Raw genomic sequence first — 57,671 nt, 5'->3', positions numbered from 1 at the left:
GGCCAGTACAAAAAATAAGGTTTAGGTATAAGTATTGTCACTCTGTGTCATCGGTCAACTAAACTTCTAGAAGTTATCGATGGTCCTTTTTGGTGTACCCAAGGGTGTACGCATACGTGTGCGATTGATTAAAAAGCAATAAATAACAATTAGTTATGTTGTGTATGTGCTTTCACATTAAGAAAAGCAAATAAACTTTGCCTGTCTCACGAAAACCCGCGCCTGTCGCGGGTTTTTTTTGCCCATACAAAACGCCTGCCTTCCCTGTGTGATGTCAATCACTATTCGCTTTTAACCATGTTTAAATCTAAGAAAGTAGACAATCGTCGAATTTTCATCTTAAAGTCCAGGGTCTGGTACTAGACAAAACTAGCGCCTGGTTATCAAATGGTTAACTCATTTTTCGCCGCATGTAAAAAATCGGTCAGATACGTAACTGGCCGGCGTACGCGCGGTGCTTTCAGCACAACGACATACCTTTTGGGAGAATTATGCAATCCTCTGTTAATCAAAAAGAAAGCCGAACGTTCTTCGGCCATCCTTATCCGCTCGGTTCGCTGTTCTTTACCGAGATGTGGGAGCGTTTCTCGTTTTACGGCATTCGTCCGTTACTGATCCTCTTTATGGCCGCCACCGTCTATGACGGCGGCATGGGGCTGGCGCGTGAAAACGCCTCGGCGATTGTCGGTATCTTCGCCGGTACCATGTACCTGGCCGCGCTGCCGGGTGGCTGGCTGGCCGATAACTGGCTCGGCCAGCAGCGAGCCGTCTGGTACGGTTCGATTCTGATTGCGCTCGGCCACCTGTCGATTGCGCTCTCGGCGGTGATGGGGAACAACCTGTTCTTTATCGGCCTGATGTTTATTGTGCTGGGATCGGGCCTGTTCAAGACCTGTATCTCCGTGATGGTCGGCACCCTGTATAAAAAAGGCGATGCGCGTCGTGACGGCGGATTCTCGCTGTTCTACATGGGCATCAACATGGGCTCGTTCATTGCGCCGCTGATTTCCGGCTGGTTGATTAAAACCCACGGCTGGCACTGGGGCTTTGGTATTGGCGGCATCGGGATGCTGGTGGCGCTGATTATCTTCCGCGTGTTTGCTGTCCCGTCCATGAAGCGCTACGACAGCGAAGTGGGCCTCGATTCCACCTGGAACAGCCCGGTGGTCAAACGCAACGGCGTGGGCGCGTGGCTGCTGGCGCTGGCGGTTGGGGTGGCGGTTCTCGTCACGCTGATCGCCCAGGGGGTCATTGTGATTAACCCGGTCGCGGTGGCCAGTATGCTGGTCTATGTGATTGCGGCATCCGTTGCGCTCTACTTTATTTATCTGTTCATCTTCGCCGGCCTGACCCGTAAAGAGCGCGCCAGACTGCTGGTCTGCTTTATCCTGCTGGTTTCCGCTGCGTTCTTCTGGTCCGCGTTTGAACAGAAACCGACTTCCTTTAACCTGTTTGCCAACGACTACACCAATCGCATGATCGGTGATTTCGAAATTCCGGCCGTATGGTTCCAGTCGATCAACGCCCTGTTCATCATTCTGCTAGCACCGGTATTCAGCTGGGCGTGGCCGAAGCTTGCCACCATGAACATTCGCCCGAGCAGTATCACCAAGTTTGTTATCGGTATTCTCTGTGCGGCGGCGGGCTTTGGCCTGATGATGCTGGCGGCGCAGAATGTGCTGAGCAACGGCGGGGCAGGCGTTTCGCCGTTCTGGCTGGTAGGCAGTATTTTGATGCTGACGCTGGGTGAACTGTGTCTGAGCCCGATTGGTCTGGCCACCATGACCCTGCTGGCACCAGAAAGAATGCGCGGTCAGATGATGGGGTTGTGGTTCTGCGCAAGTGCGTTGGGTAACCTGGCTGCCGGTCTGATTGGCGGCCACGTGAAGGCCGACCAGCTGGATATGCTGCCAGATCTCTTCGCGCGTTGCTCCATCGCGCTGCTGATATGTGCTGCGGTACTGATCGTTCTCATTGTGCCGGTTCGTCGCATGCTGGAAAATGCCCGGACGAAACCTGCCACTGAGGCGGTATAATCGATCCGCCGGGGCGACCGCTTCGCCCCGGCAACTTGCTTAAGGAGTTACTATGTCGATCGCCTGTCCGACCTGCCATACTGAGCTGGAGCCGCAAAACGGCGTGGCTTACTGCGAACACTGTCATAAAGATATTGCGCTCGAAGCCCGCTGTCCGGAGTGCCATCAGCCACTCCAGGTATTAAAGGCCTGCGGTGCGGTGGACTATTTCTGCCAGAACGGCCACGGCCTGATCTCTAAAAAACGCGTGGAGTTCGTCCCTGTCGGGGCTTAATCACACACGCAGCCTTCGCCTTTCTGCCAGAGTTCAACCAGCGATTCGGGCGCTTCCTGCTCCGGTACCAGCACAATAATATCGGTATACTGCGCTTCGTTGTGCCGGGTCCAGAAGATCTGGATACGAAAATAACGCTGGTCACCGCTGCCTGGTGACGAGGTCTGACCAGGCGGTTGCCCACGCGGAATGGCTTGCTCCAGAATACTCACCACGCGCTGACGCTGCGCCTCATTGAGAGATGAGAGCGTGATGGTGCGCTGGCCGCTCAGCCTGGGAATAAAAGCGACGCCGCCTTCCCGGGCCAGCTCAACCACGGCGTCATCCGTCAGTTCCGGAACCTGCATTTACAGCACTCCCACCTGTTCCCAGGCTTGTCTTATCGCCGCCCCAACGTCGCTGCCCGAGCGCTTTTCGCCGTGGGCTATCGTCAGTTTTGCGAAGGCATCAAAATCCGCATCTTGTGGCAGATTGCGATCGCAAACTGTGTCGTACCAGGCATAACCCGCTTTTTCCCAGGCATAGCCGCCGATTGCCGTTGCGGCCAGATAAAACGCCCGGTTGGGAATGCCGGAGTTCAGGTGGACGCCGCCGTTATCTTCACGCGTTTTGATGAAATCCTTCATGTGCGCCGGTTGCGGATCTTTACCGAGCAGAGGATCATCATAGGCGGTGCCCGGCTCCGACATGGAGCGCAGCCCTTTGCCGTTAATCCCTTTCGCCAGCAGACCTTCGCCAATCAGCCAGTCGGCCTGGTCGGCGGTTTGCTTCAGGTGATACTGTTTAACCAGCGAGCCAAACACGTCCGACAGGGACTCATTCAGCGCACCCGATTGTTCAAAATAGATCAGCCCGGCTTCGGTCTCGGTAACGCCATGGCTGAGTTCGTGCGCCACAACGTCGATGGCAATGGTAAAACGGTTAAATATTTCCCCGTCGCCATCGCCAAAGACCATCTGCTGACCGTTCCAGAAGGCGTTCTGGTATTCCCGGCCATAATGCACGGTGCCGGTGAGGATCAGCCCTTTATTATCGAGCGAGTCACGCTGGTATTCTTTCCAGAAGAAATCGTGGGTGATGCCTAAATAGTCATAGGCTTCATCGACGGCCACATCCCCATTGGACGGCTGGCCTTCATAGCGCACCTGCGTGCCTGGCAACTCCTGGGTCTGTTTCGCATCGTAGATATCACGCTCCAGCTGTCCGGCTTTGCTCACGTGCGGCGCGGCAGGTTTACCAGGCATGTGGGCCATCAGCGTCTGAACATGGGTTAAAGTCTGGCGGGCGCAGCGCTGCTGCGGCTCTGAACCGCTTTCGATAATACGACGAAGAATATAGGGGGGGATCACGCTGTGAATTCGGGTCATGCAACTCTCCTGTTTTCTGGCAATGCCGAAAAAAGAATCTTCTTAAGTGTAAAACATTAAACCGGTGCTGGTTGTAAGTCGGACAATTCGTCTCCTTAAAAACTGGCGCAACGCTTCACCACCGTTTAGGTTTTTTAAACGGCATTAAGTAAGAGGAGCGTAATGAACAGACAGACTTCGCTGAGCATAACCGGGTTTTCAATCATCGCGGTGACCTATGGTATGGCAAGGTTTTCGTGGGGCCTGATGCTGCCTGATATCCGCCAGGCTATCCCTTTCACCCCGCAGGTGGCGGGGTTTATAGCCTCCTGTAGTTATGCGGCGTATTGCATGTCGATATTTATGGCCTCATACCTTATTGCGCGCGTAGGGCCTCGTTTGCCCGCCTTGCTGGCGGCCATCGCCGCCGCCGCGGGGTTGTTCATTCTCGCGACTTCGGCACATTCAACGATGCTGGCGACAGGTTTATTTATTGCCGGGCTGAGCTCCGGCCTGGCCTCACCGGCCCTTGCCGGGGCGGTTAATGACAGGATCGCCTCCGACCGTCAGCTCCATGTGAATACCACCATCAATGCCGGAACGAGCGGTGGGATCATTCTCTCGGTGCCCGTTCTGTTTTTCATGCCCGGGGGCTGGCGGGCAGCCTGCGTTGTGTTCGCCATTATGGCGCTGCTGTGCCTGCCGGCTTTGTGGCGGTATCTGCCGTCATCTGCGGCGAAATCCCGTGAGTCAACGCCAAAGGTGCTATCTATCGTACGCAAACCCGGCATGTTTCGGCTGCTGGGGATTGCCTTTATCAGCGGTATGGCCAGCGCCGCATGGTGGAGCTTTGGCCCGGAAATACTTATGCGTCACACGGAGCTGGATAGCGCAGCGACCAATGTTCTCTGGCTGATAAGCGGCGGGGCGGGGATTGTTGCCATATTTACCGGAAGTATGGCAAGGCGTATCGGCATGCGGGGGGTCTATCGTTTATCCCAGATCTTCATGGCCATTTCTATGGCGGTTCTGACAGTAAGCCACGGTTTCTCCTGGTGGCTTATTCCGGCAGTGGCCATGAGCGGCGCGGGGTATGTGATTTTGTCCGGGGTATTGCTGGTGAAGGGGGCAGAGATCGCACATCCTTCACCTGCGGCTGGAGTCAGCCTGGCCTTTCTTATGCTGGCAGGTGGGCAGGTTGTGGGGGCTATCCTTTTTGGCCTGCTTCTGGGGTTAACGAGCGCAGTGGCTGCGCTGGCGATTTTTTCAGGCATGTCCTGGCTGATGCTAGCCGTCACGCCAGAGAGCCATCGCTGATTACGCCTTTTTACGGGCGCGAGGTTTTTTTACCGGCATCACGCCTTTCACTTCGCTTTCCACCCAGCCGTCCGACAGACGGGTGGTCAGCACGTCTCCGGCTTTCACCTGTTTGGTTTGCTTCAGCACTTTGCCGTCAGTGGCGGTGGTAACGCTATAGCCGCGTGCCAGGGTAGAAAGTGGGCTAACCGCTTCAAGATGGGTCACCGCATTGCCAAAGCGTTCGCGGGTGGTGCTAAGTCGTGCCCGGACAGTTTCTGCCAGACGATACTCCAGCTGCTGAATGCGCGTTTGTGCGCGGTAAATTTTCGGCTGCGGGTTTTGCTGATTCAGGCGCTGCGTCACGCGCTGCTGACGCGACATCGCGCGCTTGAGCTGATTATCCAGCGCGAAGTTCATCCGCTGGCGCAGACGCTCCAGCACGGTTTGCTGACGCGCAAGGCGAAGCTGTGGATGCTGCTGCTGCAGGCGGTGATGAAGCTGGGTAAAGCGGCGGGTACGGTTAGCGAGGAAGTAGTCCATCGCCATCTCGAGGCGCTGCTGGCCGTTCTGGATCTGACGCAGCAGCTCCAACTGATTGCGGCTCACCACTTCTGCCGCAGCAGACGGCGTAGGCGCGCGTAAATCTGCAACGAAATCGGCTATCGTCACATCCGTTTCATGCCCGACCGCGCTCACGATGGGAATAGCACTCGCAAAAATAGCCCGCGCCACGCGCTCGTCGTTGAAGCTCCACAAATCTTCCAGCGAGCCGCCGCCACGCCCAACGATTAATACGTCGCACTCATGACGCGCGTTCGCCAGCTCAATGGCACGCACAATCTGGCCTGGTGCATCGTCACCCTGAACTGCGGTCGGGTAGATGATAACGGGCAGGGAAGGATCGCGACGCTTGAGGACGTGCAAAATATCGTGCAGCGCGGCACCGGTTTTCGAGGTGATTACCCCAACGCAGTGGGCTGGTGAGGGCAAGGGCTTTTTATACTGCTGGTCGAACAACCCCTCTTGCGAAAGCGCAGCCTTAAGCTGTTCATACTTCTGCTGGAGTAAGCCTTCGCCCGCAGGTTGCATGCTCTCGACGATAATCTGGTAGTCGCCGCGCGGTTCATACAATGTGATATTGGCGCGCACCAGCACCTGCTGGCCATGCTGAGGACGAAACGTCACGCGGCGGTTGCTGTTGCGGAACATGGCACAGCGCACCTGGGCGGTGTCGTCTTTTAACGTAAAGTACCAGTGGCCGGAAGCGGGCTGCGTGAAGTTAGAGATCTCACCGCTGATCCAGACCTGCCCCATTTCCTGCTCAAGCAGCAAACGCACCGTCTGATTCAGGCGGCTGACAGTATAAATTGAGGGGGATTGAGAGGATAACATGTGAGCGGGATCAAATTCTAAATCAGCAAGTTATTCAGTCGATAGTAACCTGCTGAGAGGGGAGTGCAAGGTTTTTTTATAAAAAAGTGTGGATGCAATCGGTTACGCTCTGTATAATGCCACGGCAATATTTAACCACCCAGGTCAGAGATATTGCCCATGCTACGTATCGCTAAAGAAGCACTGACGTTTGACGACGTCCTCCTCGTTCCCGCTCACTCCACCGTTCTGCCGAATACTGCCGATCTCAGCACGCAGTTGACGAAAACCATTCGCCTGAACATTCCTATGCTCTCTGCGGCAATGGACACCGTGACTGAAGCGCGCCTGGCTATTGCCCTGGCACAGGAAGGTGGCATTGGCTTTATTCACAAAAACATGTCTATCGAGCGTCAGGCTGAAGAAGTTCGCCGCGTGAAGAAGCATGAATCCGGCATCGTATCCGATCCACAGACCGTTCTGCCAACCACCACCCTTCACGAAGTGAAAGCCCTGACCGAACGTAACGGCTTTGCCGGTTACCCGGTGGTGACCGAAGAGAACGAGCTGGTGGGTATCATCACCGGCCGTGACGTGCGTTTCGTGACCGACCTGAACCAGCCGGTTAGCGTATATATGACGCCAAAAGAGCGTCTGGTGACCGTGCGTGAAGGTGAAGCGCGTGATGTCGTCTTCGCAAAAATGCACGAAAAACGCGTTGAGAAAGCGCTGGTTGTGGATGCGAACTTCCACCTGCGCGGTATGATCACCGTTAAAGACTTCCAGAAAGCAGAACGTAAACCTAACGCCTGTAAAGACGAGCATGGCCGTCTGCGCGTAGGCGCTGCGGTTGGCGCAGGTGCCGGTAACGAAGAGCGTGTTGATGCGCTGGTTGCCGCAGGCGTTGACGTGCTGCTGATTGACTCCTCCCACGGCCACTCCGAAGGCGTTCTGCAACGTATTCGCGACACCCGTGCGAAATATCCTGATCTGCAGATCATCGGCGGTAACGTGGCGACGGGCGCAGGTGCTCGCGCGCTGGCTGATGCAGGTTGCAGCGCGGTGAAAGTGGGTATCGGCCCAGGCTCCATCTGTACAACCCGTATCGTGACCGGTGTAGGTGTTCCACAGATCACTGCGGTTTCTGACGCGGTTGAAGCGCTGGAAGGCACCGGTATTCCGGTCATCGCAGACGGCGGTATCCGCTTCTCTGGCGACATCGCTAAAGCGATCGCCGCAGGTGCTTCCGCGGTGATGGTTGGCTCCATGCTGGCAGGGACTGAAGAATCCCCGGGTGAAATCGAACTCTACCAGGGCCGTTCTTACAAATCTTACCGTGGTATGGGCTCTCTGGGCGCGATGTCCAAAGGTTCTTCTGACCGTTACTTCCAGACCGATAACGCCGCTGACAAACTGGTGCCGGAAGGTATCGAAGGCCGCGTTGCCTATAAAGGCCGTCTGAAAGAGATCATTCACCAGCAGATGGGCGGCCTGCGCTCCTGTATGGGTCTGACCGGCTGTGGTACCATTGACCTGCTGCGTACTAAAGCGGAATTCGTACGCATCAGCGGTGCGGGTATCCAGGAGAGCCACGTTCACGACGTGACGATCACCAAAGAGTCCCCGAACTACCGTCTGGGCTCCTGATAAGTTTCCGCGCCCGGCTCATGCCGGGCGCTCTGTTTTTGTTTCACTTGCCTCGGAATTAGCGTCAATGACGGAAAACATTCATAAACATCGCATTCTCATCCTGGACTTTGGTTCTCAGTACACTCAGCTGGTGGCGCGTCGCGTGCGTGAACTGGGCGTTTACTGTGAACTGTGGGCGTGGGATGTCACGGAAGCACAGATTCGCGAATTCAATCCAAGCGGCATTATCCTGTCCGGCGGCCCGGAAAGCACCACCGAAGAGAACAGCCCGCGTGCGCCGCAGTATGTGTTCGAAGCGGGCGTGCCGGTATTCGGCGTCTGCTACGGTATGCAGACCATGGCAATGCAGCTGGGCGGCCACGTAGAAGGCTCCAACGAGCGTGAGTTTGGCTACGCACAGGTTGAAGTGGTGAACGATAGCGCGCTGGTGCGCGGTATCGAAGACTCCCTGACCGCAGACGGCAAACCGCTGCTGGACGTGTGGATGAGCCATGGCGATAAAGTGACCGCTATCCCGTCCGACTTCGTGACCGTTGCCAGCACCGAAAGCTGCCCGTTCGCGATTATGGCGAACGAAGAGAAACGCTTCTACGGCGTGCAGTTCCACCCGGAAGTGACCCACACCCGTCAGGGTATGCGCATGCTGGAGCGCTTCGTGCGCGATATCTGCCAGTGTGAAGCGCTGTGGACCCCGGCTAAAATCATCGACGACGCCGTTGAGCGTATCCGTCAGCAGGTTGGCGATGACAAAGTCATTCTCGGCCTGTCCGGTGGCGTTGACTCCTCCGTAACCGCGATGCTGCTGCACCGCGCTATCGGTAAAAACCTGACCTGCGTATTCGTGGACAACGGTCTGCTGCGTCTGAATGAAGCCCAGCAGGTCATGGACATGTTTGGTGACCACTTCGGTCTGAACATCGTTCACGTGGAAGGCGAACAGCGCTTCCTGGACGCGCTGGCCGGTGTCAACGATCCGGAAGCCAAACGTAAGATCATCGGCCGCGTCTTCGTGGAAGTGTTCGACGAAGAAGCGCTGAAGCTGGAAGACGTGAAGTGGCTGGCTCAGGGCACAATCTACCCTGACGTGATCGAGTCTGCGGCATCCGCAACCGGTAAAGCACACGTCATCAAATCTCACCACAACGTGGGCGGCCTGCCGAAAGAGATGAAGATGGGTCTGGTTGAACCGCTGCGTGAGCTGTTCAAAGACGAAGTGCGTAAGATCGGTCTGGAACTGGGTCTGCCGTACGACATGCTCTACCGTCACCCGTTCCCGGGGCCGGGTCTGGGCGTGCGTGTGCTGGGCGAAGTGAAGAAAGAGTACTGCGACCTGCTGCGTCGCGCGGATGCTATCTTCATCGAAGAGCTGCACAAAGCTGACCTGTATAACAAAGTGAGCCAGGCGTTCACCGTGTTCCTTCCAGTTCGCTCCGTCGGCGTTATGGGCGATGGCCGTAAGTACGACTGGGTTGTTTCCCTGCGTGCGGTGGAAACTATCGACTTCATGACCGCGCACTGGGCGCACCTGCCGTATGACTTCCTGGGCCGTGTGTCTAACCGCATCATCAACGAAGTGAACGGTATTTCCCGCGTGGTGTATGACATCAGCGGTAAGCCACCGGCTACGATTGAGTGGGAATGATTTTTCGTCTGGTAACAGCCTGTACGTGAAACAATAAAACACCTTAAGCCCGCGTAACTGCGGGCTTTTTGTTTTTTTTGTCTGGCACTTTCTGGCTGCTGTTAGCAACGAAATGCATAGTTTCTACAAGACAGAGTGGACAGGACGTGACTGAAATTTAGGCAGTTGGCCTCTCGTACCACGAATCAGAGAATTGGATATTTCCATCTACAATACGCCAAGTGATCTTTTCATATTGCATAGAGACGGATTCCATATGATTTAACTTATCATTACCGGATAATTTAACATTGGGCACACCACAATTAACACCCGTAATTTTTACATTTTCCATTAAGACGGTGTAATAACACACCTCCTGGCCAGCATCATTGATATGATAAAACCTGACTTCTGCGCTTTTTAGTGTTTGACCTGTCGCCGCTGCTTTGTAGAGATAGGGACTAGAACTATCAATTTCTTTTTCAAAATTAAATGATGAATGTAGACGTGTTCCGGTGATTTTTCCATTGGCTGCATCGACGGGAAGATTAACACCATGACCCATACTGATTACTTCTATAGAGCCTTCACGATCTTGAACATCTACAGAACCTTTGATATCTGCGCCGCCATCATCTTTTAGCCACAGATAGGGAGGGATAGGCATTTTATTTACTCCTTGTTAATTTAACTAACTTCATTGTTACAATGTATAAGAAGAGAGAGATAAGAACGTTAAATACAATTAATGCATAATCATAACTGTAGTAAATATCTTCGGGCGCTGGGTTGTTGCTAAACAAATAGGAAATTCTAATAGCTGTTTCGTTACTTATTAATGGATGTTCAGTTAAGTAGCCAACATCTAACCATGACACAATAGCGAATATCCCGATGAATATAATCATTCTAAGGGAACTAAGGGCAAGTTTTCTGATAACCACCAATAATTACCTCAATTGTTCCATATGACTCTAAATCGATGCCTTTAATCTTTTCTTTCTTTGTTCTTAACAGGGCATCTCTTAGCCTGCTGTAATCTGATTGGCTAGGTAGTGTTATACACCCCTCTGATATCTGACCCGGATGTAATCTAAACCCACCTCTGGCTACGCTTTCGTAAAATGTAGAATCATCTACATTTCCATCATCGCGAAACAAAGCAAACCATTCTGAATGATCAACATGATAACTAAAAATGCTTTTATATGTATCGACACCCCAGGCTCTAAATCTGTTAGCCATACTTCCTTTAGGCCTATCTACGATATAATATTTACCTTTTGGTAGTGGCCCAACGTTTGGAATAATTCCACATGCACCTTTGTTCCTGTATGCACCGTTACCAGAAAATGCCATAAAGACACCAATACCATCAAATGCAAGTGGCGAGTAATCAGCATCATTTATTGTAAACTTTCCATGTAAAGTCATGTGTCATCCTTTCTTGTATAGATATTTATTAATCTTATCTGCAAACAGGACATGTATCAAAATTAAGCCATACAAAAAATGCGCATTTAAAGATTTTAGCTCAGAAAATGATTGTGATGTTTTAGAAAGTAGATCTACATCAAATAATTAGGTATACCTAATAGTTGAACCTTTTAAGATATCCTGTACGGAATGTGCGAGCAGCGCGAATTAAAATGTGAAAGCCCTATACCTTGAGAAAAACACAGTCGTGGAAAAATGAAGCGCTCGTTAACAAAACGGGGAATAATCAAATGTTGATATGCCATGGGTAAGCCATATTGAACGAGTGTCGCTAATATGGCATTAAACCTTCACGTGTAAGTATCGGTGCAGACTTTATGGCGACTGAATTCTTATTTTTCTCCTTCACCCAACCTATACGCCAGCGCCACCACCAGCGACTGCACCAGGCACAGCGTTGCCGATTGAGATCGAAACGCATCCACCTGCGCCTCTTTCACCACAAAGCAGAGATCGCTAAACGTCGCCAGTGGGCTAATCTGGCTGTCCGTAATCACAATCTGCCGCGCGCCGACGCTGGCGGCGGTTTCGCTGACCATCACCGTCTCTTCCGCGTATGGGGAGAAGCTGATCGACACGACAATGTCGCGCGCCTTAATGCGGCTGATCTGCTCGCGCAGCATGCCGCCCATGCCGTCGAGCAGAATCGGGCGGCACTCCAGGTGGCTTAAAGCATAGGTGAGATAAGCAGCGACGCTAAAGGAGCGGCGCAGTCCGGCGATGTAGATGGTGTCCGCGTCGGCCAGAAGCTGTACGGCGCGCTCCAGCATCTCCGGTTCGGCGCGGGCGGCCAACTGCTGCAGCGCCTGCGCGTTCGAGCGGGCAAACTCCTGCAGGATATCGAGCGGCGTTTCCGGCACGGCTTCGCTCTCCATTTCGCGGAACAGCCGCGCACGATCGCTGTAGCTGGCGGTCTCCTCCACCAGGTTCATACGAAACAGCTGTTTCATCTCGTTGAAGCCGGTGAAGTCAAAGGCATTGGCAAAACGGATCAGCGTCGAGGGCGGCACATTGGCACGCTCGGCAATGACCGCAACCGTATCAAACGCCACACTGTTCGTATTATCCAGTACATAGCGGGAGACCTGCTGCAGCCTCTTGCTCAGGCTATCGTAGCGATCGCGGATTTGCTGCTGCAGTTCGTTCAGGCTGGTTGCTGTCGTCATGTTATCCCCCAAATACAGTCTTATGATTCTAAACGCAAAACCGCGTCTTTTAAATGTTGGCCATCCATCTGGCAGCAAAAATGAAACAGAAACTTCACTCATTTCATCGCCTGAAAATCCTTAATAGCGCACGCTGCGTCAGTGTTGTTGGCTGTTAACATAAAAATCCATCCTTGATCACAATAATCATCATTTATTTTATTTCAACTTAAAATGGAATATTTGTTTCATATATAGTGTTCAGTACACAGTGTTCAGATAACAGTCACGTATCAACAGCGAGAGGTTAAGGATGGAGACGGTAGCGAATTTTATTCACGGCGAATGTGTCACCGGTTCAGGCCAGCGCGTTCAGGCGATCTTCAACCCGGCCACCGGCGAGCAGATCCGTCAGGTGGTGATGAGTACGGCACAGGAAACGGAGCAGGCGATTGCCGCCGCACAGCAGGCGTTTCCGGCGTGGGCGCGTCATTCTCCGCTTAAGCGCGCGCGTGTGATGTTCCGCTTCAAAGCGCTGCTGGAAGAGAATATGGAACGTCTGGCCCGTCTTATCAGCGAAGAGCACGGCAAGGTCTTCTCCGACGCGGTAGGCGAGCTGACCCGTGGCCTGGAAGTGGTGGAGTTCGCCTGTGGCATTCCGCATCTGCAAAAGGGTGAACACTCTGCTAACGTGGGCACCGGTGTGGACAGCCACTCGCTGATGCAGCCGCTCGGCGTCTGCGCCGGGATCACGCCGTTTAACTTCCCGGCGATGGTGCCGATGTGGATGTTCCCGATTGCGCTGGCGACCGGCAATACCTTCGTGCTGAAACCATCAGAAAAAGATCCCTCTCTGGCGCTCGCGCTGGCAAAACTGCTGAAAGAGGCCGGCCTGCCGGACGGCGTGTTTAACGTGGTGCAGGGGGATAAAGAATCCGTTGATGTGCTATTGACCGACCCGCGCGTGCAGGCCGTGAGCTTTGTTGGCTCTACGCCGATTGCGGAATATATCTACCAGACCGCGTCCGCCCACGGCAAACGCTGTCAGGCGCTGGGTGGGGCGAAAAACCACTGCATTTTAATGCCGGATGCCGACATGGAGATGGCAACCAACGCCATTATGGGCGCGGCCTACGGCGCGGCGGGGGAACGCTGTATGGCGCTTTCAGTGGTACTGGCGGTGGGCGATAAAACCGCCGATGACCTCTGCGCCCGTCTGGAAAAACAGATTGCCGCGCTGCGCGTTGGGCCAGGGCTGGACCAGACGCCAGAAAACGAAATGGGGCCGCTTATCTCCTCTGCGCACCGCAGCAAGGTGCTGGGCTACATCGACAGCGGGGAAGCGCAGGGGGCGAATCTGCGCGTGGACGGCCGCGGCTTTAGCGTGCAGGGTCACGAGAAGGGCTACTTTGTCGGGCCGACGCTGTTCGATAACGTCACCCCGGAGATGACGATCTATAAGGAAGAGATTTTCGGCCCGGTGCTTTCTGTGGTGCGCGTAGCAGATTACGCCAGCGCGGTGGATCTGATTAACCGCCATGAATATGGTAATGGTTCAGCCATTTTCACCCGCGACGGCGGCTGCGCGCGCCGCTTCTGCGAAGAGGTGCAGGCGGGCATGGTGGGGGTTAACGTGCCGATCCCGGTGCCGATGGCGTTCCACAGTTTCGGCGGCTGGAAGCGCTCGATTTTTGGCGCACTCAACGTTCACGGTAACGACGGCGTGCGTTTCTACACCCGAATGAAAACCGTCACCGCACGCTGGCCGGAAATGCAGCAGGAGACAGGCGCTGCGTTCTCCATGCCGACGCTGGGCTGACAGGAGGTTTTATGCAAACCGAACGTATGACCATGGCCCAGGCGCTGGTCCGGTTCCTTAATCAACAGTACGTCAGCATTGATGGCATTGAAACACCCTTCGTGGAGGGCGTGGCGACCATTTTTGGTCATGGCAACGTGCTGGGCATCGGCCAGGCGCTGGAACAGGAACCGGGCCATCTGCAGGTAATGCAGGGCTGTAATGAGCAGGGCATCGCCCACATGGCGACGGGATTCGCCAAACAGCATCGCCGTCAGCGCATTTTCGCCGTGACTTCTTCCGTCGGGCCGGGAGCCGCCAATATGATCACCGCGGCGGCAACCGCCACGGCGAACCGTATTCCGCTGTTGCTGCTGCCGGGGGATATCTACGCCAGCCGCCAGCCGGACCCGGTGTTGCAGCAGATCGAGCAGTATCACGATCTGAGCATCAGCACCAACGACTGCTTCCGCCCGGTCTCCCGCTACTGGGACCGCATCAATCGCCCGGAGCAGTTAATGAGCGCCATGTTAAATGCGATGCGAACGCTCACTGACCCCGCAGATACCGGTGCGGTAACCCTTTGCCTGCCGCAGGACGTACAGGGCGAAGCCTGGGATTACCCGCTCAGCTTCTTCGCGCGTCGCGTGCATCACATCGAGCGTCGACCGCCAGATCCGCAGCGTCTGGCGCAGGCGCAGGCGTTGATTGCGCGTAAACGCCGTCCGCTGGTGGTGTGCGGCGGTGGCGTACGCTACTCCGGCGCGCATGAGGCGTTGCGCGAATTTGTCGAGACGCTGCATCTGCCGTTTGCCGAAACCCAGGCCGGAAAAGGGGCGCTGGTAAGTGACCACCCACTTAATATGGGCGGGGTGGGCGTGACGGGCGGAATGGCCGCCAACCAGCTTGCGCCGCAGGCCGATTTAGTGATTGGCGTGGGGACACGTCTTACCGATTTTACCACCGGCTCCAAGGCGCTCTTTTCCCACCCGGACGTCGAGTTTCTGCTGCTCAACGTGGCCGAGTTTGACGCCCTGAAGCTTGACGCCACCGCGCTGATTGCCGATGCCCGGACCGGACTGCAGGCCTTAACCCACTCGCTCAGGGAGTATCGCAGCGGCTGGGGAGAGGAGATTGCGCAGGCGAAAGCCGCCTGGCATGACGAGTGCCGCCGTCTCTGGGATCGCCAGTGGCGCCCGGACGAGGCACCGGAAGTGGCGGGCCATCTTGATGCCCAACTGACGGAATATGGCGAGACGCTCAACACCCGCCTGACCCAGACGCGGGTGCTGGGGCTGATTAATCAGCATGTTGAAGATAACGCCATCGTGGTGGGCGCAGCCGGTTCGCTGCCGGGAGATTTACAGCGCCTCTGGCAGGTCAAAACGCCTGATACCTATCATCTGGAGTACGGTTACTCCTGCATGGGTTACGAGATTGCGGCGGCGCTTGGCGCAAAGCTTGCCCGACCCGGGCAACCGGTTTACGCCATGGTGGGGGATGGCTCTTACATGATGCTGCACTCCGAGCTGCAAACCGCGGTGCAGGAGGGCATTAAAATCACCGTTCTGCTGTTTGATAACGCCAGCTTTGGCTGCATTAATAACCTGCAGATGGGACATGGAATGGGAAGCTTTGGCACGGAAAATCGCCACCGTAACCCGCAGACCGGGCAGCTTGACGGGCCGCTGGTGAAGGTCGATTTCGCGCAAAACGCGGAAAGCTACGGCTGTCGCGCGTGGCGGGTACATGATGAGCAAAGCCTGCTGGCGGCGCTGGAGGCGTCCCGCGCCCATCCAGGCCCGACGCTGCTGGACATCAAAGTGCTGCCGAAGACCATGACCCACGATTACGCCTCCTGGTGGCGAACCGGCGATGCGCAGGTAGCGGCGTCTCCTGCCGTGCGCGAAGCCGCGGCGCAGACGCAGGCGCAGGTGAAAAAAGCACGTCAGTATTAAGATTTCCCGCCGTAACGAAATTTTCATTTCATTTTTCTTTTTCCCCTCACCCTAACCCTCTCCCACTGGGAGAGGGGATAGTTCGGTGCGGTTTTCCCTCCCTCTCCCTGAGGGAGAGGGCCGGGGTGAGGGGAAGATGTCCTCCCTCCCATGTTGTGAGATTGATAACAAAATTTATCTCATTCATCTCAAAAGTGTTAACCCACACTCAAAAACATAATTTTCACTATTTATAGAAATGAAATAAATGTTTTATTTAAAGGGTCGTTAGTTCACAGCATTCACCAACACCGGGAGCCGTTATGTTTAACATTGCTTTACTGGGCGCTGGCCGAATTGGCCAGGTACATGCAGCTAACATCGCCAGCCACAGCGCGACCACACTCTGGTCCGTGGTTGACCCGAATCAGGAATTTGCCACCCGTCTCGCCACGCAGTACCAGGCCCGCCAGCAGAGCCTGGTTGAGGCGATGACCGACCCTGACGTTCATGCCGTGCTGATCGCCTCGGCGACCGATACCCATGCGGACCTGATTGAAATGGCCGCCCGTCATGGCAAAGCCATCTTCTGTGAAAAACCGGTACACCTCGACCTCGCCCGCGTGCGTGACTGCCTGAAAGTGGTCAAAGAGTACGGCGTGCCGCTGTTCATCGGCTTTAACCGTCGCTTTGACCCGCAGTTCCGCCGCGTGAAAACCGACGCCCAGGCCGGGCGTATCGGCAAACCGGAATCGCTGCTGATCATCTCTCGCGATCCGTCTCCACCGCCGGCGGAGTATGTCCGCGTCTCTGGCGGCATGTTCCGCGATATGACCATTCACGACTTTGATATGGCGCGCTTCATCATGGGTGAAGAGCCGGTGTCAGTGTATGCCCAGGGCAGTAATCTGGTGGATCCGGCGATTGGCGAGGCGGGGGACATCGACACCGCATTTATCGTTCTGAAATATGCCTCCGGCGCAATGGCGACCATCGTCAACAGCCGCCGCTCCTCTTACGGCTACGACCAGCGCCTGGAGCTACACGGCTCTGAAGGGCTGCTCTGCGCGGGCAATATCCTTGAAAATCAGGTGCAGCACTACGGCAAACAGGGTTGCACCAGCGCGCTGCCGGAACACTTCTTCCTGCAGCGCTACAAATCCGCTTACGCCGCGGAATGGGAACACTTTGTTGCGGTATTGCGCGGCGAAGCGGTGCCTGACTGCAGCGGCGATGATGGTGAACGTGCGCTGTACCTCGCGGATAAAGCGCTGGAGTCGCTGCGTAGCCAGCGCGAGATCGTCCTCTAAACACAACCACCCTACACAGAGAGACATAATAATGAAAAAGCTGATCTTAGCCGCCCTCATCGCCATGACGTCCGGGGCCGCCCTCGCCGAAAACGAGCAAATTGTTTTCAGTACGCCAAACCTGGCGATGCCGTTTGAAGTTCACATGCAGCGCACGGCGGTGAAAGCCGCAAAAGAGATGGGCGTAAAGTTGCAGGTGCTGGACGGGCAGGGCAGTTCACCAAAACAGGTGGCTGATCTGGAAAACGCCATCACCCGCGGGGCGCAGGGGTTCATCGTCTCCCCGAACGACGTGAACGCGGTCTCCAGCGCGGTGGATGAAATTCAGGATGCGAAGCTGCCGGTGGTCACCCTTGACCGCTCCGTCGACAGTCAGAAGAAAGTGCCGCACTTTGGCGCCAACAACTACAAAGGCGGCCAGGCGATTGGCGACTTCGTGAAAAGCAAATTCCCCGACGGGGCAGAGATCATTCTGCTCACCGGTCAGCCGGGCTCCTCTTCCAACATCGAACGCACCAAAGGGATCCGCGACAGCCTGAAAGCGGGTGGCGATAAATACAAGATCGTCGCCGATCAGACCGGCAACTGGATGCGTTCTGAAGGGATGCGCATTGTAGAAAGCGTTCTGCCGTCACTGCCGAAACGCCCGCAGGTGATCCTCTCCGCCAACGATGATATGGCGCTGGGGGCGATTGAAGCCCTGCAGAGCCAGGGCGTGAAGCCCGGTGAAATCCTGGTAACCGGCTTTGATGCGGTTCCTGAAGCGCTGGCTCGCGTGCGTGACGGCTGGCTGGCGGTGACGGCGGATCAGCGCCCGGGCTTTGCGGTGCAAACGGCAATGAGCCAGCTGGTGGCCAACGTGCGTGAGAAGAAAGCCATCACCGGCGCGGACTACCCGCCAACGCTTATCACCAAAGAGAACCTGCAGCAGGCTGAGCGTATCGGTGAGGCCGGTAACTAATATGTCCCGAGCCGCCTTTGGCGGCTCATCATGAGGAGGAGCAGACTGATGTCGCAACCCTTACTGAAAGTGACCGAGCTGGCGAAAAGCTTTTCCGGCGTCTGGGCGCTGAGCAATGCCCAGTTGACCGTCGGGCCAGGAGAAATCCACGCCCTGCTGGGGGAAAACGGGGCGGGAAAATCCACGCTGCTGAAGGCACTTGCGGGCGCGCAGCCGCAAACGCGCGGGGAGATCTGGTTCAACGGCGAAACGCTGCCGGTAGATGACTCCCCGGTGGAACGACAGAACAAGGGCATTATCACCATCTATCAGGAATTTAACCTGCTGCCCAACATGACCGTCGCGGAAAACATGTTCCTTGGGCGCGAGCCGCGCAAGCGGAACCTGATCGTCGATGAAAAAGCGGTAAACCAGGAGGCGCAGGTCATTCTCGATTACCTGCAGCTGAACGTCGCGCCGACCACACCCGTTGCCCGCCTGAGCGTGGCCCAGCAGCAGATGGTCGAGATCGCGAGAGCGCTGACTCTCAACGCCAGGCTGATCATCATGGATGAACCTTCCGCCGCGCTGAGCGACAGCGAAGTAGAAAGCCTGCACCGTGTGGTGCGGGAGCTTAAAAACCGCGGGGTGAGCATTATCTATGTGACGCACCGCCTGCATGAAGTTTTCCAGCTCTGCGACCGTTTCACCGTTTTCCAGGATGGCCGTTTCACCGGCACCGGCGCGGTGGCAGAAACGAACGTAGAGCAGCTGATCCGCCTGATGGTCGGGCGCGACGTGGCGTTTAACCGCCGTCCCGCCAGCGAAACCCACCATGAGGATAAACCCATCCGTCTGGCCGTGAAGGGGCTGAGCCGCGAAAAGCCGCCGCTGGATCCGCACGGTATTGCCCTGCATGACATCAGCTTCCATGTCCACGCGGGTGAGGTGCTGGGTATCGCCGGACTGGTGGGGGCAGGACGCACCGAAGTGGCCCGCTGCCTGTTTGGCGCAGACGCGTTTACCTCTGGCAGCTTTGAGCTGGACGGCGTGCCGTACCAGCCGCGCGACCCGCTGTATGCCCTCGATCAGGGCGTGGCGCTGGTGCCGGAAGATCGCAAAAAAGAGGGGGCGGTGCTGGGGCTGTCGATTCGCGACAACCTGTCGCTCTCCTGCCTTTCGTCACTGCTGCACTGGCGCTGGTTCGTCAATACCCGCAAAGAGGACGATCTGATTGAGTCCTACCGCCAGGCGCTGCAGATCAAGATGGTCAACAGTGCGCAGGAGGTGCGCAAGCTCTCCGGCGGTAACCAGCAAAAAGTGATCCTCGCGCGCTGCATGGCGCTCAACCCGCGGGTGCTGATCGTCGATGAGCCAACGCGTGGCATCGACGTGGGGACCAAATCAGAAGTGCACCAGGTGCTGTTTGACATGGCGAAAAAGGGCGTGGCGGTGATTGTGATCTCCTCCGATCTGCCTGAAGTGATGGCGGTGTCTGACCGGATCATCACCCTGAGCGAAGGCCGGGTTACCGGCGAGATCCACGGCGATGATGCCAACGAAGAGCGGCTGATGACGATGATGGCCATCAACCACAACGCCCTGAACGCGGCATAACGGAGTTTCTCATGACGCAGATGATTTCTAAAACGCATGCCCCGGTCAAACGCGCCGGACGCATCGATCCCATCGCCTTCTTCGAGCGCTTTGGGGTGCTGATTTTCATGATCCTGCTGCTGATCTTCTTCCAGTCGCAGAACAGCAATTTTTTCTCGGAACGCAACATTTTCAACATCCTGACCGAAGTCTCCATCTACGGGATCATGGCCGTGGGGATGGCCTTCGTCATCCTGACGGCCGGGATCGACCTCTCCGTCGGCTCCATTCTGGCGGTGTGCGCCATGACCGCGGCGTACGTGATTAAAGGCGACAACTTTACCACCGTCGACCCGAACGCCTGGGGCGGCATGAGCTGGCTGATAGGGCTGGGGATTTGTCTGGCGATGGGCACGGCGATTGGTTTTCTGCACGGTCTGGGCGTCACCCGCCTGCGTCTGCCGCCGTTCATCGTCACCCTCGGGGGGATGACCATCTGGCGCGGCCTGACCCTGGTGATTAACGACGGCGCGCCAATCGCCGGTTTCGATCAGGGCTACCGCTGGTGGGGACGGGGCGAGCTGCTCGGTATCTCCATTCCGATCTGGATCTTCGCCATCGTCGCCGTTGGCGGTTATCTGGCGCTGCACAAAACCCGCTGGGGGCGCTTTGTTTACGCCATCGGTGGCAACCCGGAGGCGGCGCGTCTGGCGGGTGTGAACGTGAAGCGCGTACTGGTCAGCGTCTATGTGCTGATTGGCTGTCTGGCGGGGCTGGCGGGCTTTATTCTCAGCGCGCGTCTGGGGAGCGCCGAGGCGGTGGCCGGGATCTCCTTTGAATTGCGCGTCATTGCCTCGGTGGTGATTGGCGGCACCTCGCTGATGGGCGGCTACGGACGCATCGGCGGCACCATTATCGGCTCCATCATTATGGGCATTCTGATTAACGGCCTGGTGCTGATGAACGTCTCGGCTTACTACCAGCAGATTATCACCGGGTTAATTATCGTTCTGGCGGTGGCATTCGACACCTACGCCAAGAGCCGTCGCGGCGCACTGTGAGGATCACGATGAAAGAGGTTCGTATTGGATTAATTGGCACCGGGTATATCGGCAAGGCGCATGCCATCGCCTATGCCCAGGCCCCGACGGTCTTCAACCTGCGCGGCAAGCTGGTGCGTGAGATGGTGGCCGAGGTAAACCCGACGCTGGCGGCAGAGCGCGCGCAGGCGTTTGGCTTTAACCGTTCAACGGGAGACTGGCGGGCGCTGGTGGCCGACCCGGCCATTGATGTAGTGGATATTTGCTCGCCCAACCATCTGCATAAAGAGATGGCGCTGGAGGCTATCCGCCACGGCAAGCACGTTTACTCGGAAAAACCGCTGGCGCTGAACGCCCACGACGCGCGTGAGATGGTCGAGGCCGCGAAGCGGGCAGGGGTGAAAACCCTGGTGGGCTTCAACTACATGAAAAACCCGACGGCGCAGCTGGCGAAAGAGATTATCGCCCGCGGCGAAATAGGCGAGGTGATCCACTTCTACGGCACCCACAACGAAGACTATATGGCCGACCCGCTTTCGCCCATTCACTGGCACTGCTTCAAAGAGACTGCCGGGCTGGGGGCGCTGGGCGATCTGGCGGCGCATATCGTCAATATGGCGCAGTACCTGGTGGGGGAGATTGAGCAGGTTTGCGGCGATCTGAAGATTGTGGTCCCGGAACGTCCGGCGAAGGCCGGGTCGTCGGAGATGATTGCCGTCGAAAACGAGGATCAGGCCCACGCGATGGTACGTTTCGCGGGCGGGGCGCAGGGTGTGATTGAAACCTCCCGCGTCGCCTGCGGCCGCAAGATGGGGTTGTCATATGTGATCACCGGAACGAAAGGCGCCATCAGCTTCACTCAGGAGCGCATGGCCGAGCTGAAGCTCTATCTGCATGACGATCCGGTCAACCGTCAGGGATTCCGCACGCTGCTGGTTGGCCCGGCACACCCGGACTACGGCGCGTTCTGTATGGGTGCAGGCCACGGTATTGGCTTTAACGATCAAAAAACGGTGGAAGTGCGTGACCTGGTGGATGGCATTGCCGCCGACGCACCGATGTGGCCGGACTTTGAAGAGGGCTGGAAGGTCTCGCGCGTGCTGGACGCCATCGCACTCTCACACCAGCAAGGCCGCTGGCTGAACGTGAATGACATTGTCTGAAGAGGTATCAACGTGGAAAAGCAGTTTGATGTGATATGCATGGGCCGCGTGGCGGTAGACCTCTACAGTCAGCAGATTGGTGCGCGGCTGGAGGATGTGTCGAGCTTTGCCAAATATCTTGGTGGCTCGTCCGGCAACGTGGCGTACGGCGCGGCGCGGCAGGGGTTGCGTTCGTCGATGCTGGCGCGCGTGGGCGACGAGCATATGGGCCGGTTCCTGCGCGAAGAGTTAAATCAGGTGGGCTGTGATACCAGCCATCTGATCACCGATAAAACACGCCTCACGGCGCTGGTGCTACTCGGCATTAAAGACCGGGACACCTTTCCTCTGATTTTTTATCGCGATAACTGCGCGGATATGGCCATTACGGCCAGCGATGTGGACGAAAACTACATCGCCTCCGCACGGTGTCTTGCCATCACCGGGACTCACCTTTCTCATCCGCAGACCCGCGAGGCGGTGCTGACGGCGCTGGGCTACGCCCGTCGTCACGGCGTGCGCACGGTGCTGGACATTGATTACCGCCCGGTGCTGTGGGGGCTGACCTCCTTAGGCGACGGCGAAACGCGCTTTATCGCGGCCGATCAGGTCACCCGTGAACTTCAGGAAGTGCTGCACCTCTTCGACGTTATTGTCGGCACCGAGGAGGAGTTCCACATTGCGGGCGGCAGCACGGACACCCTGCTGGCGCTGGCGCAAGTGCGTGCCGTGAGCCAGGCCACGCTGGTCTGCAAACGCGGCGCGCTTGGCTGTTCGGTCTATACCGGTGCCATTCCGGCCCGTCTGGATGACGGCCTGACGGTGACCGGCGTGCGCGTGGAGGTGCTGAACGTCCTCGGCGCGGGCGATGCCTTTATGTCTGGCCTGCTGCGCGGCTACCTGAACGACGAGGGCTGGGAGCAGGCGTGCCGCTATGCCAACGCCTGCGGCGCGCTGGTGGTCTCGCGTCACGGCTGCGCCCCGGCGATGCCGAGCAAAATTGAGCTGGATGATTATCTCTCGCGCGCCGCGCTCGTTCCACGCCCGGATCTCGACCCGCGTCTGAACCATCTGCACCGGGTCACCACCCGTCGCCGCGAATGGCCGGAATTGTGCGTAATGGCGTTCGATCACCGCAGCCAGCTTGAAGATATGGCGCTGCAGTGCGGGGCGTCGCTCAAACGTATTCCGGCGCTCAAGCAGCTGATCCTGCAGGCCAGCCGCGAGGCGGCGAGCCGTGCCGGGCTGGCAGGCAAAGCGGGCCTGCTGTGTGACGGTACGTTTGGTCAGGACGCGCTCAACGCCATTACCGGTGAAGGGTGGTGGATCGGGCGGCCCATTGAGCTGCCGGGCTCCCGTCCGCTGGAGATGGAGCACGGTAACATCGGCACCCAGCTTATCAGCTGGCCGCAGGAGCATGTGGTGAAGTGCCTGGTCTTTTTCCACCCGGAAGATGCTCACGGCCTGCGCCTGGAGCAGGAGCAGAAAATTGCCGAGGTCTACCACGCCTGCTGCCAGTCCGGGCATGAGCTGCTGCTGGAGGTGATATTGCCCGCCAGCATGCCGCGCAGCGATGAACTTTATCTGCGTGCCATCTCCCGCTTCTACAACCTGGGTATTTACCCGGACTGGTGGAAATTGCCGCCGCTGACGTCCGATGGCTGGACGGCACTGAGCGAGATTATCCGGCGTCGGGATCCGCACTGCCGTGGGGTGGTGATCCTCGGGTTGGATGCGCCGGCCGAGCAGCTGCGTGCCGGGTTTAACGCCGCGGCAGGGCACGAACTGGTGAAAGGATTTGCCGTGGGGCGCACGCTGTTTGGCGAAGCTTCCCGCGCATGGCTGAAACACGATATCGACGATGCGCAGCTGGTGGCGCGCATCCGGGACAATTACCTGCAGCTTATCGCCTGGTGGCGCGAGCGCGGACACGCATAATGGAGACGACAATGAGTGTGCAATTAGGCATTAACCCCCTGACGTGGACTAACGACGATCTGCCTTCCCTTGGTGCCGAAACGCCGCTGGAGACCTGTCTGAGCGAGGGGAAAGAGGCCGGTTTTGCCGGTTTCGAACTGGGCAACAAATTCCCGCGTGAAGCGCGCCTGCTTGGCCCCATTTTGCAGCGCCACGATCTGCAGCTGGTCTCTGGCTGGTACTCCGGCCGCCTGCTGGAGCGCAGCGTGGAAGAGGAGATTGCCGCCGTGCAGTCCCACCTGACGCTGTTGCGCGAGCTGGGGGCAAAGGTGCTGGTATTTGCGGAGGTGAGCGGCTGCATTCACGGCGAGCAGCAGACGCCGGTGCATCTGCGCCCGCGCTTCCCGCAGGCACGCTGGAAAGAGTATGGCGAGAAGCTCACGGAATTTGCCCGCTACACTCAGCAGCAGGGGGTGCAGATTGCCTATCACCACCATATGGGGACGGTGATTGAGTCTGCTGACGACGTGGACAACCTGATGACCCATACTGGCGAAGAGGTCGGGTTGCTGCTGGACACCGGTCACCTGACCTTTGCCGGGGCCGATCCGCTGGCGGTGGCGCAGCGCTGGGCGTCGCGCATCAACCACGTTCACTGCAAAGACGTGCGTGCCGACGTGCTGGCGGATGTCAAAAACCGCAAAACCAGCTTCCTCGATGCGGTGCTGAGCGGCGTATTTACCGTGCCGGGCGACGGTTGCGTGGATTATCCGCCGATCATGCAACTGCTGAAAGCGCAGGATTATCACGGCTGGCTGGTGGTGGAGGCGGAGCAGGATCCGGCGATTGCCCATCCGCTGACCTATGCCCGTCTGGGGTATAACAACCTGAGCCGTCTGGCGCGCGACGCCGGGCTTATCTGAGGAGGTGACATGTCACGTCTGCTATCACGCTGGCAACAGCCGAACGATGAAGGGCGGACCCAGTCCGTCACGCCGGAACGCGCCGGGTGGGGATATGTTGGCTTTGAGGCCTATGAGTTGCAGGAGGGGCAGCAGTTGACGCTGCCCGCCGTCAGCGAAGAGCGCTGTCTGGTGCTGGTGGCCGGGCGCGCCTCCATCAGCACGCCTTCCGCGCAGTTTAACGATATTGGCGAGCGGATGAGCCCGTTCGAGCGCATCAAGCCGTGGGCGGTGTACGTTACCCCGCAGGAGACGGTGCAGGTGAAGGCGCTCACGAAGCTGGAACTGGCGGTTTGTGCCGCTCCGGGTAAAGGTAGCTGGCCGACGCGGCTGATTGCACCGCAGGATATCGACGCTGAAGCGCGCGGCAAAGGCCATAACCAGCGCTATGTGCACAACATTCTGCCGGAAGACAAACCGGCTGACAGCCTGCTGGTGGTGGAGGTCTGGACCAACGAAGGCTGCACCAGCTCGTACCCGAGCCATAAGCACGACACGGATACTCCACCCCAGGAGACGTATCTGGAGGAGACCTATTACCATCGCCTCAACCCGGAGCAGGGGTTCTGCATGCAGCGGGTCTACACTGACGACAGAACGCTGGATGAATGCATGGCGGTCTACAACCGTGACGTGGTGATGGTGCCGAAGGGCTACCACCCGGTGGCAACCATGGCGGGGTATGACAGCTACTACCTCAACGTGATGGCCGGGCCGGTGCGCAAATGGATGTTCACGTGGGAAGAGGACCACGCGTGGATTAACCGGGATTATCCCGCAGAGAATGGGGGCTGAAGCGGCCTTTCTTGTCGGGTGGCGCTGCGCTGACCCGACCTACGAAACCGTAGGCTCGCGCAAGCACAGCGCCGCTGGTCGAATTGTCTTCAGTGCATCTGCCTCGCCTGCTCAATCGTGCGGGCAATGGCTTCCGGCTGGCTCACCATCGATACGTGGCTCGCCGCGACCTCGGTGGTGTTCGCGTGGATGGCCTTCGCCATCGCGCGTTCAAGCTCAGGATTGATCATCCGGTCGTTCTTGCTTACCACATACCAGCTCGGCTTCGCGTGCCACGCCGCGCGAGTGACCTTTTCGCCAAACGCATCGCCCTTTATTGGCCCCTGCGTGGCGGCGATGATCATTTGTTCACCCGGTTTCACATCCGGTGCGAAATCCTTACTGACCGACGCAGGCGACAGGTATAAAAAGCCGTCCGCGGTTTTCGCGATACCCGCGCTCCCCGGTGGCGCCGGGTAGCTATTCGCCAGCTCTGCCGTTGACTGACCGGCGTCCGGCGCGAACGCCGCCACATACACCAGCGATTTCACCCGCGCATCGTTGCCGGCCTCGCTAATCACGGTGCCGCCCCAGGAGTGACCTACCAGTACTACGTCCCCGTGTGCGCGAGCGATGGCGCGCCGGGTGGCTGCTACATCATCTTTTAGTGAGGTCAGCGGCAGCTGGACGGCTATAACCTCGGTGTGGCGTTTCTGCAAAAGGGAAATCACCTTGTTCCAGCTGCTGCCGTCGGCAAAGGCGCCATGCACCAGCACCACGCTGGTTTCACTCTGCGCAAAGGCGCTGGCCGACATCGCCAGCAGACCCGCCGTCAGTATCGATAATGTTTTCATCTTCAGGCTCCTCAGAAATGGTGGACCGGCGCATGCGGCGGCACGGTGAACTCAAGGGTTTTATGGTCGAGAGGCTTATGTGTCGGGTCGGCCAGGATAATGGTCACCTTGTGTTTTCCGGCGGGCAGTCCCACCAGAATCACCGGCTCACCGCTGGTGTCCGCCCAGTGCCAGGGTGCGTCATCCACCACAACGTGAATATGGCCGATGCGCGGAGTGACTTTCAGCGCATCGGGTCCAAAGACAGGTTCTATGCGCAGGTTTTCAACACGGTACTGAATAAAGACAGCCCCCTTACTCAGCGGGCCTGCCAGCGGCGGATCGACAATCAGCCTGGCGGGCGGCTGGGGCTGCTCAAGCGGGGCAACGGCAGCCGGACCGTTGACGTCGGCGGCGCTGAGGCCGCTCAGGGGCGCGGCGCAGACGGAAGACGTTAGCGCGAGTAAAGGAAGCAACAGATGCTGGCGAATCATTTTGGTCTCTCCTCGTGGGGTCATGTCACGAGAGACAGCAGACCATTTTTATGTATCGCGTCTGTTTGCTGATGCGGGATTTTTGTATCGATGCGTAAGCCAGATGGGGGAGATACAGTGCGATACAATTCCCCCGGGCATGACGAGAAGTTTGCTGGCATGGTGTCTTCAGGCGCATCCATCGGATGCGGAGACTTCCCGGAGAAAACATCATGAATAGTGAAAAAGTTGCGTTGATTTTCGGCGGCGCACGTGGAATTGGTGCGGCTATAGCGGCACGACTGGCGAAGGAAGGATATCGCGTTGCCGTGACATGGGTATCACGTCCGGACCGGGCTAATGCGCTGGTCTCATCCATTACTGATGCGGGCGGGGTGGCGCTGGCGATTAACGCTGATAGCGCAGATGCAAGTGCAATTCAGGCTGCGGTTGATGCCACGATCAACCATTACGGCAGGCTGGATGTTGCCGTAGTGAACGCAGGCGTACTGCGGCTGGGTATGCTTGAGGATTATTCAGTGGACGATCTGGATGCCACGCTGTCGGTGAACGTGCGCGGCGTTTTCCTCTCTGTGCAGGCGGCAGTTAAACGAATGAGGGAAGGGGGAAGGGTGATCACCATTGGCAGCAATACCGCTGTGCGAACCGGGCATGCGGGTAGTAGCGTTTATGCGATGAGTAAAGCTGCGGTGGCAGCCATGGTGCAAAACCTGGCGCTGGATCTGGCTCCGAAGCGGATCACAATTAACAATATCCAGCCCGGCCCCATCGCCACGGATATGACGGCCGGAATGGCGGAGCAGATCACTGCACATATCCCTTTAAAACGCATTGGGCAGCCTGAGGAGATCGCATCACTTGCCGCATGGCTTGCTGGAGAAGAGTCTGGATATATGACAGGCGCGAGCCTGACGATTGACGGTGGATTCGTGCTTTAACTGCCAGGGGGCAGGGAAGCCCGACATTCTGACTAGCGCACGGGTGCGTCGACCACCAGACCCGTTTGCTGCGACTGGAGTTTGTCCTGATGGTGATACCAGGCACCAATGGAGGAATAAACGAAGCGGCCAAAGAAAAACAGGAAGCTGATTAGCAATATGATGCGGGTCATTCGAGTGTTAAATCGATGTCGTTTTCGCATACGTGTGGCCTGACTCACTGTGTTTTTCCTGGACATACCCTTTTGGGCGACGCGGATATTAAGGCACAGCGGGAAGGGTGGGTCAATTCTGCGATGTGTAAATAACCGTCAACATATACATTAACCGATGTTATTAAAAATAATAATTGCATTTACGATATTGATAACACGAAGAAAATTAACCGGAAAAAAACAGAAGAAAGGAAATTTTGAATTAAATAGTTTGATTTAAGTCAACGGATTCCTCGCAGTGGTATTTAAAATCCCTCCTCCATACTGCTTGCCCCGGGTGTTAGCGGGCAGCACGTACGTCAGGTCGGATGCCTGTCTTCATTTTCCCTCAGGAGAAAGGGGTTTAACCGGGCATCTATGAACACTATTGCTTTCCTGAAACAGAATAAAGACCGCTGGTGGGCGCTGCCGCTTATTTTACCGGTGGTGTTGCTGCCCGTGCTGAGTGCGGCCAATACCCTGACGCAACTGGGCGACGGCATTGTGGCACTCTATTATCTGCCGCTCTTTTTCCTGCTCACCTTAATGCTGTTTTTCGGCGTTGGGGCTATTCCCGGAATAGTGCTGTCGCTGTTTATTCGCTATTACCCGCAAGTTGGGCTGTTTGAAACCATTGCCGGGATCTTCCATTTTATTATTCCCTTAGTGCTGAGTTGGGGCGGTTATCGCGTTTTTGCCCCCAGACGCAATATGACGGCTTACGGCGATATACGGCTGATGGCGCAGCGCATTTTCTGGCAGGTGTTATGTCCGGCAACGCTGTTTCTGGTGCTGTTTCAGTTTGCGGTTTATCTGGGCGTGTATGAGAGTCGCCAGAGCCTGGCGGGGCTGAACCCGCTTAATATTCACACGCTGATCAACTATCAGGCGCTGCTGGTCAGCGGCTTAACGGGCGTACCGCTGAGTTACCTGATAATCCGGCTGATTCGCCATCCGCGTTATTTCAGGGCATTGATTTCACAGAGCCGCGCGCAGATAGATAAAAAAGTGACGTTCATCGAGTTTCTGGTCTGGTCGATCATACTGGGCGGGCTGCTGCTGTTGCTGCTGATACCAATGAATGAGAACAGCTCTATCTTCACCACTAACTACACGCTGTCGCTCCTGATGCCGGTGATGCTCTGGGGCGCGATGCGCTTTGGTTACAGGCTGACATCCCTCATCTGGACGCCGGTCCTGCTGGTCTCTATTCACTATTTTTACCGTTATATCCCTGTGAATCAGGGCTACGACATTCAACTGGCGATCACCTCTTCCAGCTACCTGGTCTTCTCGTTTGTGGTGGTCTATATGTCGATGCTGTCGACCCGCCAGCGTGCCGTGAATAAGCGCTCCCGCAGGCTGGCGCTCCTCGACCCGGTTGTCCATATGCCTAACCTGCGGGCGTTGTTACGCGATCTGGCCCGGAACCCGTGGTCGGCGCTCTGTTTACTGCGTATTCCTGAACTGGAAGTGCTGGGCCGAAATTATGGCGTGCTGCTGCGAATTTTGTACAAACAGCAGCTGGCACAGTGGGTTAATGGCACACTCCAGCCCAATGAGCGGGTGTATCACCTTACCGGGTATGATCTGGCGGTGCGACTCAACGCGGAATCGCACCAGCAGCGAATCGAGACCCTGGATGAGCATATCAAACAGTTCCGTTTTATCTGGGATGGCATGCCGCTACAGCCGCAGGTGGGCATGAGCTACTGCTATGTACGCTCACCCGTGAACCATCTCTATCTGGTGCTGGGGGAGTTAGGGGTTATTGCCGATCTGTCGCTCTCAACCAACCACCCGGAAAACCTTCAGCAGCGTGGTGCTGTCCATCTGCAGCGCAGCCTGAAGGATAAAATCGCGATGATGAGCCGCCTGCAAAAGGCGCTCGACAACAACGAATTCACCCTGCTGGCGCAGCCCGTTCGTGGCCTGCGTGGCGATCGCTATCATGAAGTGCTGCTGCGGATGCCGGATGCGGACGGCGCATTACTTACTCCCGATCGGTTCCTGCCCGTCGCTCAGGAGTTTGGCCTGTCGTCGCGGGTCGATTTGTGGGTGCTGGAGCGCACGCTGCGTTTCCTGGCCGAACACCGTGACAGGCTGCCCGGCCAGCGCTTTGCCATTAATCTTGCGCCCTCAACCGTTTGTCGGGTTCAGTTCCCGCTGGAGGTGAGCCGTCTGCTGAATAAATACGCCGTGGAGGCGTGGCAGTTGATCTTCGAGGTGACCGAGTGCAGTACCTTCGGCAGCGCGGAGCAGGCGATGCATACCCTCCGGCAGCTACAAAAAATGGGCGTACGCATTGCGATAGATGATTTTGGTACCGGCTATGCAAGCTATGCGCGGCTGAAAAGCGTGGACGCAGACATCCTCAAGATTGACGGCAGCTTTATTCGCAATATCGTCAGCAACAGCCTGGATTACCAGATTGTGGCCTCTATTTGCCATTTAGCGCGAATGAAAAAGATGCTGGTGGTTGCGGAATATGTGGAGACCGAAGAGATACGTAGCGCGGTTCACGCGCTCGGTATCGACTATGTGCAGGGCTATCTGATAGGTCGGCCGGTGGCACTTGATTCACTGCTGGAGGCAGAGGCGTCCGTAGCGGACGCCTGAGCCGTTACGCCGCGACGTCGGCGCTCTCTTCTTCGATTTTGAGCATCCAGCCGGTGACCGCTTCCCAGTACTGCTGCTCTTTTTCCAGATCCAGCAGAACCAGCGCATTCTGGCTAAACCAGTCGTGCGGGAAGCTCAGCGTCCAGTGATGGTCATCCGTTTTGAGTTTCAGCGTGGGCGGCGTGGTAGTGGCCTGACGCTGGTTATTCAGCAGCACGCCCAGACGCAGCAGCTGAATCATCGGCAGGAACTGCTTTTTCTTGAACAGCGTGAAGCGCGGCAGATCGTCGAGCTTAATGGCTTTGCGATGATAGCGCACCAGCGTCGCCATCATGGTTTGCTGCTCCTGGTTGAAGCCCGGCAAATCGCTGTTTTGCAGAATGTAGGCGGAATGACGGTGCATGCCGCTGTGGTTAATGTTCAGCCCCACTTCGTGCAGCATCGCGGCCCATTTCAGCAAGGCGGCAAGCTGCGGATGGGCAAGCTTTGGATTCTGCTCCTGCCACTGATCGTACATCTGAACGGTCGTTTCCAGCACCCGCTTCGCCTGTTCGCGGTCGATGTTGTACTGGTTTGCCAGGCTTTGCGCGGTGCGGCTGCGAATATCCTGATGGCGGAAGCGACCTTCCATCTCATACAGCACGCCTTCACGCAGCGCGCCGTCAGAGAGACGCAGCTCCTTAATGGCCAGCGCATCGAATACGCCGCACAGGATAGCCAGCCCCGGTACAAACACCGCTTTACGCTCGTCGGAAAGACCCGGCAGGCTTAACGCGTCTAAACTTTTATGTTTCAGCACCTCTTCGGTCAGCAACGTCAGGCGTTCGGGGGTGATAAAACCGTCTTTTTCACCCATCGCCAGCAGCACTTCATGGGCCGCTTTGATGGTGCCCGAGGCTCCCAGCGCGACGTTCCAGCCCTGGATACGGTACTGCCAGGCCAGATTTTCCAGCTTCTGAACGGCGGCCATGCGCGCCCGCTGGAAGTTTTCCCGGGAGATCGCACCGCCCGGGAAATACATCTGCGCAAAGCTGACGCAGCCCATACGGCGGCTTTCCACCAGACGCGGTTCAAAGTCTTCGCCAATGACCAGCTCTGTGGAGCCGCCGCCGATATCAATCACCAGCTTGCGGCCTTTTTCCGGCTGCGTGTGCTCAACGCCCATAAAAATCAGACGCGCCTCTTCGTTACCGGAGATGATCTCAATGGGGTAGGGGATCACTTTTTCCGCACGCTTGAGGAATTCAGGGGCATTCAGCGCCTGGCGCAGGGTATGCGTTCCCACAATGCAGACGCTGGAGGGTGAGAAGCCCTGCAGGCGTTCGGCAAAAAGCGACAGGCAGTTCAGGCCGCGCTCCATCGCCTCTTCGCTGAGCATGCTGCGTTCATCAAGACCATCTGCCAGGTGTACGCGCTGCTTCAGACGACCGATGATCTGCAGCGCGCCATCCACCTCACGGGCGATGACCATGTGGAAACTGTTAGAACCAAGGTCGACCGCGGCGAATTCCTGTGGTCGTGGGGTCTTATCATTTATCGGCATAGGTTAATCGGGTTGCTCGAGTGATTTGATATAGTCGTAAATCGCCAGTTGCGACCGCACTTTGCGGCGGTTGCCGCGCGGTACATAGCGGTTACTGAGTTCTTTGTCGATATAGCGCGCTTTCACCGTGTCGCTAAACAGAATCTCGATAATGTCGAGAATACGCTGTTTCAGGCGCGGATCCAGCAGTGGCGCTGCGACTTCAATTCGATAATCAATATTGCGCGTCATCCAGTCTGCCGAAGAGAGATAGACCTGTTTATCTCCCGCATTATCGAAAATATAGACCCGATCGTGCTCCAGGTAGCGGTCGACAATGCTGATGACGCGAATATTATCGCTGATGCCTTCCAGTTCCGGGATGAGGGAGCACATGCCGCGGATCAGCAGGTTAACCGGAACGCCGGAGCTGGACGCCGCATAGAGTCTGTCCACGAGACCTTTGTCGACCAGATTGTTGAGCTTCAGCGTGATGCCGGACGACAAGCCTTTCTGGGCGTTGGCAATTTCTTTGTCGATCATATCGTACAGCAGGCGGCGCGAGTTCTGCGGTGACACCAGCAGATAATCGAAGCTCACCGGGCGGTACGGGTTCTCAATAAAGTTGAACACCCGGCGCACCTCGTTGGTGATGCGCGCGTCGGCGGTCAGCAGCGAGTAGTCGGTATAAATTCGTGCGGTTTTCTCGTTAAAGTTCCCTGTACCGATGTGGGCATAGCGCACTACGTCGTCACCCTCTTTACGGGAAATAAGGAACAGCTTGGCGTGAATTTTCAGCCCCGGGGCGGAGAAGATAACGTGTACACCTGCTTCCGTCAGACGGCGCGCCCAGTGGATATTGGCCTCTTCGTCGAAACGTGCCTGCAACTCAACCACCACGGTCACTTTTTTGCCGTTGTGCGCGGCGTGGATCATCGCGTCGATGATGCGGGAGTCTTTCGCCACGCGGTAAATATTGATTTTGATTGCCAGCACGCTCGGGTCAAAGGAGGCCTGACGCAGCAGCTCCAGCACGTGTTCAAACGTGTGATACGGATAGTAGAGCAGGACGTCGCGTTCGCGGATGGCATCGAAACCGTTACGGAACTTATCGAACCAGAGATGACGCAGGCGCGGCAGTGGTTTATTCACCAGATTGGCTTTGCCGACGTTCGGGAAGCCAATAAAGTCTTTAAAGTTATGGTAACGACCGCCCGGCACGATGGAGTCATAGCGCGAGATAGTCAGCTTGTCGCGCAGCATTTCCACCATCGCGTCTGGCATATCACGCTGATAGACAAAGCGCACCGGTTCGGCCGTCAGACGCTGCTTGAGGCTGGAGGACATCAGTTCCATCAGGCTGGCTTCCATCTCGTGCACCAGGTCATATTCGGCGTCACGGGTCATCTTCATCGAGTAGGCGTTTAACGCGTCGTAATCGAAGAAGCCTTTGAAGATATCGTCCAGACAGTAGCGCAGGATGTTATCCAGCAGGATCATCGGTTTGCGTCTGCGCGGGGTTTCCGGCGGCAGGTTCACAAAGCGTGGCACCTTGTCGGACGGGATCTCCAGCAGCGCGTAACGGATGGATTCACCGCGAATAATTTCCACCGCCAGGTAGGTGTAGTCATCTTTCAGGAACTGCACCAGATCGGTTTCGCGGTTGATCAGAATAGGGGTGATGTGCTGGCGCAGATACTGTTTAAAGTAGTGGCGCAGCCAGTTTTGTTGGTTAACGGAGAGCTGACGTTCGTTAATCAGGAAGATTTGATTGCGTGCCATCTCCAGCAGCAACTCGTTATAGAGGCCGTCAAATTCCTGATCGGCTTTCAACACGCGGGACTGAATTTTGCCTAACAGATGGCGAGAGTGAGAGTTTAAGCCCTGCTCTTCGCTGATGATGATCCGCCGTTTCAGCTCGGCAAAGCGAACCTTGTAGAACTCATCAAGGTTGTTGGAATAAATGCCCAAAAAACGCATGCGCTCAATAAGCGGGTTGCTTTTGTCCGCCGCTTCCTGGAGTACGCGTTCGTTGAATGCTAACCAGCTTAGCTCTTTCTCGATATATAACTTTTCCTGACCCATTACAGCTCACACTCCAGTTCAATCACAGGACGTGGTAAATCCGTCTCGTCCTTATTATGGCGAGCATTTCCACGATATGTCCAACAGTGCCAGAAAAGTATGACAGTTATTTTTTTGTTGGAGATTTTAGAAGGTTGGAGAAGGGAATATCGGGTAATGCGCTTTGTTGGTCGGGTAAGCGCTGCTGCGCCACCCGACAGAACAGACTACTCTTCGGCCGCGTAACCCTGCGGGGGCAGTTTCACGCCATCCAGCCAGGCAGCCCCGTCGCGCATCGCCAGACGCCCGTCGACAAACCAGCTGACCACCAGAGGATAAATGGCATGTTCCTGGCTCTGCACCCGTTCGGTGATGTCGTCTTCGGTGTCGCCGTCAAAGACCGGGACTTTCGCCTGCAGGATCACCGGTCCGCCGTCCAGCTCATCGGTCACGAAATGCACCGAGGTCCCGTGCTCTTCATCGCCGTTTTCCAGCACCTGACGATGGGTGTGCAGGCCGGGATATTTCGGCAGAAGCGAAGGGTGGATATTCAGCAGACGCCCGGCGTAGTGCCCGACAAATGCCGGGCTCAGGATACGCATATACCCCGCCAGCACCACAATGTCCGGCGCGTAGGCATCAATCTCCTGAACCAGTTCGCGGTCAAACGCTTCACGGCCGGCGAACTGACTGGCCTCCAGCGCGTGCGCGGGAATGTTTGCTTCCCGGGCGCGCTCAAGGCCGAACGCGTCGGCCTTGTTGCTGAATACTGCCCGAATGGTGCCATTGATTTTCTTCTGTTTGCAGGCGTCAATGATGGCCTGCAAATTGCTTCCGTTGCCGGAAATGAGCACCACGATGTTTTTCATTCAATGACCACACGCTGTTCGGAATCGGAAGCTTTGATAATACCGATTTTCCACGCGTTTTCACCTTTGTCCGTCAGCAGCTTAACGGCTTTATCCGCTTCGCTCGCTGGCAGGGCGATCACCATACCTACGCCACAGTTAAAGGTGCGGTACATTTCGTGAGAACTCACGTTGCCCGCGGTTTGCAGCCAGTTAAAGACCGCTGGCCACTGCCAGGACGATTCGTCGATTACTGCCTGGGTGTTGTCCGGCAGTACGCGCGGAATGTTTTCCCAGAAGCCGCCACCGGTCAGGTGGGCAATGGCGTGAACGTCAACGTTCTCAATCAGCTCCAGCACGTTTTTCACGTAGATGCGGGTCGGTGCCAGCAGATGGTCAGCCAGAGGTTTACCTTCAAGTTCGGTGGTTTGTGGGTCGCAACCGCTTACTTCGAGGATTTTACGCACCAGCGAGTAGCCGTTAGAGTGCGGGCCGCTGGAGGCCAGCGCAATCAGCACATCACCATCAGCCACTTTACTGCCGTCGATAATTTCTGATTTTTCTACCACACCCACGCAGAAGCCTGCGACGTCATAATCTTCGCCGTGATACATGCCAGGCATTTCTGCAGTTTCACCGCCAACCAGCGCGCAGCCAGACTGCAGACAGCCTTCGGCAATACCGTTGATCACGCTGGCTGCGGTATCCACATCCAGTTTGCCTGTCGCGTAGTAGTCGAGGAAGAACAGCGGCTCAGCGCCTTGTACCACCAGGTCGTTTACACACATCGCGACCAGATCGATACCGATCGTGTCGTGACGTTTTAAATCCATCGCCAGGCGCAGTTTTGTGCCTACACCGTCAGTACCCGAGACCAGAACAGGTTCACGATATTTTTGTGGCAGCGCGCACAGTGCGCCGAAGCCACCCAGACCACCCATCACTTCCGGGCGGCGGGTTTTTTTCACCACACCTTTGATTCGGTCAACCAGCGCATTACCTGCGTCAATATCAACACCGGCATCTTTGTAGCTGAGAGAAGTTTTGTTGGTCACGGCTCAAGTCCCCACGCGATTGCATAGCTAGTAAGAAAAATCGGCGCAATTCTAACAGTCCAGGCAAACGTTTGCGAGCCTATTCTCGGCGCGAGGATCTTTTTTTCTACTCCACCCCCGGCGGCGCGCAAACTTGACTCCGTTCACGAAAATGAAACCGGTTTCGGCGATCTGCTTGCATGCGGTTTAGGGAATGAACATCATGAAATGAAACCGGTTTCAGTTTCATTTAGGAGGAATGAAGGCCATGAACATCGCCGCATTTGATATCGGTGGCACCGCGTTAAAAATGGGCATCGCGACAGCGCAGGGAGAGCTACTGCAAACGGATAAGGCCGCCATCAGGAACAGCGACGGTGACGTTATTCTTGCGCAGATGCTGAACTGGGTAACGGCCCATCCCGGGCTTAAGGGGATCGCCATCAGCGCGCCGGGGTATGTTAATCCGCATACCGGCTTTATTGAGATGGGCGGGGCCATTCGCCGCTTCGACCAGTTCGCAATGAAAGGCTGGCTTGAGGCGAAAACGGGTTTACCGGTCACCGTCGAGAATGACGCTAACTGCGTGCTGCTGGCGGAGCGCTGGCAGGGCAAGGCGAAGGATATCGATAACTTTCTGATACTGACCATCGGCACCGGGATCGGCGGAGCGATTTTCTGCAACGGCAGGCTGGTTCACGGGGCGCGTTTTCGCGCCGGAGAGTTCGGCTACATGCTCACGGAAAGGGCAGACTCAAGACGTGTTGCCCGCCACTCCATGAATGAAAACTGTACGTTACGCACGCTTCGCAAGCGCTATGCCGATTTTCACGGTCTGACGCTTGAGAGCGTCACCGGCGAGGCCATTTTTGATGGCTATGACGCAGGCGACACCGTATGCCGCCGCCTGGTGGATGATTTTCTTAACGGCATTGCGACAGGGCTCTACAACCTGGCGAATGTGTTCGACCCGCAGACCATCTTCATTGGCGGCGGTATCGCGGAGCGGCCCGGGTTTATGGATCTGCTTCGCACCCATCTTGCGTGGTTTGGCATCGCAGATATCGCCGATGTCGTCAGCCACGGCAACCGGGCCGGTCTTGTCGGCGCGGTTTACCACTTCAGACAGCAGTATCCGTCAGCAATCAGCAACATCGAATGAGGGAAAGAGTATGTCAGGATTTAAAAAAGGTTTTCTGTGGGGCGGCGCGGTGGCCGCGCACCAGCTGGAAGGTGGCTGGAAAGAGGGCGGTAAAGGCGTAAGCGTCGCCGATGTCATGACCGCTGGCGCCCACGGCGTGCCGCGTGAAATCACCGACGGCGTGCTGCCAGGCAAAAACTACCCGAACCACGAAGCCATCGATTTTTACCATCGCTATAAAGAAGACATCAAACTCTTTGCGGAGATGGGGTTCAAATGCTTTCGTACCTCCATTGCCTGGACGCGTATTTTCCCGAAAGGGGATGAGCTGGAGCCGAACGAAGCGGGCCTTCAATTCTACGATGACCTTTTCGATGAATGCCTCAAATACGGCATCGAACCGGTTATCACCCTGTCGCATTTTGAGATGCCGTATCATCTGGTCACCGAGTACGGCGGCTGGCGCAACCGTAAGTTGATCGACTTCTTTGTCCGCTTCGCAAAAGCGGTTTTCCAGCGCTATCAGCATAAGGTGAAGTACTGGATGACCTTTAACGAGATCAACAACCAGGCTAACTTCCACGAAGATTTTGCGCCGTTTACCAACTCCGGGCTGAAGTATGCGCCGGGTGAAGACCGTGAGCCGGTGATGTTCCAGGCCGCGCACTATGAACTGGTGGCCAGCGCGCTGGCGGTAAAAGCCGGGCGCGAGATTAATCCTTCCCTGCAGATCGGCTGCATGATTGCCATGTGCCCCATTTATCCGCTGACCTGCGCGCCTGACGATATCATGATGGCGATGAACGCGATGCATCGTCGCTACTGGTTCACCGACGTTCACGTGCGCGGCAAGTATCCGCAGCATCTGCTTAACTACTTTGCGCGTCGTGGTTTCACGCTGGACATTACCGAAGAAGACAAAGCGGCGCTGACGCAGGGCTGCGTGGATTACATCGGCTTTAGCTATTACATGTCCTTCGCCACCAAAGCGACGGCGGATAACCCGGAACTGGATTACGATGAAAGCAAGAGCCTGGTCTCCAACCCGTACGTGCAGAAATCTGACTGGGGTTGGCAGATTGACCCGGTTGGCCTGCGCTACTCCCTGAACTGGTTCTGGGATCACTACCAGCTGCCGCTGTTCATCGTTGAGAACGGCTTCGGCGCGATTGACGTGCAGGAGAGCGACGGCACGGTGAACGACCAGTACCGCATTGATTATCTCTCGGCGCACATCCGCGAGATGAAAAAAGCGGTGGTGGAAGATGGCGTGGATCTGATGGGCTACACCCCGTGGGGCTGTATCGATCTCGTTTCTGCCGGCACCGGCGAGATGAAGAAACGCTACGGGTTTATCTTTGTTGATAAAGACAACGAAGGGAACGGCACGCTGAACCGCAGCAAGAAAAAGTCGTTTGACTGGTATAAGCAGGTGATTGCGAGCAACGGCGACAACCTGTAATTGTCGGGTGGCGCTTACGCTTACCCGACCTACACTACACGTAGGCCCGCGTAAGCGCAGCGCCACCGGGCAGAACCCCGCACCCAAGCCGGAGTCTCGCCTCCGGTTTTTTTGTCTCTAAATCACTTTGCTTGATATACGTCAAGCAAGATGGGTATGGCCTAATCCGAAAAAAGCGGTATAATCCCGCGATTTTTTTGCGGACGCCACCTCAGAGGAGAAAGAGAATGAAGATTGTGGAAGTGAAACACCCACTCGTTAAACACAAGTTGGGCCTGATGCGTGAGCATGACATCAGCACGAAGCGTTTTCGCGAACTGGCATCTGAAGTCGGCAGCCTGCTGACCTACGAAGCGACCTCTGACCTCGAAACGGAAAAAGTGACCATCGAAGGCTGGAACGGCCCGGTGCAGGTTGAGCAGATCAAAGGTAAGAAAATTACCGTGGTGCCAATCCTGCGTGCTGGTCTTGGCATGATGGAAGGCGTGCTGGAGCACGTACCGAGCGCGCGTATCAGCGTGGTGGGGATCTACCGTAATGAAGAAACCCTGGAGCCGGTTCCGTACTTCCAGAAGCTGGTGTCTAACATCGACGAGCGTATGGCGCTGGTGGTTGACCCGATGCTGGCGACCGGCGGCTCAATGATTGCCACCATCGACCTGCTGAAGAAAGCAGGCTGCAGCAGCATCAAAGTGCTGGTGCTGGTTGCGGCACCGGAAGGGATCGCGGCGCTGGAAAAAGCACACCCGGATGTGGAGCTGTACACCGCGTCTGTCGACCAGGGGCTCAACGAGCACGGGTACATCATCCCGGGGCTGGGCGATGCCGGCGATAAGATCTTTGGTACGAAATAATCGAATAACGATAAAAAAGCCGACTTTGAAAGTCGGCTTTTTTTTGAATAAAACACACATAACTAACCATCTCAGAGGAAAACACTATGACGCGCCGTGCTATCGGGGTGAGTGAAAGACCGCCGCTTTTACAGACTATCCCGCTTAGTTTGCAGCACCTGTTCGCTATGTTTGGCGCAACCGTGCTGGTGCCAATCCTGTTTCACATTAACCCGGCTACCGTGCTGTTGTTCAATGGTATCGGGACGCTGCTGTACCTCTTTATCTGTAAAGGCAAAATCCCGGCGTATCTGGGGTCGAGCTTTGCCTTTATCTCGCCGGTGTTGCTGCTGCTGCCCCTGGGGTATGAAGTGGCGCTGGGCGGCTTTATCATGTGCGGCGTGCTGTTCTGCCTGGTCTCATTCATTGTGAAGAAGGCCGGTACCGGCTGGCTGGACGTGATGTTCCCACCGGCGGCGATGGGGGCCATCGTTGCCGTTATCGGTCTGGAGCTGGCAGGCGTGGCGGCGAATATGGCTGGCCTGCTGCCTGCTGATGGGCAGTCGCCGGACTCCAAAACCATCATCATCTCACTGGTGACGCTGGGCGTGACGGTATTTGGCTCCGTGCTGTTCCGCGGTTTTATGGCGATTATCCCGATCCTGATCGGCGTGCTGGCGGGTTATGCACTCTCCTTCGTGATGGGTGTTGTCGATACCACGCCAATTGCTCAGGCGCACTGGTTTGCCCTGCCAACCTTCTATACGCCACGCTTTGAATGGTTTGCTATCTTCACTATTCTTCCTGCCGCGCTGGTGGTTATTGCTGAACACGTTGGCCACCTTGTGGTGACGGCGAACATCGTCAAACGTGACCTGATCCGCGACCCGGGTCTGCACCGTTCGATGTTTGCAAACGGCTTCTCGACGATCATCTCCGGTTTCTTTGGCTCCACGCCAAACACCACCTACGGTGAGAATATTGGCGTCATGGCGATCACCCGCGTTTACAGCACCTGGGTTATCGGCGGCGCGGCAATCATCGCAATCCTGCTCTCCTGCGTGGGTAAACTGGCGGCAGCGATCCAGATCATCCCGGTTCCGGTGATGGGCGGCGTGTCTCTGCTGCTGTACGGCGTAATTGGCGCATCCGGTATTCGCGTGCTGATTGAGTCCAAAGTGGACTACAGCAAAGCGCAGAACCTGATCCTGACTTCCGTTATCCTGATCATCGGCGTGAGCGGCGCGAAGGTACACATCGGCGCGGCCGAGCTGAAAGGCATGGCGCTGGCGACCATCGTTGGTGTGGGCCTGAGCCTGATTTTCAAGCTGATTTCCGTGATCCGCCCTGAAGAGGTGGTGCTGGAGGCTGACGAAAGCGAAAAAGCGTCACACTGATCGTAAAACCGGGTGGACGATCCGCCCGGTTCTCTCCTGGCAGGTTCCGTGCTAAACTCCGTTCCGATTTTATGTAAGATCTGGTTGAGGTACTTCTGAACGGACCGGCACAGCTCTCTCTGCCACTCTATCTCCCTGACGACGAAACTTTCGCGAGTTTCTGGCCGGGTGATAACCCCTCTTTACTGGCTGCACTGCAGAACGTGCTGCGCCAGGATCACAGCGGATACATCTATATCTGGTCACGCGAAGGCGCGGGACGCAGTCATCTGTTGCATGCCGCCTGTGCTGAGCTTTCAGCGCGGGGGGATGCGGTAGGCTATGTACCGCTGGATAAACGTACCTGGTTTGTGCCTGACGTGCTGGAGGGAATGGAACATCTCTCCCTGGTCTGCATCGATAATATCGAATGCGTGGCGGGGGATGAGCCGTGGGAAATGGCGATCTTTAACCTCTATAACCGTATCCTGGAGTCGGGCAAAACCCGGCTGCTGATCACCGGCGATCGTCCGCCGCGCCAGCTGAATCTGGGGCTGCCGGATCTGGCCTCCCGACTCGACTGGGGGCAAATCTACAAACTGCAACCGCTGTCAGATGAAGACAAACTCCAGGCGCTTCAGCTGCGCGCCAGACTGCGCGGATTTGAACTGCCGGAAGACGTAGGGCGCTTCCTGCTCAAGCGTCTGGACAGGGAAATGCGCACGCTGTTTGATACGCTCGATCAGCTCGATCGCGCCTCCATTACCGCCCAGCGCAAGCTCACCATTCCGTTTGTGAAAGATATTCTGAAGCTTTGAGTTTTTTTGCCCGGTGGCGCTGCGTTTACCGGGCCTACGGGATCGAGTAGGCCGGGTAAGGCGCAGCCGCCACCCGGCTAGAGATCCCCCATCAGGTGCTCAACCAGCAGCGGAATCGGCCTCCCTGAGGCCACGCTTCTGCCACCCTCACGCCACAGCGCCGTACCGCTAATATCCAGATGCGCCCACGGGATTGTCGGCGGGCAGAAGTGATGCAGCAGCCACGCCGCCGAGGCACTGATTGCCGCATTGTTGGGCGGCGTATTGCACAGATCGGCGATGGCGCTGTCGGTCTGCTTTTTCAGCCGCGCATCCAGCGGCAGGGACCACACTTCATCTCCGCTCTGTTTTCCTGCCTGCGTCAGCGCCTGGCGCAGTGGCTCGTCCTGGGTCATCAACCCGCTCAGCTCATATCCCAGCGCTTTGACCACCGCACCCGTCAGCGTTGCCATATCGATAATGTAGCGCGCCTGCGGATGGCGCTGGCTGGCCCAGGCGATAGCGTCTGCCAGCACCAGTCGGCCTTCGGCATCGGTATTGTTGATTTCAACCGTGGTGCCGTTGCAGGCTCTGGCTACCGTGCCAGGCTGCATGGCGTCCGGGCCGATGGCGTTTTCTGCCAGCGCCAGCACGCCCATGAGGCGCACGGGGAGCGCCAGCTCTGCAGCGGTCAGCATCAGCCCCAGCACGTTCGCTGCCCCGCACATGTCATATTTCATGGTGTACATGCCCGCGCCGTCCTTGAGCCACAGGCCGCCGGTATCGAAGGTAATGCCTTTACCTACATAGCAGCGCACCGGGCCGTCAGAAACACCGTCATAGTGAATAGCCAGCAGTCGTGGCGGGCAGGAGGCGCCTTTGCCAACGGCGTGAAGCAGCCCCAGACCCTGCTCAACGATCTGCTTTTCATCCAGCACTTCACAGCGCAGGGCAGGAAAAGCCGCGCACAGCGTCTGCGCCTCCTGCACCATAAACTGCGGCGTGCAGCGGTCGGAGGGGATATCGGCCAGACGGCGTGCGGCGACCATTCCACGGCTAATGGCGAGCTGCTGGCGGAAGATAACGTCCAGCCGCGCCTGCTGTTCTGGCAGGCAGAGGGCGGTAACGTGCTCAACGCGCAAAGTGACATCGTCCGCTTTCTTCAGCTGCAGATCGCTAAGCCTGTGCGACTGATTAAAAAGAAAACGCAGGACCTGTTGCAGCACAACGTCGTCAATGTGGGTGACATCCAGGACCACGTCGGTACTGACGGACGTGGCCAGCAGCGGACGGAGTGCCGTAAGCAATCCTTCGGTAAGGCTATCCTGCCAGAGAGCATCCGGCACCAGCGTGATGCGCGCAAAAGGCGCACAGCCAAAACGGGTGTCGGCAACGGCATCTTGCCCGCGCATTTCCGCAATCAGTGGCGTGTCCGGTAACAGCGTAGACGAGCTGCGGGCGATGAGGTGGCCGTGTGGCTTTACGTCAGAAAGGGCGGTTATCAGCTGATACGTCATCATTACTCCTCAATCGGTGCGCGGATCCGTGCGGCATAGGCCTGCATCCATTCATCATCCACCGCCAGATAGTGCGTTTTTTCCCGCAGGCGTTCGGCGCGAAACACGGTCAGCGGCTGGCGTGCCGTCGCCACCACAAAGGAGAACGTTTTAATGTTGGTGGCGGCGCCAAATTCACCTTTGTTATTCATGCATACCACGGAGAGATCCCCCGCGCGGCCAAAGCGCGACATCAGCTTGTCTTCCAGCTCGAACACCACGGAATCTGCCGCCTGCTGCGGAGACATCCCCTGCGCCATGCGGCGAACAATTTCGTAGCTGGTGCAGCCTTTCATCAGATCTTCGCCCACGCCCGTGGCGGTGGCGGCGCCGGTTTCACTGTCGCAGTAGAAGCCGGAGCCGATGATCGGCGAATCGCCAAGACGGCCGCGCTTTTTCATAAACAGGCCGCTGGTGGAGGTCGCCACGCTCATGGATCCCTGTTTGTCGAGACCGATAATCCCGACCGTGTCATGGCCATCGTAGGGGCTTAAGCCTTTATCCAGCGTCTCCCGGCAGCGCTTGCGGTAGTGCTGCATGGCCCGGTCGGAGAGCATCGTTTTGTCGGCAAAACCCTGGCTCAATGCCCACTCGCGTGCGCCCTGGCCGACCAGCAGGCTGTTATAGCGCTGGCGGCTTAACGCCTGCGCCACGCGTACCGGGTTGGCGATATCCACCAGATTTCCCACGGCGCCAAACGCCAGCGTGTCGCCGTCCATGTAGGCGGCGTCCAGTTCCACCTCGCCATTTTCGGTTGGTAGCCCGCCGTAGCCGACCGATTTATAGAACGGGAAGTCCTCGACGGCGGCAACGGCATCCACGACCGCGGCAGCCACCGGTTTACCAGCAGCCAGCGCAGAGGCCGACTCGGTGACGCCTTCAAGCGCCATTCGCCAGGTGGCGATAATTCCCCACATGCTTTACTCCTGTTTTGCAAGGGTGGTGTCGGTTTGCGTCACGGTGGCAATCTCCGCGGCGCGGTACTGTTTATCCACGATACGCATGAATGGCAGATACAGCATGGCGCCAATCAGCAGGTTGATAAGCTGCATGATGCTGCCGCTGAGATGCCCGGTGACGATAAAACCGCTGATAACAGGCGGCAGCGTCCAGGGGATAAACACCCCGGTAGTGACGGCGACCGCACCAATTTTCATTGCCACGTACTGCACGGTGACCAGCACCAGCGGCACCAGATTGAACGGAATGAGCATGATCGGGTTCATGATCACCGGCAGGCCGAACAGAATCGGCTCGTTGATGTTAAACACCGATGCTCCGGCGCCGAGGCGGGCCACTTCGCGCATGTTTTTACTGCGGGCGAAAATCAGCATCGCAATCACCAGCGACAGCGTGGCCCCTGCGCCGCCCATCCAGATCATGTCAAAAAACTGTTCGGTGATAATGTGCGGTGGGGTAGCGCCGGCCTGAATGGCGGCGATGTTATCGGTCTGGTTCTCCATCCACAGCGGGCGAATAATGCCGTTGATCATCGAACCGGAGTTAATGCCCACTGACCACAGAATGGTGATGCTGAAGACCGTCATCAACGCGCCAAAATAGGAAGTGCCGTAGTGGCGAACCGGGGTTGCTACTACCTCGTAAATAAACTGATGGATGGTGTTGTAATGGGTGTTTTCAAAGCCGATGCGGATCATCAGCACCAGGATCATCACCAAGAGGGCAGGGATCAGCGCCGCGAACGACTCCTGCACCGCAGGCGGCACGCCATCCGGCATTCTGATAACCAGTTTTTTGCGCTTCAGCCAGCAGAACAGCTCCGTCCAAAGCAGAGAGCCAATCATCGCCACGAATAACCCTTTACTGCCAATCCACTCTACCGGCATGACGGTGATGCCACCCTGTTCCGCCACTTTGATAAAAGGGGTCAGGATCAGAAAGGCGACCAGCGCCAGAATGCCGCAGGAGATACGGTCTTCGCCATAGTGTTCAGCCAGGCGATAGGCGACCAGGAAGCTGATAAACAGCGACATGGTCGAGAACACCGCGTTGAACGGGATTTCGATAATCGCGCTCCAGCTTTCCCCAAACGCCTGAGACATAAACTGCTGATAGGTTTGATTGGGAAAGGAGGAGATCACCAGCAGGATGGAGCCGACGATGATAAACGGCATGAATGAAACGTAGGCACCGCGAATGGCACCAAGATGACGCTGCTGGGCCGTTTTGGCCGCCAGCGGCATCAGTTTTGCTTCAAGAAATCCCAGAACATTGTTCATTGTGAACTCCGTACAAGATTGAGAGGTGTTGTTTATGTTATCTCTGGGGATTATCAGTGAAGCGCGGCGAGCGAAAGGTGAAATCGGTCACAAAGCAATCGCTGGTCCATTATAAATCTCATAAGATTAGTTCTGGAGTTTGTTGCGATGGAAATCAAACTGCACGCCAATGCGACCACGACGCCGCGCATCCGTCGTTATCTTCAACAGTCGGATAAGAGCGACAGAGAGCTGGCCGTCGAGCTGGGTATTTCGGTCACCACCGTCAGACGCTGGCGCAATCGCGACCAGGTGTCGGATAACCATACGACGCCAAAAGTGATACACAAAGCGATGAGACAAGAGCAGGTTGCGCTGGTGAATGCCCTGCGTGACATCCTGGGTGCGCCGTTGGATGACCTGCTGCTTATGGTCAACGACGTCCTGGGCATTGCCGTTTCCCGCGCCACCCTGAACCGCTATCTCAAACCAGCCGCTGCAAAGCAAAAAGGGGCCCCCTTGCAGGGGAAAAAGGCGCTGAATGCGGGTATTACGCCCCATACGCTGGAACTGCACCATTTGCCTTTGTCGCTGCATATGGACGACGGCGGGGAGCAGCATCTGCTTTGGGCGCGAGAGCCGGTGAGCCGCTGGTGCTATGCCCGGCTTTATGCGGGACTGTCGCCTCAACGACTGAATACCTGGACGCAGGAGGTGCTGGCGGCGTGTCCGGCTGCTATACAATCTATTGAGACTTTTGGTTTTGAGGCGACGCTGGCTGTTAACAACATTGCGGTGAAGGCACATCAACGTACCTGCAGTGCACTTCAGGTGATGGTGCCCTTACGCGATATTATTCCGCGCGTGAATGTTGAACCGGCGGGGGCGCTATTGATGACCTTGTGCGAGTTTTACAACCGGGGTAAAGCGCAGAAAAAACTGGGGGAAAGTACGCCGCAGGCCTTTCTGGAAGGGCTGCGGCGCGAGGCTTAAAGAATGTCGAGCACATCTTCCGGCGGACGCCCGATGCGCGCCTTGCCGTTTGCCACCACAATTGGGCGTTCAATGAGCTTCGGATTGTCAACCATCGCCTGCACGAGCTCAGCTTCAGTGAGACGCGGGTCGTCCAGGTTAAGTGACTTATAGAGATCCTCTTTCTGGCGCATCAACTCACGTGCACTGCCCATGCCCAGCATATGAAGGAGCTGGCGGATTGTCTGCGCGTCTGGTGGTGTCTCCAGATACAGCACCACCTCAGGCTCTACGCCGTTGGATTTCAGCAGGCTGAGGGTGTCGCGGCTCTTGGAGCAGCGAGGGTTATGGTAGATTTTTACCGCGTCAGTCATATTTTCTTCCTTTTTACATCTTTTCGTACGGCTTGAAGCGCTGCTGTAGCGCGCGCAGCTGATCGATACGCGCATCGTAACGGGCCTGTTGCAGGCTGCCAAGTTTGACCTGCGAACTGGCGCTGCTGAGCATCGAAATGGCCTGATCCAGACGCCCCACCAGGGCAAACCCTTCGGCACGTGCCGCCAGCTCCTGATCGCGGTTGCCCAGCTGGGCTTCTGCCTGAGCGAGCAGATCCCAGCCGTTTTGATCGTCTTTATTGTCGAAGGTGTAGCGGTTCAGAATAGTGGCCGCTTCACCCGGCTGGCCGCCCTGCAGATAAGCGTTCGCCAGGTTAAGCTGCAGCACCGGGTTGGTCCGCACCTCTTTGGCACCTTTCAGGCGGTTAATCGCATCGGCAGGTCTCTTCTGCCCCAGATCGATATCCGTGGAGAGGTCGAGATACCACGGGTTATTCGGGTCGGCGGCCAGCAACGGTTGCAGCGTTTTTCGCGCTTCGTCGTATTTGCTGGCTTCCATCGCCTGCAGGGCACGACCGTATTGCGCCGCGTTCTTCTCGCGCACGTTGCCTTTTGCCAGGGCATCCAGCAGGTCGCTGGTGAGCTGGTTGCGCCCGGAATTGTACATGCCCAGCGTTCTCACTTTCGCCATGTAGAAATCCTGTGAGGATTGCACCACCACCGGACGCATCTGATTGGCACGGTTACGCGCATCGGACAGACGGCTTTCCGGTAACGGGTGGGTGAGCAGAATTTCGGGTGGACGTGACGAGTAGCGTGCCTGATCGAGCAGTTTTTCCAGGAAGCTGGGCATGGCCTGTGGGTCAAAGCCCGAGCGCTGCAACACCTGGATGCCAATGCGGTCCGCTTCCTGTTCGTTTTGCTGGGTGAAACTGATCATCCCCTGGCGCGTGCCTGCCAGCGTGCCGGTTAATGCGGCCATCCCGGCCTGCGGGCTGGCCATCGCCAGCAAAATAGAGCCCAGCGCACCCACCCAGGTCAGGGGCGCGTTGCGTTTCTGGTCTTCCATCGCACGGGCCAGATGGCGCTGGGTCACGTGGGAAATTTCGTGCGCCATGACCGACGCCAGCTGGCTTTCGTTATCGGAATAACGGAATAACGCCGAATGCAGCACCACGTTACCGCCAAAGAAGGCGAAGGCGTTGATTTCGTCGTTATTAATTAAATAGAAGTGGAAGGGGGTTTTTACCGAGTTGGCGTGCGCGACCAGGCGCATCCCCAGACCATTAATGTACTGCACCAGCAATGGGTCATTGATCAGCGGAGCACTGCCGCGCAGCTGGCGAACATAGTAATCACCCATCTGCATCTCCTGACCAATGGAGAGCGTGCTTCCTGCTGTGGTGCCCATGTCCGGCAATGAATCGGACGAATCAGCAAAAGCTGGCAACACCTGACCGACCGTTACGGCGGCAATCAGTGTCGCAACCACTGTTTTTTTCAACTGCCTGAACATAACCACTGTCCTGTATTTTGGATGTGCTAATTTGACCGATGAACCCGCATATCGTTCATCTCCACTGCCCTGCGAGTGTAGCCGTGTTGTGGCATGAAGAAAATCCCATTCATCAGGCTTTTGCGGATTGTGACAGCGATACAAAAAGCGAAAGTCTTTTTTGTGACAGTTAGATACAATTCACCTTCTGACTCCCGTCATTCGATTCAGGGAAGGGTTGTATGCTCGAAATGTTAATGCAGTGGTACCGGCGCCGGTTTAGCGACCCGGAAGCCATTGCTTTGCTGGTTATTCTGGTTGCCGGGTTCGGTATTCTGTTCTTCTTCAGCGGCCTTCTGGCACCACTGCTGGTGGCGATTGTGCTGGCCTATCTGCTGGAGTGGCCAACCGCGCGGCTGGAGAATATCGGCTGCTCCCGACGCTGGGCGACCAGCATCGTGCTGGTGCTGTTTGTTGGCATTCTGCTGTTGATGGCGTTTGTGGTCATGCCCGTCGCCTGGCAGCAGGGGATCAACCTGATCCGCGATATGCCCGGCATGTTAAATAAGCTTTCTGATTTTGCCGCCACGCTGCCGCGTCGTTATCCGGCGCTGATGGACGCGGGGATCATCGATGCGATGGCCGAAAACATGCGCGCCCGCATCATGACCATGGGCGATTCGGTGGTGAAATACTCCCTGGCGTCGCTGGTTGGGCTCCTTACGCTCGCCGTCTACCTGGTGCTGGTACCGTTGATGGTGTTCTTCCTGGTGAAGGACAAAGATCAGATGCTCAACGCCGTGCGGCGTATTCTGCCGCGTAATCGCGGGCTGGCCGGGCAGGTGTGGGAAGAGATGAACCAGCAGATCACCAACTACATTCGCGGCAAGGTGCTGGAGATGATTGTGGTTGGGGTCGCGACGTGGATTGGCTTCCTGATCTTCGGGCTTAACTACTCGCTGCTGCTGGCGGTGCTGGTGGGGCTGTCGGTCCTTATTCCGTATATTGGCGCTTTTGTGGTCACCATTCCGGTTGTTGGGGTCGCGCTGTTCCAGTTTGGCCTGGGCACCGAGTTCTGGAGTTGCTTCGCGGTGTACCTGATTATTCAGGCCCTGGATGGCAATCTGCTGGTGCCGGTGCTGTTCTCAGAAGCGGTGAATCTGCATCCGCTGGTGATTATCTTATCGGTGGTGATTTTCGGCGGGCTGTGGGGATTCTGGGGCGTGTTCTTTGCTATTCCGCTGGCGACGCTGATTAAAGCCGTCGTCCATGCATGGCCGGATGTGCCAGCGGTGGAAGAGAAGTAGTTTTTGTGCGGCCTGATGCCCTTCTCTCACGGGGGAGAGGGGGAAAACACTAAAAACGGCAACCAGGTTGCCGTTTTGCATTTATCTTGTAGGTCGGGTAAGGCGAAGCCGCCACCCGACACTCACTTTCAGGCACTTTGTTTCAGCCAGTTCAGCACCACGTCGTGGTGGTTGCTGGTTTTGAAGTCGTCAAAGACATGTTCCACTTTACCGTCAGCGTCAATCAGGAAGCTGATGCGGTGAATGCCGTCATAGGTTTTGCCCATAAACGTCTTCTCGCCCCAGACGCCGAACTGCTCACAGACCTGATGATCTTCGTCGGAAAGCAGCGTGAAGTTCAGCAGCTCTTTTTCAGCAAATCGTGACAGCTTTTCTGGCTTATCGGTGCTGATGCCCAGCACTTCCACGCCGGCTTTTTTCAACTCGTCCATGTTGTCGCGTAAGCCGCAGGCCTGCACGGTGCAGCCCGGGGTCATGGCTTTCGGGTAGAAATAGACCAGAACACGCTGTCCCTGGAAGTCGGTCAAATTTACTTGCTCACCATCCTGATCCGGTAAGCTAAATTTCGGTGCGATGTCACCGGCTTTCAGTGGGTTCATTACTCAACTCCATCCTGTTCATGCTGCGAATAATTTACGACGCTTATACTGCCTTGCGCGTGTAATTCTGTACAGAGGGCTTTGAACGCTTGCTCGATATTTGACGCATCCTGTGATGCAGGACTGTGGGCGGTGATTTGAATAAAGAGGGTAGGAACGGCACTCTCATCAGCCGGTTGTGTGCGGGAAACCAGCTCGGCAATGTTCATCTGATGGCTGTCAAACAGCGCGGTAAAACGCTCAATCAGATGAGGGGAATCAGGAACTTCAACCTGTACCCAGACGGTGGCAGGCATGGCCGGACGCGGACGCGCATTGGTGCGTTTCATCACGATCAGCAAATCCAGCTCCGCGCCTTTCAGCGGCAGGGTAGATTCGATAAGCGTGATGGCGTTCCATGTCCCGGACAGCAGCATAATAAACGTGAACTCTTCGCCCAGCATCGCCAGACGGCTGTCCTCGATATTACAGCCGCAGCTGCTCACGTGGCGGGTAATGGTGTTCACGATACCCGGCCTGTCAGCACCCAGCGCAGTGATAACCAGGTAATGTTGTGATGAGGTTGTCAAACCTGTTCTTCCTTTGCTTGGTTAAGTCTTCCTAAGGAAAGCATAAAAAAAACATGCATACAACCGCCTGAGGGCCTCAGGTCGCTTGCTTTTATTACAGTTCCAAACGTACCATTGAGGCTCTTGTTCGCACAGAGGATGGCTCATGTTCACGGGAAGTATTGTCGCGCTTGTAACACCGATGGATGAAAAAGGTAATGTCTGCCGGTCAAGCATGAAGAAGCTGATTGATTACCATGTCGCCAATGGAACCTCGGCGATCGTTTCGGTAGGGACTACCGGTGAATCTGCAACGCTGAGCCACGAAGAGCACGGCGATGTGGTGATGTTGACCCTCGAACTGGCTGACGGACGTATTCCGGTCATCGCGGGAACGGGCGCGAATGCAACCGCAGAAGCGATCAGCCTGACCCAACGTTTTAACGACAGCGGCGTTGTTGGCTGTCTGACGGTCACCCCTTACTACAACCGTCCTACTCAGGAAGGTTTGTTCCAGCATTTCAAAGCCATCGCTGAACATACTGACTTGCCACAAATTCTGTATAATGTGCCGTCCCGTACTGGCTGCGATATGCTGCCGGAAACCGTTGGTCGTCTCTCGAAAGTAAAAAATATTATCGGGATTAAAGAGGCGACAGGGAACTTAAGCCGCGTTCATCAGATCAAAGAGCTGGTTTCAGACGACTTTATCCTGTTGAGCGGTGACGATGCGACCGCGCTGGACTTCATGCAGCTCGGTGGTCATGGCGTGATCTCCGTAACGTCGAACGTTGCGGCCCGCGATATGGCGGAAATGTGCAAGCTGGCGGCGGCAGGTCACTTTGATGAAGCCCGTCTCATTAATAAACGTCTGATGCCGTTGCACAATAAATTATTTGTCGAACCCAATCCGATCCCGGTGAAATGGGCATGTAAGGAGTTGGGACTTGTAGCAACCGATACGCTGCGTCTGCCAATGACACCGATTACCGACCACGGTCGTGAAATCGTCACTGCAGCGCTGAAGCATGCCGGTTTGCTGTAAAGTTTAGGGAGATTTGATGGCTTATTCAGTACAGAAGTCGCGCCTGGCGAAGGTTGCGAGTGTTTCGCTTGTTATGCTGCTCGCTGCCTGTAGTTCAGACTCGCGCTACAAGCGCCAGGTGAGCGGTGATGAATCCTATCTGGATGCGACCCCGCTTGCTGAACTTCATGCACCGGCTGGCATGATCCTGCCGATTCAGAACGGCGATTATAATATCCCCGTGACCAACGGCAGCGGCCCGGTGGGCAAAGCGCTTGATATTCGTCCACCAGCACAGCCTCTGGCGCTGGTGAGCGGGGCGCGCACCCAGTTTACCGGTGATACCGCGTCTCTGATGGTGGAAAGCGCACGTGGCAGCACGCTGTGGCCACAGGTGGTGAGCGTCATTCAGTCGAAGAACTACACGATTGACAAGCGTGATGACGCCAGCCAGACGTTAACCACCGACTGGATCGAGTGGAACCGTCTGGATGAAGACCAGCAGTACCGTGGTCGTTATCAAGTCTCCGTTAAACCGCAGGGCTATCAGCAGGCGGTTACCGTTAAGCTGTTGAACCTGGAGCAGGCGGGTAAACCGGTGGCGGATGCTGCCTCTATGCAGCGTTACAGCACTGAAATGCTGAACGTGATTGCAGCGGGTCTGGATAAGAACGCCACAGACGCGGCTAACGCCTCACAGAACCGCAACGGCATGACGTTTGATGTCCAGAGCGGCGCGGATGATACCGGCCTGCCAATGCTGGTTGTTCGTGCGCCATTCAACCAGACCTGGCAGCGCCTGCCAGCGACGCTGGAGAAAGTGGGCATGAAGGTGACCGACAGCACGCGTTCAACCGGTAGCATAACCGCAACGTATAAGCCGCTGTCCGACAGCGCATGGCAGGAGCTGGGCGCACGCGATCCACAGCTCGCTTCCGGCGACTACAAGATTCAGGTAGGCGACCTTGATAACCGCAGTAGCCTGCAGTTTATCGATCCGAAAGGCCACACGCTAACCCAGTCGCAGAACGATGCGCTGGTCGCGGTCTTCCAGGCTGCATTCAGCAAATAAATACGAGGGCTGGTGAATCCAGCCCTTTTTATTTTCGTGCTACGCAAACGTGTGCGTGGCATAATATGCCCAGTTTTGAACACAAATCATCACACCAGGAGTAATCAAGATGCAGAAGCAAGCTGAGTTGTATCGTGGCAAAGCGAAGACCGTATACAGCACGGAAAACCCGGATCTGTTGGTGCTCGAGTTCCGCAATGATACGTCAGCAGGGGATGGCGCACGCATTGAGCAGTTCGATCGTAAAGGCATGGTGAACAACAAGTTCAACCACTTCATTATGACCAAACTGGCTGAAGCGGGTATCCCGACTCAGATGGAAGCGTTGCTGTCCGATACGGAATGTCTGGTGAAAAAACTGGATATGGTTCCGGTTGAGTGCGTCATTCGTAACCGTGCCGCGGGCTCCCTGGTGAAGCGTCTGGGCATTGAGGAAGGCATCGAGCTGAATCCACCGCTGTTCGATCTGTTCCTGAAAAACGACGCCATGCACGATCCGATGGTCAATGACTCCTACTGTGAAACCTTCGGCTGGGTGAATAAAGAGAACCTGGCGCGCATGAAAGAGCTGACCTACAAAGCCAACGACGTGCTGAAAAAACTGTTTGATGATGCTGGCCTGATCCTCGTCGACTTCAAGCTGGAGTTCGGTCTGTTCAAAGGCGAAGTGGTACTCGGCGACGAGTTCTCACCGGACGGCAGCCGTCTGTGGGACAAAGAAACGCTGGATAAAATGGATAAAGACCGTTTCCGTCAGAGCCTGGGTGGCCTGATTGAAGCGTACGAAGCAGTGGCTCACCGTTTAGGCGTTAAGCTCGACTAACTCCCTCATCGCCAAAGGATGTTCATATCCTTTGGCGTCTTACCTTTGTTTCCTATGGTAATCTTGCCGTTAACCGCCTACGATCATAGCTATTATTAATGGAATAGTTCGAGGTAGTTATGCGCTGGCAAGGGCGTCGTGAAAGTGACAATGTAGAAGACAGACGTGGTGATAGCGGTGGCGGCCCTTCCATGGGTGGCCCCGGCTTCCGTTTACCCAGCGGAAAAGGCGGAATCATTCTGCTGATTGTGGTGCTGGTTGCGGGTTACTACGGGGTCGATCTCACCGGGTTAATGACCGGTCAGCCGCTGCAGCAACAGCAGCAATCTCAGCGCTCCATCAACCCAAATGAAGATGAAGCGGCCAAATTTACCTCCGTTATTCTCGCGACCACTGAAGACACGTGGAGCCAGCAGTTTGAGAAAATGGGGCGCAGCTACCAACAGCCGAAGCTGGTGATGTACCGTGGTGCGACCCGCACCGGCTGCGGCACCGGACAGTCGGTGATGGGGCCGTTCTACTGTCCGGCAGACAGCACCGTCTATATCGATCTCTCTTTTTATGATGACATGAAACGCAAACTCGGTGCCGACGGTGATTTTGCTCAGGGCTACGTGATTGCGCATGAAGTGGGGCATCACGTGCAAAAATTGCTGGGCATTGAGCCTAAGGTTCGTCAGCTTCAGCAAAACGCCTCGCAGGCGGAGGTCAATCGCCTTTCCGTGCGTATGGAGCTGCAGGCGGACTGCTTCGCGGGCGTCTGGGGTAACAGCATGCAGAAGCAGGGCGTGCTGGAATCTGGCGACCTGGAAGAGGCGTTAAATGCCGCAGAAGCCATTGGTGACGACCGTCTCCAGCAGCAGAGCCAGGGCCGGGTTGTGCCGGACAGCTTCACTCACGGGACGTCAGAACAACGTTACACCTGGTTTAAACGCGGTTTTGACAGCGGTGACCCGGCGCAGTGCAATACCTTCGGTAAAGCCATGTAATGGTGGCGTTTGACCAACTGATTAGCCAGCTTGAGCGCACCGGCCAGCGTCGGCTGGTGGTGCTCAGCGGTGATGCGCAGTGGTCCCTGGCGCAGGCCGGGGCGCTGCGTGATACGCTTTCCGGGGATTGGGTGTGGCTGGATGAAAACCCTTCCCGGGAGATAAGCGGGCTGCTGGGGCGCGAGTTCCGGCATGCTGTTTTTGATGCCCGCGTCGGGTTTGATGTCTCAGCCTTTGCCGCCCTGAGCGGAACGCTGCGTGCCGGGAGCCTGCTGGTACTGTTGGCCCCCCCGCTTGCGGTGTGGGCTGACACGCCCGACAGTGATTCCCTGCGCTGGAGCGACAGCGCGGAACCCATACCCACGCCGAATTTCATTCGCCACTTTTGTCAGACGATTACCCGCGACCCCGATGCAATCGTCTGGCAGCAAAACCAGCCGTTAACCCTTCCTCCATTTCCTGATGCCCCTGACTGGCAACCCGCTAACGGTGCACCCCAGCGCGAGCAGGCGGAGATCCTGCAGGCACTTCGTGCAATGCCGAAAGGCGTTGCGGCCGTTACCGCCCCGCGCGGGCGGGGAAAGTCGGCGCTTGCCGGCATGCTGCTGAACAGCATTGAGGGCAGAGCAGTTGTCACCGCACCGGCAAAGGGAGCAACGGAGGTCATCGCACGGTTTGCGGGTGAACATTTTCACTTTATGGCACCGGATGCGCTGCTGGCCTTCTCACACCATGCCGACTGGCTGATTGTCGATGAGGCGGCGGCCATACCCGGCCCTGTGCTGGAGAAGCTGGTTGCGCGCTTTCCACGGGTACTGTTAACCACGACGGTACAAGGGTATGAAGGAACCGGAAGAGGGTTTTTGCTTAAATTCTGCGCGCAGTTCAGCACCCTGCAGCGTTATACCTTATCCACCCCCGTTCGCTGGGCTGCGGGATGTCCGCTTGAGCGGGTGGTCGCCAGCGCGCTGCTGTTTGACGACACGCTCATCGACCAGCAGCCGAAAGGAGAGGTGCAACTGACCTCTCTGGCCCCCGACGCATGGGAGCACACGCCTGCACTCGCCGCGAGTGTCTACGAGCTGCTTTGTGCGGCCCATTACCGTACCTCGCCGCTGGATCTGCGCCGTATGATGGACGCCCCCGGTCAGCACGTTGCCGTCGCGCAAACGGACCCGGTCATCGCGGGCGCGCTGTGGCTGGTAGACGAAGGCGGGTTAAGCCCGGCGCTAAGTCGCGCAGTATGGGCGGGTTTTCGTCGACCTCGCGGCAACCTTGTCGCGCAGTCTCTGGCCGCGCATGGCGGCACGCCTCTGGCAGCAACGCTGAAAGGTCGACGGATCACGCGCATCGCTGTTCACCCTCACCGGCAACGGGAAGGGATCGGCCGGGCGCTCATCCGCGAGGCCTGCGGGGAGGATTATCTCTCGGTGAGCTTTGGCTTTACCAACGCGCTGTGGCATTTCTGGCAGCAGTGCGGCTTTGAGCTGGTACGGATAGGCAGCCACCGCGAAGCCAGCAGCGGCTGCTATACCGCAATGGCATTATTGCCGCAAAGTGAGGCGGGGCATCGTCTGTGTGAACAGGCCCGGCTGCGCCTGCATCGCGATGCGCGTGTCTTATCATTGTGGAATGGCGAAAAGATCCCGGTGGCAGATGAGTGGGAAGCTACCCTTAATAGTGACGACTGGCTGGAGCTGGCAGGCTTTGCCTTTGCACACCGGCCCTTTGCTACGTCCGTTGCCGCATTGACGCGTTTGCTGCTCGCCGTGGATCTGCCGCTTCCGGCCCTGCGCGGTAAAATTGAGGCACGAAGAGAGGACGCTGCGCTCAGTGCTGAACTGTCGCTCACCGGGCGAAAAGCGGTGCTGGCAAGATTACGCGCTGAAACGGCGCAGGCCCTTGAATGTCTTGATAAAGCGCGCAGTCAGCAGCTCAAAAGCGACATTTTGCAATGGCAATTTTTTCAATGACTTCTTCAGTAAAGTGGCATGGTCATTCCCCCCGCAAGGCGTAGAATCCAGGTCATCAATTAAGGAGACCGCCATGAAACACGATCATTTTGTTGTTCAAAGCCCCGACAAACCGGCTAAACAGTTACTGTTGCTGTTTCATGGCGTTGGCGATAACGCCGTCAATATGGGAGAGATTGGTCGCTGGTTTGCACCTGTTTTTCCTGAGGCGCTGATTGTCAGTATCGGCGGCGTGGAGCCGTGTGGCCCTGACGGACGGCAGTGGTTCTCCGTTCAGGGCGTGACGGAAGAGAACCGTCAGGCGCGCATTGATGCCATTATGCCTGTCTTTATCGAAACCGTGCGTTACTGGCAGCAGCAGAGCGGCGTTGGTGCCGACGCGACCGCGCTGATTGGCTTTTCACAGGGGTCAATTATGTCGCTGGAGAGCGTGAAAGCAGAGCCGGGTCTGGCTTCGCGCGTGATTGCCTTTAACGGCCGTTTCGCGACGCTACCGACGAGCGCGACCACGCAGACAACGATCCACCTAATCCACGGTGGCGAAGACCGGGTGATTGAGCTTTCGCATGCCGTAGCTGCCCAGGAAGCCCTGATCCGGGAAGGCGGGGATGTGACGCTGGATATCGTTGACGATCTCGGCCACGCGATTGACGATCGCAGCATGCAGTTTGCGCTCGACCATCTGCGCTATACCGTACCGAAGCACTACTTTGATGAAGCGCTCAGCGGCGGTAAGCCGGACGATGATGATATTGTTGAATTTATGTGATTATTTCCCCTCACCCTAACCCTCTCCCCTAAGGGGAGAGGGAACATGGCCCCCCTCGCCCCTCTGGGGATGTACAGTCCGGGGACATGGTTGACAGGTGTTCGGGGACATGGTGAACACTTTTTAACATCCTTTACCCATGGTGATCGACTTTTTCTTCAGGTCGATCACCCCCAC

Annotated in this window: 50 protein-coding genes; 30 read left to right on the top strand and 20 right to left on the bottom strand. The window is 56.7% G+C overall.

The genetic code is table 11. The features are described 5' to 3' along the window. Positions 1-491: 491 nt before the first annotated feature. Complete coding sequence (locus ACOTX3_RS21050) at positions 492-2,036, top strand: peptide MFS transporter (RefSeq protein ID WP_013098271.1); 1,545 nt, start codon at positions 492-494, stop codon at positions 2,034-2,036. A gap of 52 nt (positions 2,037-2,088) precedes the next feature. Continuing rightward, positions 2,089-2,310 (top strand): zinc ribbon domain-containing protein, encoded by a 222-nt coding sequence (locus ACOTX3_RS21045; RefSeq protein WP_023620378.1) that lies wholly within the window; start codon positions 2,089-2,091, stop codon positions 2,308-2,310. On the opposite strand, the gene ACOTX3_RS21040 is transcribed toward ACOTX3_RS21045, so the two are convergent. Together ACOTX3_RS21040 and ACOTX3_RS21035 are read right to left on the bottom strand one after the other, a co-directional pair. Continuing rightward, complete coding sequence (locus tag ACOTX3_RS21040; RefSeq protein WP_013098269.1) at positions 2,307-2,657, bottom strand: protealysin inhibitor emfourin; 351 nt, start codon at positions 2,655-2,657, stop codon at positions 2,307-2,309. The genes ACOTX3_RS21045 and ACOTX3_RS21040 overlap by 4 nt on opposite strands. After that, the gene (locus ACOTX3_RS21035; RefSeq protein WP_023620379.1) at positions 2,658-3,677 is read right to left on the bottom strand and encodes a M4 family metallopeptidase; all 1,020 of its coding nucleotides are present in this window, start codon (positions 3,675-3,677) and stop codon (positions 2,658-2,660) included. Between the two features lie 162 nt (positions 3,678-3,839). Here ACOTX3_RS21035 and ACOTX3_RS21030 point away from each other — a divergent pair, with 162 nt between their 5' ends. Continuing rightward, positions 3,840-4,973, top strand: coding sequence for an MFS transporter (locus ACOTX3_RS21030; protein ID WP_127869251.1), 1,134 nt, complete (start codon positions 3,840-3,842; stop codon positions 4,971-4,973). On the opposite strand, the gene xseA is transcribed toward ACOTX3_RS21030, so the two are convergent. Next, entirely contained in the window at positions 4,974-6,347 is a 1,374-nt protein-coding gene (xseA, locus tag ACOTX3_RS21025; RefSeq protein ID WP_038985667.1) for an exodeoxyribonuclease VII large subunit, read from the bottom strand. 159 nt (positions 6,348-6,506) lie between these two features. Between xseA and guaB the strand changes: the two genes are divergently transcribed. Both guaB and guaA read left to right on the top strand, forming a co-directional pair. Beyond that, positions 6,507-7,973: an IMP dehydrogenase gene (guaB, locus tag ACOTX3_RS21020; protein WP_013098265.1), complete on the top strand. Its 1,467-nt coding sequence runs from the start codon at positions 6,507-6,509 to the stop codon at positions 7,971-7,973. Between the two features lie 67 nt (positions 7,974-8,040). Further along, positions 8,041-9,618, top strand: coding sequence for a glutamine-hydrolyzing GMP synthase (gene guaA / locus ACOTX3_RS21015; protein ID WP_013098264.1), 1,578 nt, complete (start codon positions 8,041-8,043; stop codon positions 9,616-9,618). Between the two features lie 157 nt (positions 9,619-9,775). Here the strand turns inward: guaA and ACOTX3_RS21010 are convergent, their stop codons facing one another. The 3 genes from ACOTX3_RS21010 to ACOTX3_RS21000 form a co-directional block, all read right to left on the bottom strand. Then, positions 9,776-10,267, bottom strand: a complete 492-nt coding sequence (locus ACOTX3_RS21010; protein ID WP_127869250.1) for an Hcp family type VI secretion system effector — start codon at positions 10,265-10,267, stop codon at positions 9,776-9,778. 251 nt (positions 10,268-10,518) lie between these two features. Next, positions 10,519-11,034, bottom strand: a complete 516-nt coding sequence (locus ACOTX3_RS21005; protein WP_045293463.1) for a DUF2778 domain-containing protein — start codon at positions 11,032-11,034, stop codon at positions 10,519-10,521. A gap of 395 nt (positions 11,035-11,429) precedes the next feature. Next, positions 11,430-12,263 (bottom strand): MurR/RpiR family transcriptional regulator, encoded by an 834-nt coding sequence (locus ACOTX3_RS21000; RefSeq protein ID WP_058679199.1) that lies wholly within the window; start codon positions 12,261-12,263, stop codon positions 11,430-11,432. Positions 12,264-12,555: 292 nt separating this feature from the next. On the opposite strand from ACOTX3_RS21000, the gene ACOTX3_RS20995 reads away from it, so the two are divergent. The 10 genes from ACOTX3_RS20995 (at position 12,556) to iolB (ending at position 25,679) form a co-directional block, all read left to right on the top strand. After that, positions 12,556-14,061 (top strand): CoA-acylating methylmalonate-semialdehyde dehydrogenase, encoded by a 1,506-nt coding sequence (locus ACOTX3_RS20995; RefSeq protein ID WP_029882251.1) that lies wholly within the window; start codon positions 12,556-12,558, stop codon positions 14,059-14,061. An 11-nt stretch (positions 14,062-14,072) separates the two neighbouring features. Next, positions 14,073-15,998: a 3D-(3,5/4)-trihydroxycyclohexane-1,2-dione acylhydrolase (decyclizing) gene (iolD, locus tag ACOTX3_RS20990; RefSeq protein WP_058679200.1), complete on the top strand. Its 1,926-nt coding sequence runs from the start codon at positions 14,073-14,075 to the stop codon at positions 15,996-15,998. Positions 15,999-16,300: 302 nt separating this feature from the next. Further along, positions 16,301-17,287, top strand: coding sequence for an inositol 2-dehydrogenase (iolG, locus tag ACOTX3_RS20985; RefSeq protein ID WP_040022934.1), 987 nt, complete (start codon positions 16,301-16,303; stop codon positions 17,285-17,287). A 31-nt stretch (positions 17,288-17,318) separates the two neighbouring features. Then, positions 17,319-18,248 (top strand): sugar ABC transporter substrate-binding protein, encoded by a 930-nt coding sequence (locus ACOTX3_RS20980; protein WP_013098256.1) that lies wholly within the window; start codon positions 17,319-17,321, stop codon positions 18,246-18,248. A 48-nt stretch (positions 18,249-18,296) separates the two neighbouring features. After that, positions 18,297-19,844: a sugar ABC transporter ATP-binding protein gene (locus tag ACOTX3_RS20975; RefSeq protein ID WP_029882255.1), complete on the top strand. Its 1,548-nt coding sequence runs from the start codon at positions 18,297-18,299 to the stop codon at positions 19,842-19,844. An 11-nt stretch (positions 19,845-19,855) separates the two neighbouring features. Further along, positions 19,856-20,884, top strand: a complete 1,029-nt coding sequence (locus ACOTX3_RS20970) for an ABC transporter permease (RefSeq protein WP_127869249.1) — start codon at positions 19,856-19,858, stop codon at positions 20,882-20,884. Between the two features lie 8 nt (positions 20,885-20,892). Continuing rightward, positions 20,893-22,026, top strand: a complete 1,134-nt coding sequence (locus ACOTX3_RS20965) for a Gfo/Idh/MocA family protein (RefSeq protein WP_023620385.1) — start codon at positions 20,893-20,895, stop codon at positions 22,024-22,026. A 12-nt stretch (positions 22,027-22,038) separates the two neighbouring features. Then, positions 22,039-23,943: a bifunctional 5-dehydro-2-deoxygluconokinase/5-dehydro-2-deoxyphosphogluconate aldolase gene (locus ACOTX3_RS20960; protein ID WP_108452837.1), complete on the top strand. Its 1,905-nt coding sequence runs from the start codon at positions 22,039-22,041 to the stop codon at positions 23,941-23,943. Positions 23,944-23,954: 11 nt separating this feature from the next. Continuing rightward, on the top strand, positions 23,955-24,845 hold the full coding sequence (gene iolE, locus ACOTX3_RS20955; protein ID WP_047360346.1) for a myo-inosose-2 dehydratase: 891 nt from the start codon (positions 23,955-23,957) through the stop codon (positions 24,843-24,845). A gap of 9 nt (positions 24,846-24,854) precedes the next feature. Beyond that, complete coding sequence (gene iolB, locus ACOTX3_RS20950) at positions 24,855-25,679, top strand: 5-deoxy-glucuronate isomerase (RefSeq protein ID WP_058679204.1); 825 nt, start codon at positions 24,855-24,857, stop codon at positions 25,677-25,679. A gap of 89 nt (positions 25,680-25,768) precedes the next feature. Here iolB and ACOTX3_RS20945 read toward each other — a convergent pair whose 3' ends face one another. Further along, the gene (locus ACOTX3_RS20945; protein ID WP_058679205.1) at positions 25,769-26,512 is read right to left on the bottom strand and encodes an alpha/beta fold hydrolase; all 744 of its coding nucleotides are present in this window, start codon (positions 26,510-26,512) and stop codon (positions 25,769-25,771) included. A gap of 11 nt (positions 26,513-26,523) precedes the next feature. Continuing rightward, on the bottom strand, positions 26,524-26,985 hold the full coding sequence (locus ACOTX3_RS20940) for a DUF6130 family protein (RefSeq protein ID WP_013098248.1): 462 nt from the start codon (positions 26,983-26,985) through the stop codon (positions 26,524-26,526). Positions 26,986-27,197: 212 nt separating this feature from the next. Between ACOTX3_RS20940 and ACOTX3_RS20935 the strand changes: the two genes are divergently transcribed. After that, positions 27,198-27,923: an SDR family oxidoreductase gene (locus ACOTX3_RS20935; protein ID WP_013098247.1), complete on the top strand. Its 726-nt coding sequence runs from the start codon at positions 27,198-27,200 to the stop codon at positions 27,921-27,923. Positions 27,924-27,955: 32 nt separating this feature from the next. Here the strand turns inward: ACOTX3_RS20935 and ACOTX3_RS20930 are convergent, their stop codons facing one another. Next, positions 27,956-28,144, bottom strand: coding sequence for a YfgG family protein (locus ACOTX3_RS20930; RefSeq protein WP_086528036.1), 189 nt, complete (start codon positions 28,142-28,144; stop codon positions 27,956-27,958). 351 nt (positions 28,145-28,495) lie between these two features. On the opposite strand from ACOTX3_RS20930, the gene ACOTX3_RS20925 reads away from it, so the two are divergent. Next, positions 28,496-30,736 carry a bifunctional diguanylate cyclase/phosphodiesterase gene (locus ACOTX3_RS20925; protein ID WP_058679206.1) on the top strand — a complete coding sequence of 747 codons (2,241 nt, stop codon included), beginning with the start codon at positions 28,496-28,498 and terminating at the stop codon, positions 30,734-30,736. Between the two features lie 4 nt (positions 30,737-30,740). On the opposite strand, the gene ppx is transcribed toward ACOTX3_RS20925, so the two are convergent. The 4 genes from ppx to purM all read right to left on the bottom strand — a co-directional run bounded on the left by ppx (position 30,741) and on the right by purM (position 36,225). After that, a complete protein-coding gene (gene ppx, locus ACOTX3_RS20920) occupies positions 30,741-32,279 on the bottom strand; it encodes an exopolyphosphatase (RefSeq protein WP_127869248.1) in 1,539 nt (512 codons plus the stop codon). A gap of 3 nt (positions 32,280-32,282) precedes the next feature. Continuing rightward, positions 32,283-34,343 (bottom strand): polyphosphate kinase 1, encoded by a 2,061-nt coding sequence (gene ppk1 / locus ACOTX3_RS20915; protein WP_013098243.1) that lies wholly within the window; start codon positions 34,341-34,343, stop codon positions 32,283-32,285. A 206-nt stretch (positions 34,344-34,549) separates the two neighbouring features. Next, the gene (gene purN / locus ACOTX3_RS20910; RefSeq protein WP_058679207.1) at positions 34,550-35,191 is read right to left on the bottom strand and encodes a phosphoribosylglycinamide formyltransferase; all 642 of its coding nucleotides are present in this window, start codon (positions 35,189-35,191) and stop codon (positions 34,550-34,552) included. Continuing rightward, positions 35,188-36,225, bottom strand: coding sequence for a phosphoribosylformylglycinamidine cyclo-ligase (purM, locus tag ACOTX3_RS20905; RefSeq protein WP_013098241.1), 1,038 nt, complete (start codon positions 36,223-36,225; stop codon positions 35,188-35,190). The genes purN and purM overlap by 4 nt, the downstream gene beginning before the upstream one ends. Before the next feature lie 247 nt (positions 36,226-36,472). Here purM and bglK point away from each other — a divergent pair, with 247 nt between their 5' ends. The 5 genes from bglK (at position 36,473) to ACOTX3_RS20880 (ending at position 41,834) form a co-directional block, all read left to right on the top strand. Then, a complete protein-coding gene (gene bglK, locus ACOTX3_RS20900; protein ID WP_058679208.1) occupies positions 36,473-37,366 on the top strand; it encodes a beta-glucoside kinase BglK in 894 nt (297 codons plus the stop codon). 10 nt (positions 37,367-37,376) lie between these two features. After that, positions 37,377-38,807, top strand: coding sequence for a 6-phospho-beta-glucosidase (locus ACOTX3_RS20895; RefSeq protein WP_058679209.1), 1,431 nt, complete (start codon positions 37,377-37,379; stop codon positions 38,805-38,807). Between the two features lie 227 nt (positions 38,808-39,034). Continuing rightward, positions 39,035-39,661 (top strand): uracil phosphoribosyltransferase, encoded by a 627-nt coding sequence (gene upp, locus ACOTX3_RS20890; RefSeq protein ID WP_003860560.1) that lies wholly within the window; start codon positions 39,035-39,037, stop codon positions 39,659-39,661. 86 nt (positions 39,662-39,747) lie between these two features. Beyond that, positions 39,748-41,037, top strand: a complete 1,290-nt coding sequence (uraA, locus tag ACOTX3_RS20885) for a uracil permease (protein ID WP_038986262.1) — start codon at positions 39,748-39,750, stop codon at positions 41,035-41,037. A 95-nt stretch (positions 41,038-41,132) separates the two neighbouring features. Next, positions 41,133-41,834: a DnaA inactivator Hda gene (locus tag ACOTX3_RS20880; protein WP_211944493.1), complete on the top strand. Its 702-nt coding sequence runs from the start codon at positions 41,133-41,135 to the stop codon at positions 41,832-41,834. A gap of 77 nt (positions 41,835-41,911) precedes the next feature. On the opposite strand, the gene ACOTX3_RS20875 is transcribed toward ACOTX3_RS20880, so the two are convergent. From ACOTX3_RS20875 to celB, 3 genes are read right to left on the bottom strand one after another with little or no spacing between them, the layout of a single operon-like run. Next, positions 41,912-43,333 (bottom strand): leucyl aminopeptidase family protein, encoded by a 1,422-nt coding sequence (locus ACOTX3_RS20875; protein WP_058679210.1) that lies wholly within the window; start codon positions 43,331-43,333, stop codon positions 41,912-41,914. After that, on the bottom strand, positions 43,333-44,286 hold the full coding sequence (locus tag ACOTX3_RS20870; protein ID WP_058679211.1) for a N(4)-(beta-N-acetylglucosaminyl)-L-asparaginase: 954 nt from the start codon (positions 44,284-44,286) through the stop codon (positions 43,333-43,335). Before ACOTX3_RS20870 ends, ACOTX3_RS20875 begins: the two co-directional genes overlap by 1 nt. A 3-nt stretch (positions 44,287-44,289) precedes the next feature. Further along, entirely contained in the window at positions 44,290-45,609 is a 1,320-nt protein-coding gene (gene celB / locus ACOTX3_RS20865; protein WP_023620393.1) for a PTS cellobiose transporter subunit IIC, read from the bottom strand. Between the two features lie 147 nt (positions 45,610-45,756). Between celB and ACOTX3_RS20860 the strand changes: the two genes are divergently transcribed. Next, a complete protein-coding gene (locus ACOTX3_RS20860; RefSeq protein WP_058679212.1) occupies positions 45,757-46,581 on the top strand; it encodes a hypothetical protein in 825 nt (274 codons plus the stop codon). Here the strand turns inward: ACOTX3_RS20860 and arsC are convergent. Beyond that, a complete protein-coding gene (gene arsC, locus ACOTX3_RS20855) occupies positions 46,578-46,934 on the bottom strand; it encodes an arsenate reductase (glutaredoxin) (protein WP_013098232.1) in 357 nt (118 codons plus the stop codon). The genes ACOTX3_RS20860 and arsC overlap by 4 nt on opposite strands. Positions 46,935-46,947: 13 nt before the next feature. After that, positions 46,948-48,411, bottom strand: coding sequence for a beta-barrel assembly-enhancing protease (bepA, locus tag ACOTX3_RS20850; RefSeq protein ID WP_013098231.1), 1,464 nt, complete (start codon positions 48,409-48,411; stop codon positions 46,948-46,950). Between the two features lie 221 nt (positions 48,412-48,632). Here bepA and ACOTX3_RS20845 point away from each other — a divergent pair, with 221 nt between their 5' ends. Next, the gene (locus tag ACOTX3_RS20845; RefSeq protein ID WP_013098230.1) at positions 48,633-49,697 is read left to right on the top strand and encodes an AI-2E family transporter; all 1,065 of its coding nucleotides are present in this window, start codon (positions 48,633-48,635) and stop codon (positions 49,695-49,697) included. A gap of 128 nt (positions 49,698-49,825) precedes the next feature. Here ACOTX3_RS20845 and bcp read toward each other — a convergent pair whose 3' ends face one another. Next, positions 49,826-50,296, bottom strand: a complete 471-nt coding sequence (gene bcp, locus ACOTX3_RS20840; protein ID WP_013098229.1) for a thioredoxin-dependent thiol peroxidase — start codon at positions 50,294-50,296, stop codon at positions 49,826-49,828. After that, the gene (locus tag ACOTX3_RS20835) at positions 50,296-50,865 is read right to left on the bottom strand and encodes a glycine cleavage system transcriptional repressor (RefSeq protein WP_013098228.1); all 570 of its coding nucleotides are present in this window, start codon (positions 50,863-50,865) and stop codon (positions 50,296-50,298) included. The genes bcp and ACOTX3_RS20835 overlap by 1 nt, the downstream gene beginning before the upstream one ends. 145 nt (positions 50,866-51,010) lie before the next feature. On the opposite strand from ACOTX3_RS20835, the gene dapA reads away from it, so the two are divergent. The 6 genes from dapA (at position 51,011) to ypfH (ending at position 57,494) form a co-directional block, all read left to right on the top strand. Continuing rightward, entirely contained in the window at positions 51,011-51,889 is an 879-nt protein-coding gene (dapA, locus tag ACOTX3_RS20830) for a 4-hydroxy-tetrahydrodipicolinate synthase (RefSeq protein WP_013098227.1), read from the top strand. 16 nt (positions 51,890-51,905) lie between these two features. Beyond that, a complete protein-coding gene (gene bamC / locus ACOTX3_RS20825) occupies positions 51,906-52,940 on the top strand; it encodes an outer membrane protein assembly factor BamC (RefSeq protein WP_013098226.1) in 1,035 nt (344 codons plus the stop codon). 109 nt (positions 52,941-53,049) lie between these two features. Continuing rightward, on the top strand, positions 53,050-53,763 hold the full coding sequence (gene purC, locus ACOTX3_RS20820; RefSeq protein WP_008501631.1) for a phosphoribosylaminoimidazolesuccinocarboxamide synthase: 714 nt from the start codon (positions 53,050-53,052) through the stop codon (positions 53,761-53,763). Positions 53,764-53,882: 119 nt separating this feature from the next. Beyond that, positions 53,883-54,752, top strand: a complete 870-nt coding sequence (locus ACOTX3_RS20815; RefSeq protein WP_029882266.1) for a neutral zinc metallopeptidase — start codon at positions 53,883-53,885, stop codon at positions 54,750-54,752. Further along, positions 54,752-56,725 (top strand): tRNA(Met) cytidine acetyltransferase TmcA, encoded by a 1,974-nt coding sequence (locus tag ACOTX3_RS20810; RefSeq protein ID WP_058679213.1) that lies wholly within the window; start codon positions 54,752-54,754, stop codon positions 56,723-56,725. Before ACOTX3_RS20815 ends, ACOTX3_RS20810 begins: the two co-directional genes overlap by 1 nt. A 73-nt stretch (positions 56,726-56,798) precedes the next feature. Continuing rightward, positions 56,799-57,494 (top strand): esterase, encoded by a 696-nt coding sequence (ypfH, locus tag ACOTX3_RS20805; RefSeq protein ID WP_013098223.1) that lies wholly within the window; start codon positions 56,799-56,801, stop codon positions 57,492-57,494. Positions 57,495-57,671: the final 177 nt, after the last annotated feature.

It is taken from the genome of Enterobacter cloacae complex sp. IR5384 (assembly GCF_049237265.1).
Lineage (GTDB): Bacteria > Pseudomonadota > Gammaproteobacteria > Enterobacterales > Enterobacteriaceae > Enterobacter > Enterobacter cloacae.
Note: the sequence above shows the minus strand (reverse complement) of the source record. Positions and strands in the feature narration are given on the sequence as shown.

Coding starts and splice junctions, on each gene's coding strand:
- ACOTX3_RS21050 (WP_013098271.1), top strand. CDS start 492: ATGCAATCCTCTGTTAATCAAAAAGAAAGCCGAACGTTCTTCGGCCAT.
- ACOTX3_RS21045 (WP_023620378.1), top strand. CDS start 2,089: ATGTCGATCGCCTGTCCGACCTGCCATACTGAGCTGGAGCCGCAAAAC.
- ACOTX3_RS21040 (WP_013098269.1), bottom strand. CDS start 2,657: ATGCAGGTTCCGGAACTGACGGATGACGCCGTGGTTGAGCTGGCCCGG.
- ACOTX3_RS21035 (WP_023620379.1), bottom strand. CDS start 3,677: ATGACCCGAATTCACAGCGTGATCCCCCCCTATATTCTTCGTCGTATT.
- ACOTX3_RS21030 (WP_127869251.1), top strand. CDS start 3,840: ATGAACAGACAGACTTCGCTGAGCATAACCGGGTTTTCAATCATCGCG.
- xseA (WP_038985667.1), bottom strand. CDS start 6,347: ATGTTATCCTCTCAATCCCCCTCAATTTATACTGTCAGCCGCCTGAAT.
- guaB (WP_013098265.1), top strand. CDS start 6,507: ATGCTACGTATCGCTAAAGAAGCACTGACGTTTGACGACGTCCTCCTC.
- guaA (WP_013098264.1), top strand. CDS start 8,041: ATGACGGAAAACATTCATAAACATCGCATTCTCATCCTGGACTTTGGT.
- ACOTX3_RS21010 (WP_127869250.1), bottom strand. CDS start 10,267: ATGCCTATCCCTCCCTATCTGTGGCTAAAAGATGATGGCGGCGCAGAT.
- ACOTX3_RS21005 (WP_045293463.1), bottom strand. CDS start 11,034: ATGACTTTACATGGAAAGTTTACAATAAATGATGCTGATTACTCGCCA.
- ACOTX3_RS21000 (WP_058679199.1), bottom strand. CDS start 12,263: ATGACGACAGCAACCAGCCTGAACGAACTGCAGCAGCAAATCCGCGAT.
- ACOTX3_RS20995 (WP_029882251.1), top strand. CDS start 12,556: ATGGAGACGGTAGCGAATTTTATTCACGGCGAATGTGTCACCGGTTCA.
- iolD (WP_058679200.1), top strand. CDS start 14,073: ATGCAAACCGAACGTATGACCATGGCCCAGGCGCTGGTCCGGTTCCTT.
- iolG (WP_040022934.1), top strand. CDS start 16,301: ATGTTTAACATTGCTTTACTGGGCGCTGGCCGAATTGGCCAGGTACAT.
- ACOTX3_RS20980 (WP_013098256.1), top strand. CDS start 17,319: ATGAAAAAGCTGATCTTAGCCGCCCTCATCGCCATGACGTCCGGGGCC.
- ACOTX3_RS20975 (WP_029882255.1), top strand. CDS start 18,297: ATGTCGCAACCCTTACTGAAAGTGACCGAGCTGGCGAAAAGCTTTTCC.
- ACOTX3_RS20970 (WP_127869249.1), top strand. CDS start 19,856: ATGACGCAGATGATTTCTAAAACGCATGCCCCGGTCAAACGCGCCGGA.
- ACOTX3_RS20965 (WP_023620385.1), top strand. CDS start 20,893: ATGAAAGAGGTTCGTATTGGATTAATTGGCACCGGGTATATCGGCAAG.
- iolE (WP_047360346.1), top strand. CDS start 23,955: ATGAGTGTGCAATTAGGCATTAACCCCCTGACGTGGACTAACGACGAT.
- iolB (WP_058679204.1), top strand. CDS start 24,855: ATGTCACGTCTGCTATCACGCTGGCAACAGCCGAACGATGAAGGGCGG.
- ACOTX3_RS20945 (WP_058679205.1), bottom strand. CDS start 26,512: ATGAAAACATTATCGATACTGACGGCGGGTCTGCTGGCGATGTCGGCC.
- ACOTX3_RS20940 (WP_013098248.1), bottom strand. CDS start 26,985: ATGATTCGCCAGCATCTGTTGCTTCCTTTACTCGCGCTAACGTCTTCC.
- ACOTX3_RS20935 (WP_013098247.1), top strand. CDS start 27,198: ATGAATAGTGAAAAAGTTGCGTTGATTTTCGGCGGCGCACGTGGAATT.
- ACOTX3_RS20925 (WP_058679206.1), top strand. CDS start 28,496: ATGAACACTATTGCTTTCCTGAAACAGAATAAAGACCGCTGGTGGGCG.
- ppx (WP_127869248.1), bottom strand. CDS start 32,279: ATGCCGATAAATGATAAGACCCCACGACCACAGGAATTCGCCGCGGTC.
- ppk1 (WP_013098243.1), bottom strand. CDS start 34,343: ATGGGTCAGGAAAAGTTATATATCGAGAAAGAGCTAAGCTGGTTAGCA.
- purN (WP_058679207.1), bottom strand. CDS start 35,191: ATGAAAAACATCGTGGTGCTCATTTCCGGCAACGGAAGCAATTTGCAG.
- bglK (WP_058679208.1), top strand. CDS start 36,473: ATGAACATCGCCGCATTTGATATCGGTGGCACCGCGTTAAAAATGGGC.
- ACOTX3_RS20895 (WP_058679209.1), top strand. CDS start 37,377: ATGTCAGGATTTAAAAAAGGTTTTCTGTGGGGCGGCGCGGTGGCCGCG.
- upp (WP_003860560.1), top strand. CDS start 39,035: ATGAAGATTGTGGAAGTGAAACACCCACTCGTTAAACACAAGTTGGGC.
- uraA (WP_038986262.1), top strand. CDS start 39,748: ATGACGCGCCGTGCTATCGGGGTGAGTGAAAGACCGCCGCTTTTACAG.
- ACOTX3_RS20875 (WP_058679210.1), bottom strand. CDS start 43,333: ATGATGACGTATCAGCTGATAACCGCCCTTTCTGACGTAAAGCCACAC.
- ACOTX3_RS20870 (WP_058679211.1), bottom strand. CDS start 44,286: ATGTGGGGAATTATCGCCACCTGGCGAATGGCGCTTGAAGGCGTCACC.
- celB (WP_023620393.1), bottom strand. CDS start 45,609: ATGAACAATGTTCTGGGATTTCTTGAAGCAAAACTGATGCCGCTGGCG.
- ACOTX3_RS20860 (WP_058679212.1), top strand. CDS start 45,757: ATGGAAATCAAACTGCACGCCAATGCGACCACGACGCCGCGCATCCGT.
- arsC (WP_013098232.1), bottom strand. CDS start 46,934: ATGACTGACGCGGTAAAAATCTACCATAACCCTCGCTGCTCCAAGAGC.
- bepA (WP_013098231.1), bottom strand. CDS start 48,411: ATGTTCAGGCAGTTGAAAAAAACAGTGGTTGCGACACTGATTGCCGCC.
- ACOTX3_RS20845 (WP_013098230.1), top strand. CDS start 48,633: ATGCTCGAAATGTTAATGCAGTGGTACCGGCGCCGGTTTAGCGACCCG.
- bcp (WP_013098229.1), bottom strand. CDS start 50,296: ATGAACCCACTGAAAGCCGGTGACATCGCACCGAAATTTAGCTTACCG.
- dapA (WP_013098227.1), top strand. CDS start 51,011: ATGTTCACGGGAAGTATTGTCGCGCTTGTAACACCGATGGATGAAAAA.
- bamC (WP_013098226.1), top strand. CDS start 51,906: ATGGCTTATTCAGTACAGAAGTCGCGCCTGGCGAAGGTTGCGAGTGTT.
- purC (WP_008501631.1), top strand. CDS start 53,050: ATGCAGAAGCAAGCTGAGTTGTATCGTGGCAAAGCGAAGACCGTATAC.
- ACOTX3_RS20815 (WP_029882266.1), top strand. CDS start 53,883: ATGCGCTGGCAAGGGCGTCGTGAAAGTGACAATGTAGAAGACAGACGT.
- ACOTX3_RS20810 (WP_058679213.1), top strand. CDS start 54,752: ATGGTGGCGTTTGACCAACTGATTAGCCAGCTTGAGCGCACCGGCCAG.
- ypfH (WP_013098223.1), top strand. CDS start 56,799: ATGAAACACGATCATTTTGTTGTTCAAAGCCCCGACAAACCGGCTAAA.